Source organism: Pseudomonas sp. 06C 126 (genome assembly GCF_001855215.1).
GTDB classification, from domain to species: domain Bacteria; phylum Pseudomonadota; class Gammaproteobacteria; order Pseudomonadales; family Pseudomonadaceae; genus Aquipseudomonas; species Aquipseudomonas proteolytica.
In genome coordinates this window covers 1-56,760 of record NZ_MIFU01000076.1, presented here as the reverse complement: position 1 = coordinate 56,760, position 56,760 = coordinate 1, and the positions used below count along the sequence as shown (strand labels likewise).

Below are 56,760 nucleotides of genomic sequence, written 5' to 3'. Positions count from 1 at the left end.
ATGGTCTGCGACCACGTCAGCAATGGCCAGGCCGGCCTCAACCTGGCACTCGACCAGCATTACGACGTCATTCTCCTGGACATCATGCTGCCGCGCCTCGACGGCCAGCAATTGTGCGCGCGGCTACGCCAGCAAGGCAGCCAGACACCGATCTTGATGCTCACTTCACTGGATGCCCTTTCGGACAAGCTCGCAAGCTTTGCCGCGGGCGCTGACGACTACCTGGTCAAGCCATTCGAACTGGCCGAACTGGTGGCCAGAATTCGTGCCCTGAGCATGCGTCGCAGCAGCCAGAGCAGCCGCCTGCAGGTGGACGACCTGGTGATGGAACTGACCACCCGCAAAGTCAGCCGTGCCGGGCAGGAGCTGCACCTGTCGCCGATCTGCTGGACCCTGTTGGAATACCTGATGCGCGCCAGCCCTGAACCCGTCCCTCGGGAGCGCCTGGAAACCACCATCTGGGGCGACGAGCCACCAGACAGCAATACCCTTAAAGTCCACATGCACCGGCTGCGCAAGGCCGTAGACAAACCCTTCAGCCGGCCGCTGATCCACACCCTGCCTGGGGTCGGTATACAGGTGAAGTCGCATGCGTAATGGCCTGAGCCTGAAGTGGGTGATCAGCGGCAGCTTCCTGTTGCTGATTGCCGTGGTGTTACTGATCTACAGCCAGCTGCTGCCGGTGTACACCGTACGCGGCCTGCTCTACACCGCCAGCGCGATGATGGAAGAAGAGGCCCAGTACTTCGTCAGGCACTACAAGAAGGATCCGACCACGCCACCCCCTCATAACTACTTCTTCGAAGCGGTCATCGGCAAGGAAGCCCTGCCGCCAAGCGTGCGACAGATGCTGGAGGCCCCGCCGAGCATGTCCTTCGGTGCCGTTCAGGTGTTCGGTGATACAGACTCCGATGACGAAGACGCTGAAGTCCGGGCGGTCCTCTCCCAGCCCTTGGGGGACGGCAAGACCCTTTACATGTATGACATCGACCATGACCACGAAGAGGGCGGCGAGGTCGAGACGCCGCTGTCCGATGCCTACTTTGACCGGGTGCTGCAGGGCGTTGCGTTCATCAGCCTGGCGGTGTTCGTGCCGGCGCTGATCATCATCGCCCTGTTGGTCTGGTGGTTGGTGCGGCCATTGGGGCGCCTGGCGCAATGGTCCAGCACCCTGCAGAACCCGGATGCCATGGCCAGTGAGCGGCCTGATTTCAGCTTCAAGGAGTTCAACATGCTGGCCGATGCCCTGGCCCAGAGTGTGGAGCAGGTGCAGGCCGCCAGCCAGCGTGAAGGTCGCCTGTTGCGCTACACCAGTCATGAGCTGCGCACCCCACTGGCAGTGCTCAAGGCCAATATCGAACTGCTGACCCTGCAGGCCGGCGGTGTCCTGCCGTCCTCCCTGCAGCGCATCGAACGTTCGGTGCTGAACATGCAGCTTATCGCCGAGACCTTGCTGTGGATGAGCCGCGAGCGTCCCGAACCGTTGCCTGAGGAAGACATTGACCTGAGCGAACTGGTGGGCGAGCTGATTGACAAACATCGCTACCTGATCGGCAACCGGGATATCGAACTGCTTGTCGACATCCACAACCAACCTTGCCGACTGCCCCCCACCGCGTGCCGCATCGTGATCGGCAACTTCCTGCGCAACGCGCTGCAATATGCCGAAGAAGGCCAGGTGGAAATCAGCTTCAAATATCCCCGACTACTGATTGCCAACCACATCAGGGAAGCCAAGCCACGGGAGGATTCCAGCGATTTTGGTTACGGCCTGGGGCTGCAGTTGATGCGTCAGTTATGCGCGAAATTGGGCTGGCAGATTGACGTGATTCTTGAGCAGCAGCGTTTTACGGTGGTTCTTGAGTTTACGAGTTTGCGGGACGCCGAGAGTCTGGGGGCGGGGGAATTGCGCAACAGCTAGAGCGTTGCGGCGCACATAAGACAAGGGCGCCCCCATGCCCAAACCAATGCTTTAGATTGCATCGATGTGCTGAAGGCTGGCGTGACTGTAGTTTTTGACTTGCCAGCCAGCACAAAAAGTAAGTTTTCACAGATATGAAAAACCATCGGTGTCGTTAAACTTCATAACTATATTTGACCACCCTATACGCAATAAGCAAATAGTCCTGGGAAAGACGTGTCTTTATATTACAAAGCGAGGCGCGAATAATTTAGTTAAGCTGGTCTTGTTTTTAGCGTATATAACAGGATGTGCCGTGTGAAGCGCCCAGCGACAAACCCAAGATTTACCATTGTTTTAGCTATTTTTTATACGCTGTCAATGGTTCTTGCGGTCAAGATAACTTATTTGATGATTTTTTCTCATGAGTTTCTGAGTAGCGAGGGTCGTAAACGGTCAACGCGCGTGACTGAAACAGTCCCCGTTCGCGGGACTATATTCGATAGATTCAATCAACCCTTGGCAGTTTCCACGCCGGTCAGCACCTTATGGGTAAACCCTAAGCAATTTGCGCCAACAAATCAGCAACAAGCAATATTGAAAAAACATCTTGATGTTGATGATTCGCTGGCCAGAAGTCTAATGCTGAACACTCAAGATAAATCCTTTGCCTATTTGGCCAGAAAAATTGATCCCGAACTCGCGAACAAGGTAATAAAATTATCCATTCCTGGGGTTTATGAGCGTCAAGAATACAAACGATATTACCCTCAGTCTTCGATGCTTGCTCAGTCAATAGGCTTTACTAATATTGACCAGAAAGGTATCGAGGGCATCGAATTAATGTACAACCATAAACTTTCTGGTAAGCCTGGCGTAGAAGAGCGCACCTTGAACCTGCACAGGCGAGTCACCCGTGAAGTTCTTGTGCACAAGCCCATTACTCCAGGGGACAATCTGTATTTAACAATTGACTCGACGCTGCAGCATTACGTTGAAAAAGCACTACGCAAAGCACTCATAAACAACGCCGCCAAGTCTGCAAGCGCGATACTCATACACGCTAAGACAGGTGAGATATTGGCATTGTCGACAATGCCCTCATTCAATCCCAATGCTCGTAAAAGCTTCAACGCGGACCTCATTCGAAACCGGGTTTTTACTGATGTTTATGAGCCTGGCTCAGTGATAAAACCATTCAGTATGGCCGCTGTGCTAACCGCAAAAATAATTGACAAAAACGCGATTATCCAAATAGCACCAGGCTTCGTAAAAATAAATGGATATACCATTAGAGATGTAGGCAGGGACAATCAGTTGGATTTGGCGGGGATTATCCGCCGATCTTCAAATGTTGGGATGAGCAAGGTCGCCATTCCAACTGGGGGAGAAGTAATTTCGCAATTACTTACTGAGTTGGGATTCGGAATCAACACGTCTATCCACTTTCCGGGGGAAAGCGTTGGGACCGTTCCAGTCAATAGGGTGTGGTCAGATATTGCTACAGCGAGCCTCTCATACGGATATAGTTTGTCTGTCAACTTAGCGCAACTGGTTCAAGCATATACCGTCTTCGCGAATGAGGGCGATCTAGTTCCATTGTCAATAATCAAAGGCGAGCCAAACCCGCCACGCAATGTCATAAGCCCGGAGGTCGCCAACAGTGTTCTAGACATGATGGTGCAGGCAGTTGATGGCCCTGGCGCAGGTGGAAAGCGCGCAGCCATCGACGGCTATGTAATTGCGGGCAAAAGCGGGACGTCACGCAAGGCATCAAGTGGCGGATATGAAAGCAACAAATATAGAGCGATGTTCGTAGGTATCGCTCCGGCCAACGCGCCAGAATTCATCATGGCTGTCATCGTAGATGAACCAACTGCAGGAGGCTATTTCGGGGGGGCTATTGCAGCACCCATTTTTAAGGAAGTTCTCGAAGATGTTCTTCGGATCAGAAATATTCCTAGTGATGAAAGTCAATTCTCGCCAACAGCCACTATTTACTGATTGCCTTGGGTCGACAGTAGCTTTTCAGGCATGAAGGGCGTGCCGAGCGTGCCAAGTTTCGGTGTGACGGATAGCTCGTAACTGACGGCTGCGCATAAGCAGCTTCCTTGGTAAATCTCTGTCATACGCTTTTGCCCGTTTGCGAAAAACGCCAGCGTAACCGTCCCACTCTAATCAGTCGATCGACAAACTCTGGATGAGCGCGACCATACGATGAGTCTCAGGGCTCGTGGCCTGTCCGGTAGTTTGCGTTCGCTCGGGGGAGGGGTAATTGCGCAGCAGAAAAGATAAGGGCCTGCATGAAGTTCATCATGCAAGCCCTTGATATCTATGGTGCCCGAACCCGGAATCGAACCGGGACGCCCTTACGAGCGGGGGATTTTAAGTCCCATGCGTCTACCAGTTTCGCCATTCGGGCGGCAGCGCGATGAAGCAGCTCAGTGGGGCTTTGCCTGGCAAAGCGCTTGAGCGGTGCAGCAGGCTAGGGAATATATAGATCAAGGCACCTTGGCGCAAGTTTGCGTGCGGTCTTTTTCTGCTTGATCACGTTTGTCCGTTTGTAAAAAAAGCCCGTCATATCAGTGGTCTACATTTGCTTGGCAGGGGCGTGCGACTCGCTGGCGCACCCATTGCTGCCCCAGGATGCTTGCCGATACGGCCTGGTTCATGCAAGTCGAATGCACTAAGTCCAACCCAGGCTGTCAGTGTTGTTTCAGGCATTCGACCCTATTCGCAGGAGAGAAACATGGCTACTACACAGAGTGATGACAAGCGCCCAACTCCAGATCCTGCAGAAGACAATGCGTTTTTCCCTTCTCCCTATTCGCTCAGTCAATTTACTTCCCCCCAATCTGATCTCAGCGCTGCGGATTACCCAAACCCCTACACGGGCGGCCGCTGGAAGTTCTTGATGATCGGTGCCGATGAGCGCTACTTGCCTACGGACAACGGAACGCTGTTCTCCACGGGTAATCACCCGGTCGAAACGCTGCTGCCGATGTATCACCTCGACAAGGCCGGCTTTGCTTTTGATGTGGCGACCCTGTCCGGCAATCCGGTGAAGTTCGAGTTCTGGGCCATGCCGTCGGAAGACGCCGAGGTCAAAGGGTTCTATCGCAAGTACCGCGATCAGTTCAGGAGCCCGCTTAAACTGGCCGATGTGATTGAGCAGGCGTTGGGTGAAAACTCGGATTACATCGGTGTGTTCATCCCAGGAGGGCATGGGGCGCTGATCGGTTTACCGCACAGTGCTGATATGAAGAGGCTTTTGCAGTGGGCCATCGCCAAGGACAAGTTTGTGGTTTCGTTGTGCCACGGCCCTGCGGCGCTGCTGGCGGCGGGCGTTGGTGAGTCAAAGGATTCCTATATCTTCAACGGTTACAGGATTTGTGCGTTTCCCGATGCGCTCGACGCGACTACGCCCGATATCGGCTACATGCCCGGGCACCTGACCTGGAAGTTCGGCGAGCAGTTGCAGGCGCTGGGTGTTGAGATCGTCAATCAGGATATCGACGGGGCGACGCTACAAGACCGAAAACTGCTGACCGGCGACAGCCCGTTGGCGGGTAACAATCTGGGCAAGTTGGCGGCGAGCGTGCTCTTGAAGGCTGTCTGAACGAGTCGAGCCGCAGCGAGGCTGCGGCTCGACAGCGGCTACTAAAGCCAGGCTTTGATCCGCGCGCTGACCGCCTCGGTCGAGATGCCGTAACGATCATGCAGTGTCGGCAACGCGCCGGCATCAAGGAAGGCATCCGGCAGGGCGATTTGCCGGAAGGTCGGCGTCACGCCGTTGCGTAACAGGACGCCTGCCACCGCTTCGCCAAGCCCGCCGATGATCGAATGGTTTTCCGCCGTGACCACCAGCCGTCCCGGCTTCCTGGCCTGCTCCAGAATGGTCTGCTCATCCAGCGGTTTGATGGTGGGTACATGCAACACCGCCACATCCACGCCATCGGCGCGCAGCTTTTCGGCGGCTTCCAGTGCCCGCATGGTCATCAGGCCGGTGGAGATGATCAGCACATCGTTGCCGGTTCGCAGGGTTTTCGCCTTGCCAATTTCAAACGTGTAGCCATATTCATCCAATACCACCGGTACGTTGCCACGCAGCAAGCGCATGTAGACGGGGCCCTGGTGGGCGGCGATGGCAGGCACGGCCTGTTCGATCTCCAGGGCATCGCAGGGGTCGATGATCATCAGGTTGGGCATGGCCCGGAAGATTGCCAGGTCGTCCGTGGCCTGGTGGCTTGGGCCGTAGCCGGTGGTCAGACCCGGCAAGCCGCAGACGATCTTGACGTTGAGGTTTTCCTCGGCAATCGCCATGCAGATGAAGTCGTACGCACGACGAGAGGCGAATACCGCGTAGGTGGTGGCAAAGGGTACGAAACCTTCACGGGCCATGCCGGCCGCGGCGCTCATCAGCAGTTGCTCGGCCATGCCCATCTGGTAGAAGCGATCGGGGTGGGCCTTGGCGAAAATATGCAGGTCGGTGTACTTCGACAGGTCAGCGGACAAGCCGACAATGTCCTGGCGCTGCTCAGCCAGCGCGGCCAGGGCATGGCCAAAGGGCGCTGAGCGAGTGGCTTGGCCTTCAGAGGCAATCGAGGCAATCATTGCGGACGTGGTCAGGCGTTTTTTACCCGTTTGCAAGGCTGTGTGCTTGACGCTGCTCATGCGGTTTTCTCCATCTGAAGATTGCTCAATGCCAGTTCCCACTCGTTCTCGTCGACACGGATGAAGTGGGTTTTTTCCCGGGATTCCAGAAAGTCCACGCCCTTGCCCATGCGTGTGTCGCAAATGATCACTCGCGGCTGGCTACCGGTGTGGTTGCGGGCGTTGTCGAAGGCGGCGACCAACGCTTGCAGATCGTTGCCATCCACGCGCTGGGTGAACCAGCCAAAGGCCTGCCAGCGATCGACGATGGGCTCAAAGGCGAGAATTTGGCTGGAATGCCCATCGGCCTGCTGGTTGTTCACATCGATGATTGCAATCAGGTTGTCGAGCTGCCAGTGGGACGCAGACATCGCCGCTTCCCAGGTCGAGCCCTCGTTCAGCTCGCCGTCGGACAGCAGGTTATAAACCCAGGATTGCGAGTTCTTACGCTTGAGACCCAGGCATGCGCCGACGGCGATGCCCAAGCCATGACCCAGCGAACCGCCGGTGATTTCCATGCCCGGGGTGTAGGCCGCCATGCCCGACATCGGTAGGCGGCTGTCGTCCGAACCGTAGGTTTCCAGCTCCTCGAGTGGGATTACCTGGGCTTCGATCAAGGCGGCATATAGCGCGATGGCGTAGTGACCGATCGACAGGTAAAAACGATCACGCTCTTCCCACTCCGGGTTATGGGGCTGATAGCGCAGGGCATGGAAATACGCCACCGCCAGCAGGTCAGCCGCGCCCAGGGCTTGCCCTACATAGCCTTGCCCTTGGACCTGGCCCATGCGCAAGGCATGGCGACGGATGTTGTAGGCGCGTTCTGCCAGGGACAGCGATTCAGTGTGTGATGCAGCAGTCATGATAAAGACTCCGTTAACTCAACGATTGACCAAGGCGGCCGGGACTCGCAGCACCAGCAGTGCTCCGGCGCACAGCACGGCGGTGATCAGGTACATGCCGATGGCGCTGGAGCCTGTCGTGGTGGTGATCCAGCCGATCAAATAGGGCGAGCAGAACCCGGCCAGGTTGGCAAAGCTGTTGATGCCAGCGATGCCTGCTGCGGCCGATACACCGCCGAGCAAGGTGGTGGGCAGCATCCAGAACAGCGACGAAGCAGACAGCACTCCGGCAGCGGCCAGGCACAGGCTGAGCATCGACAGGAGCAGGTTGCCGCCCATCAGTGCGGCCAGGGTGAGGCCGATAGCGCCGGCAATCATCGGGATGATCAGGTGCCAGCGACGCTCTTGATGTTTGTCGCCACTGCGGCCCATCAGCAGCATGGCGACGATGGCGCACATGTACGGCAGGCTGGTCAGCAGGCCGATATGCAGTGGGTCGGACACCCCGGCATTGCGGACCAGGGTCGGCAGCCAGAAGGTGATTGCGTACTGGCCCATGACCACGCAGAAGTAGATGCCGGCCAGCAGCCACAAGCGTCGATCGCGAATGAACTCGCCGACCGAGGCGTGGGTGACTTTGCAACTGTCGTCCTCGGCCAGCTCTTTTTTGATCAGCCCCTTTTCGTCGTCCGTGAGCCAGGTGGCCTGGTCGACGCCGTCTTTCAGGTAGCTGAGCACCATCAGCCCGACGATCACCGTAGGGATGGCCTCGATCACGAACATCCATTGCCAGCCATGCCAGCCGTGTACTCCGGCAAACGCATTCATGATCCAGCCCGAGAGTGGGCCGCCGATCATGCCCGACAGGGGGATGGCCACGAACCACAGCACGGTCATCCGCGCCCGGCGATAGGAAGGGAACCAGTAAGTGAGGTACAGCAGCAGGCCCGGTGCCAGGCCCGCCTCGGCAATGCCCAGCAAAAAGCGCAGGGCATAGAACTGCCAGGCGGTTTCAACAAAGGCGAAGAGGGCCGAGATGATGCCCCACGAGATCATGATGCGGGCGATCCAGCGGCGTGCGCCGACGCGGTGCAGGATGATGTTGCTCGGCACCTCGCAAAGGAAATAGCCGATGAAAAACATCCCGGCACCCAAACCATAGACGGCCTCGCTGAGCGCCAGGTCGTTCATCATCTGCAGCTTGGCGAAGCCAACGTTGACTCGGTCCAGATAAGCGCACAGGTAGCACAGCATCAGGAACGGCATCAGCCGCCAAGCAGTCTTGCGGTAGGCGTTGGCGCGAACGGTCGCGCCCGCGTCCAAGGATAAGGTGGTCATTGTGGTCTGATCTCTTATTTTTATTGACAGCTGACGGCTGCAACGTCGATTCAGAACAGCGCTCGCCGTGACGGCGGGCGCAAGATCCATCAGTGAATGAGCATGCCACCATTCACATCAAGGGTAATGCCGGTCAGGTAGGACGAGAGGTCGCTGGCCAGGAACAGCGCGGCGTTGGCCACGTCCTGCGCGGCGCCCAGGCGGCCCAGTGGAATGCCATCGATGATCGCGTGACGGCGCTCGTCCTGCATCAGGCCGCCGGTGATGTCGGTGTGGATCAGGCCCGGGGCAATCGAGTTGACCCGAACGTTGTCCGGCCCCAGTTCCCGCGCCATGGCTTTGGCCAGGCCCAGCACGCCGGCCTTGGCGGCGCTGTAGTGCGGGCCGCCGAAGATGCCGCCGCCGCGCTGCGCCGACACCGACGACATGCAGACGATGCTGCCGGATGCCTGTTGACGCATCAACGGGATCACCGCCTGGGACATCAGCAGCGTGCCGCGTAGGCTCACATCCAGCACTTTGTCGTAGTCGGCGTGGCGAATATCGAGGGTCTTCAGGGGTTGGGTGATGCCTGCGTTGTTGACCAGCACATCAATGCGACCGAAGTGCTCGATTACCCTGGCAATGGCGGCATTGACCTGGGTTTCGTCCGCCACGTTGGCGGCCAGGCCGAGATGACCTTCGCCCAGTGCGGCAGCGGCGTCACGTGCCGCCGACTCATCCAGGTCGAGGATGACCACCCGCGCTCCGTGTTGGGCGAAGGTGGAAGCAGTAGCGCGGCCGATGCCACGTGCAGATGCGGCGCCAGTGATGATTGCGACTTTGCCTTGAAGCAGCATGTGAAAGACCTCTGATGATTGTTTTTATGGTTCGACCCTGACGAATCGATGACTCAGCTTGGGCTGCTGATTGACCCTGAGCAATAACGCAAAAGTCTTTGGGTGCTGAAAAAAATTCAGCACTCGTCAGTGCCAGGCATTGATGATTGAATGGTGAACACCAATAAATACACCGGTACGACCGGGAGGTTTTGTCGATGCGTGGCGATCTCGAAACATCTGCTGTGCTGCCACCCTTGAGAGCAATTCAGGCCTTTGAGCAAACCGCTCGCTTTGGAAACGTCGCCAGGGCGGCCGAGGTCCTGGATTTGACGCCGTCCGCGGTCAGCCATCAACTGGCCAAGCTCGAGGCCATGATCGGTCGACAGCTGTTCTTGCGTAATGCCCGCGGGGTGTCGCTCACGCCGGTGGGGGAGCAGTATCTGAAAGAGGTGTCCGGCGTTCTGCACAGCTTGGCCGTGGCCACCGAGCGCGCAGCCAGCGACCTGAGCCTGGAATGCCTGCATCTGCATTCGGCGCCCAGTTTTGGCCTGCTATGGTTGATGCCCAGGCTGGAAGCGTTCCGTTTGCAGCACCCGGATATCCAGATCAACCTGTCGTGTTCGTACGAGTCGTTGCACTTTAGTCGTGACAAGATAGACGTGGACATCCGCCACGGTTTTCCCAACTGGCCAAGCTATGAAGTGCGCACCGTGCGCAACGAAACCTTTGCGGTACTGGCCTCGCCCAAGCTGTTGGGCTTGCGCCCAGTCAGAAGCGCGGCCGATTTGCTCGACAGGGAGCTGATCCTGTCGCAAGCCACGTTGCTAAAATGGCCGCAATGGTTCGCTCAGCATGGCCTGGCGCGACCTGAAAACCCCTATGCGTTGAGCTTTGATCGCTCGTACATGAGCCTGGAGGCCGCCAGTCATGGGTTGGGATTTGCATTGGAAAGCACCTTGCTGGCGCAGAAGTACCTCACCGCTGGAACGCTGGTCGAAGTTGCGCCGCAAACGCTCAGTGCCCCGGTGGCGGCGCACCATCTGGTTTTTCCAAAAGCCCATTCCAGTTTTCCTCGAGTCAGGCGTTTTCTGGAGTGGATGGAAAGTGAGCTCGGGCACAGTTTCAATTATTGAGTGTTAGTCGGCGCGCCGCTGTTTCTTGCATTGCAAACAGGGCGCGCAAATCCACCAAACCCGACCAGACGCTTACTCTCGCAAGCGCCGAATAATCTCCTCGTACCCGACCGCCCGCGACAGCCGCTGCAGTGCATCCAGGCGGCGGGAATAGGCTTTTGCGTCACCATAAGTCAGCTCGACATGCAGGCTGTCGATCGTCACCAGATAGGCCTCTGCCAGCACTTCACTGGCCTGGTCCTCTACGCCTGGATGGGCTTTAAGTAACCCTTTCTGGAAGTGACTGCGGATCGTGGCCATGTAGTCATTGAACCCGGACATGACCACGTGCCTTAGCGGCGTCGGTGGGTAAAAGGCGGCCCTGAGCAAAAAGCGCAGGGACTCATGCTGGTTGTAGCGGCGTTGCAGGTTGTCGATGTAGACCTCGCCGGGGGCCTTGATCGATCGAGAGTTTTTCGCAAATTGGCTTTGCACGTAGTCCAGTTCGGCGCGCAGTGCGAGTTCGAGTGCGACCACGTACAGCGCATCCTTGCTCGCAAAATGTGCGTACAGCGAGGCCTTTTTGATGCCTGCGCGCACGGCGATATCATTCAGCGAAGCGGCGTCGTAACCGTGCTCGGCAAATTGGTCCAGTGCCAGATACGCGATGCGTTCGGCAGCCGAGGTCAGGATGGTGGCTGTCATGTGGTTCTTCCTTAATCAGTGCCCGGCCAGGTCAAAGGTTTCGCCCGCTCCTCGGGGGAGGCTGATTGTCGTCAGCAGGCAGGTCAGCAATGCACTGGCCAGCAGCAGTGCGGTCCAAGCCACCGGTCCATAGGTCAGCGCCAATGCCGACAATGGCGTCGCGCTGGCGGAAACGGACAGTTGGAACGCGCCCAGCAGTGCAGCGGTGGAGCCCAGTGCGCGCTTTTGCGAGGACATCACCAGTGACATCAGCGTGGACTCGGCGATGCCCAGGCCAAACAGGGCAAGGGCCATGCCCGCCACTATACCGGGCAGACCCACGTAGGTCAGGGTGGATGCCACCGCGATTGCCGAGCCAGCGGCCATGCTAAACACGCCGATTAGTGACAGGCGGCCCAAGCCAAGCCGGCTGACCAGTTTCCCGGCGCTCATTGCCCCGATCAGGATGGCTACCCCGGTGACGCCGAACAGCATGCCAAAGGCTTGCGGGCTGAGGCCGTAGGTCTGCTGGTAGACCAGTGTCGCCCCGCCGATGTAGGCAAACAGAAAGAAGAAAACTGCGGCCACGGCCAGGGTCGGACGCAAGAAGTGTCGGTCTCTGGCGATCGTCAGGTACGTGCGGCAGGCGGCGCCCAGGCGTAACGGCTCGCGTTGGCTGGCGGGCAGGGTTTCCGGCAGCGACAGCCAACTGTTGCCCAGCACCGCCAGGCCAAATGCAGCGAGCACCAGCATCACCGCACGCCAGCCGTAGTGAGTGTCGATAACCCCGCCCAGTGCCGGGGCGAAGATGGGCGCGACGCCTTCGATGGTCATCAGCAATGCGAAGAGCTTGGCCGCCGCCACGCCTTCGCTGACGTCCCGCACCATGCTCATGATCACCACCAGCGTCAGGGCGCTGCCAAGCCCCTGCACGAAGCGCAGGGCGATCAGCGTTTCAAGTGTCGGCGCCCATGCGGCACCCAATGAGCACATGGTAAACACCACAAGGCCGGCCAGCAGGGGCCGGCGGCGCCCATAGGCGTCGACGATGGGCCCGAAGATCAACTGGCCGGCACCCATGGCCAGAAGGAAGAACGTCAGGGTCAACTGCACGCTGGCGAAGCTGCTCTGATATTCGCGGGCAATTTCGGGAAGGCTCGACAGGTACATATCGACAGCCGAAGGGCCAAGGGCGCCGATCAGTCCCAGGCCAATAGCCAGCCTCAGGGCGACCCTGTGGGTGGGTTGCGAATTCATAGCGTCTCCAACGAAAAAAAACAGCCTACCGGTCGGTAGGTTTTCGCATAATAGCGACACCTCTTAAATCGGTCAACGCCCCAGTACTCGGGAGGATTTGCACATACACAGTGCAATCCGAGCGAGCGAATGAGAGTTGTTATCAATTATGTTTCTTTAGTTTTTTGATTGGATTAGACTCCCGCCAGCTGTGCACGAGCAGCGTTCTGGGCATTAGAACAAACAAAAAAAACGGCGTAGGGAGCAGGACGTGAATTTCAAGAAAACGACAATGGCAGTGGCTGTTGGCTCGGCGATCTACCTGTGCAACGGTGCGTGGGCCGCAGAACCTGCGAGCGCGCTGGAGATTGCACCGATCACCGTCACCGGTGAAAAGATCAACCGCAGCCTGGAGCAGACCCAGTCGAGCGTGGTGGTGGTCACCGACCAGCAACTGCGTGAAAAGCAGGACCGTGACCTGGTGGACGTATTCGCGCGTACGCCAGGCGTGTACAACCAGTCCGGCAACGAAAACTGGGGTATTCGCGGCGTGCCCGTGTCCGGTTTCGACGACCAGGGGCCCGCCACGCTCAACGGTGCGGTTTCAGTATTTGTCGACGGCGCCGTGCAACCCAACCGCGCCCTGACCCTCAGCCCGATGCCGCTGTGGGACGTCGACCAGATCGAAGTGTTCCTCGGCCCGCAATCCACCACCCAGGGCCGTAATTCCCTGGCCGGTGCGGTGGTAATCCAGACCCGCAACCCCACCTTCGAGCCGAGTTTTTCTGCACGCACCAACATGGGCAGCTATGGCGAGCGCGGTGCGGCAGTGGCCGGTGGCGGGGCGTTGGTCGATGACAAGATCGCCGGGCGTATTGCCGTGGATTACCAAGAGGGTGACGGCTATATCGACAACGTCGCCCTGCATGACGACGCCAACCCCACACGCACCGGCAATGCCCGGGGCAAGCTGTTGATCCTACCCAACGATGACCTGGATGTGCTGCTGACTTACGCCCACAGTGAAAGCCGCAAGGGCGATAACTCGGCGATGCGCCAGAACGACAAGGTCCGCTATTACAAGATGACCTCCAACACCAAGGCCTATGACAAGCTTGGGCAGGACACGCTCAGCGCCAAGGTGGACTATCGCCTGGACGACAACTGGTCGCTGACCAGCCTGACCGCCAATACCCGCTCGGACTACGACGCGCGCCTGGATTTCGACCAGTCGGCCGACGCCAACCAAGTGGTATTGCGCAAACAGGACGGCGACCTGTTCAGCCAGGAACTGCGCCTGAACTACAGCGGCGATACGGTGAAGAGTTTTGTCGGTGCCTACTACGGCCACAACACCAACAACTTCCACGACCGCCTGTTGTTCAACAACCTTCTGTTCGGTACCGCCAAGGGCGATACGACCATTGAAAGCAAGGCCGTGTTTGGTGAAATCAACTGGACATTCGCCCCGCGCTGGACCTTGATCACCGGCCTGCGCTACGACCACGAGACCAACGACACCGATATCAAGCAAGACGATTTCTCCAGCCCCGGCAAGCTCAGCAAGTCGTTTGATGCGCTCCTGCCGAAACTGGGCCTGGACTATGAACTGGCCGCCAACCAGTACCTGGGCGTGATGGTGCAGAAGGGCTATCGCGGAGGCGGCGTCAACGTGCGTGCCGGTGGCGGCCACGAAGGTTATGACCCGGAATACACCACCAACTACGAGCTGTCCTACCGTGGCTCGTTCTTCGACAAGACCCTGCGCACCCGCGCCAACCTGTACTACACCGACTGGAAAGACCAGCAGGTCAGCGCGCTCGAGCGCAACACCGACTTCGTCCAGGTGTTCAACGCCGGCAGCAGCGATATCAAGGGCCTGGAAGTATCTGTCGAAAAAGACCTCGGCGAGCAGTTGACCCTGACGGCGGGTGGCTCTATCACCGCGGGCAAGTACAAGGACTTTGTGACAGGTGATGGTCGCGATATGAGCGGCGAGGAGTTCCTCTATTCACCCAAGTACAAACTGTCCCTGGGTGGCATCTACCGTTGGAATGACCGCCTGACCCTGAACACCGACCTGGTGTACCAGAGCACCGCGCCCTCGGAGTATGAGTTCGATACCGCAGGCCAGGTCACGGGCGAGCGCCGGAGCGACAGCTACTGGCTGGTCAACTTCAACACCGAGTACAAAGTCACCAAGAATGTTGCGGTTTCCGGCTTCGTGAAAAACGCTTTTGACAAGGAGTACATCACCAACAACCGCAGCGGCGATATCGTCGATGTGGGAGCGCCACGTACGGTTGGGCTGGTGTTGCGCTACGACATGTAGTGACAAGGAAGACAGGCTACTCCCTCACTCCCTCAGGGATCGACGGCGTAGCCTGTTTTTTCAGCACATACAAAGTTCCGACGCGTGCATCGATCAGTGGGCGATGCAATTTCGCCCATGCGTTCTCTTTTCAGCAGGGCGGCAAGGAAATTTCCGAGACTTTTGTCGGAAGCGTTCCGTGGGCTGCCCGATCGGTGGTGTTTAGCATTCTCCAGGCAAAGAAAGCTCCTGCGACAAGTCACGGTGTTGACACACAACGACCTGCGCAAGAGGCCTTGTTCATAGAGAAAGCGGAGCCCCACCTTGAAAACTTTAAGCAAAGTGTTATTGCCAATGGCCGGCCTGTTGATTGCCGGCTCGCTGCAGACTGCTAGCGCTGCCAACGGCACCGTGAATTTCACAGGGGAGATTGTCCAGTCGACCTGCGCGGTTGTTTCCGGTGATCAAACCAAAACCGTGGTCTTGGGCAAATACCCGACCAGTGCCTTCCCCAAGACCGGTGCAACCAGTGGCGCCAAGGCGTTCACCATCAGCCTGGAAAAATGCGAGGCCGGTGACTACTCCCTGCGTTTTGACGGCAATACCCCGACCGGTAATCCGGACCTGCTGGCTGTTACTGGGGGCGCGAAGGGCGTAGGCGTGGAAATTCTCGATAACAACAGCGCCATCGTCCCCATCACCCAGGACGTGGCTGCCCCGGCCAGTGTCACCATTGCGGCCACCGGCACCAGCCCGGGGGCTGCGACATTCAACCTGCGGGCCCGTTACCGCTCATTCCAGGATGTAGTGACAGCGGGCCAGGCCAACTCCAACGCCACGTTTACCATTCAATACAAGTAAATCGCTGGTTCTGATGGGGCGTGAAAGGCTCATCGTCATCATGAGTAGTTGTTATGAAAGTTTTAACTTGTTTTCCCCTGCTTATGTTTTCGATGAGCGCTTATGCTGGCATCCAGGTTGATGCAACACGCGTAATTTATAACGGTGGCAATCAGTCTTCCTCGCTGTCGATTAAAAACGACAGTGACGATACCTATATGGTGCAAAGCTGGTTGGATACTGGTGATTCAACGCAAAATCCCAAAGGGTTGCCAATAGTGGTAACGCCGCCCATCTTAAAGTTGGCTTCGAAAAAGGAGGCTGTCCTGCGGTTTATCTACTCCGGCCAGGGCTTGCCGCAAGATAAAGAGTCGTTGTTCTGGATTAATGTTCAGGAGATACCACCGGCACCGAAAGTGGAGAACGTGTTGCAGGTTGCCATTCGCACACGGATCAAGCTGTTCTACCGCCCGGCAGCGCTGAAGATTGATTTGTACAAGCAGGCGCAAGCCCTTAAGTGGCAGCGGCACGGTGACGGCGTCGTGGTGACTAACAACGGGCCGGCCCATGTCACTCTGGGGACTCTGAACTTCGCGAAAAACGGTCAGCTCGGGTGTTCCCTCAATGGTGACATGTTGATGCCTCTGGGCAACTTGCGTATTGCATTGCCGCCCGCATGCCGAATGGCCCGCGAACTTTCATTCAGTTTTATCAATGACTACGGTGGTCACACCGAAATCAAAGACATTAGGCTCGATCGTTAAGTCTGTCATGAGGTAGTGGTCGTGGTGTTTATCTCAACGCGCATAAGTGTGGCCGGTCGTCAGGCGGGGTTATGTTTGACTTGTCTGTTACTGAGCAAAATTTCCGCTGCGCAAGAGCAATATAATGCCTCTTTTATACGGGGTGATGCCGCGGTTGAAATGGTCAGCCAGTTGGCTGCCGGCGATGACATTCTGCCCGGCACTTACTTGTTTGATATTTATCTTAACGACCAGCAGATCGATCAACGTGAACTGACGTTTGCCCGTCGCGAGAAGGACTCGGCAGTTGCCCCATGCCTGAGCATGGAGGATTACCGCGAGTACGGCGTGCGGTTGCCAGTGGCCAATGAGCAGCCAGGTTGTTATGACTTGGTGAGTACCATGGGCGAGGTGAAAATGGCGATTGATGCCGGGGTTCACCGCCTTGACCTATATGTTCCGCAGACCCATCTGATCGCACGTCCGCAGGGGGCGGTGTCTACGAAGCTGTACGACCAGGGCATCAACGCTGGCTATCTGAACTACAACCTCAATGGCACCCAAAGCCGTAACCGCTTCAACGGAACCAATGCCAAGGCGGATTACTATTTCGCCAGCGTCAACAGTGGCATCAACCTGGGGCCATGGCGTCTGCGCAATGATTCTACGGTTGATCGGCAACCTGAAGCAGGTACGCAGTGGCGTAACATCGCGACGTGGGCAGAGACCGATATTGTGTCCTGGCGCAGCCGCTTGATGATCGGCCAGGGCAGTACCGGTAACGTCATTTTCGATAGCTTCTCGTTCAGCGGCGTGCAGTTGGCAAGCAGCAGCGAAATGCTGCCGGAAAGCCTGCGTGGCTATGCCCCGGTGATTCGCGGCGTGGCGGCCAGCAATGCCCGGGTCGAAATCCGTCAGAACGGCTACACCGTCTACAGTACACAAGTGCCTGCTGGCCCCTTTGCCTTGAACGATGTGTATCCCGGCACCCTCAGCGGTGACTTGCAGGTCAGTGTGATCGAGGCCGACGGTACGAAAAAGGTGTTTACCGTACCTTACTCGGCCGTGCCCAACATGCTGCGCGACGGTATCACCGACTACCAACTGAATCTGGGCCGTTACCGTGACGGGCGTAGCCAGTACCAGCCGAACTTTATCCAGGCAGGCGTGGCCCGAGGCTTATCGCGAGATATCACGCCCTATGGTGGTGTGCTGGTGGCGCAGAACTACCGGGCCGGGGTTGTGGGCGTCGGCAAGAACCTGGGCGCCTGGGGGGCGTTGTCCCTCGACCTGTCGTTGTCGGATACGGATCTTGCCAGCGGGGATAACAAGCGCGGGCAAAGCGTGCGCTTTCTGTACTCCAAGTCCTTGAACACTTTGGGCACCGAGTTCCGCCTGGCCGGCTACCGCTATTCCACGGCCGGCTACTACGACTTCAACGACGCTGTAGCCGAGCGTGACCGCTGGGACTCGGGTGTATACCGCCATGACTACCTGGACGACAGCCAGAACTACCGTGGCGTGCCCGAATGGACCGAGGCGCGCCAGCGCAGCTACTACGCCAGCAGTTTCAACAACAAACGCCAGCGTCTGGACCTGTCGGTGAACCAGAGAATCGGTGATGTTTCCAGTCTCTACCTCAATATCAGCAATCAGAGTTACTGGGGCGAGGTCGGGCAGGACCGGACTGTGCAGGCTGGTTTCAATAGTGCCTATAAAAACATCAGTTACGGCCTGTTCGTCCAGGACACCCGCAGCAATATGGTCTATGGCGAGCGCAGTGTGAATCTCACGCTGTCGCTGCCATTAGGAACGGGTGGGCGCTACATCAACTCCAGTTCCAGCGTCAGCCATACCAAGCGCACAGGCACGACCTACAACACCGGCATCAATGGCACGCTGCTTGATGACAGTCGTTTGAACTATGGCGCCCAGGTCAGCCATAACGCGCAGGCAGGCAGCAACAGTTCGGTGAACCTCGGTTACCAGGGCAGCAAAGGAAACGTGGACTTCAACCACAGCTACGGTCGCCAATACCAGCAGACATCCCTGGGTATGGCGGGCGGTCTGGTGGTACATGAAGGCGGTGCGACTTTGACCCAGCCGTTGCATAACACCCTGGTGCTGGTGGAGGCCAAAGGTGCCGAGGGCGTGGGCCTGGACAACCAGGGTGGCGCCGCTATCGACAAATCCGGCTTTGCAGTGATGACATCCGCGATGCCTTACCGGCAGAACCGCGTGGGCCTGCGCACCGAAGATATCGGTGCGGGCCTGGAAATCCCCATGCCAGCACGAGATGTGGTGCCCACCCGCGGTGCGATCGTACGCGTCAAGTTTGATACCCACCAAGGCCGTAACGTGTTGGTGCACAGCAAGCGTCCCGACGGCTCGGTCCCGCCGATAGGCGCTACCGTGTTTGGCCATGACGGCAGAAGCAACGGCGTGGTGGGCACTGATGGCGAAATCTTTATTTCCGGTGTCGCCGATGGCGACCGCCTGCTGGTGAAGTGGGGCAGCGGGGCAGGGGACGCCTGTTCATTAGTGTTGCCGGGCAATCCCGGCAACATGGCGCAACCTACCCAGGGCTATGACACCGTTTCACTGATCTGCAACACCGTCCCCGAGGCACCGCTGCCATGAAGTCTACGTTTGAAAATACCCTGAAGTTGCTGGCTCTGTTATTGGCTATGTGCTGGTCCCAAGTGGCTTTGTCCATGACCTGCAGCACTGCTCTCGGCGGCTCCACCGAGGTACTTAACATGGGTGCGATAAAGGTCACGCCAGCCCAGGTGAGGGCCGGTGCGGAGATCTGGCGCTCGGCAACGATAAGTCGGCAGTTTATGTGTTCTGAACGGCCAAACAGTCTGAATGAAGACACACTCAAGGCGTTTTTTTTTCTAGATCCAATCAGCACGGTGTCAGGGCTGGATCGGTCCCTGGAAGTCGGTGTGACTTATCTGGGGCGCAACACCAAGGCTTCCCACGGCTCCAGAATCAACCTTGGGACGGCCGTAAACTGCACGCCGTTCTGCGAGCCAGGCAGCACAATGACTGGTTACAACCGTTACTACGCGCTACCCATCAGTGTGTCATTTCAGGTGCACGTTAAGTTGACCGGAATAACCCCGCCGGGCAGCGGCAAAATAGCCAACCCTGGCACCCTGACAGTGCTCAGGCTGGCAGGAGGCAACGATACGTTTGGCAACTTACCGGCCAGCAATTTTGCAACCACACTGTCAGGCCTCAACACTGTGTCGTTCACGTCCTGCCAGCCGACCATCACCGTCACCGGAAACAGCGGTGCAACCGTTGGCTTTGGGTCTATCTCACAGAAGAACGCGGTGCTCAACAAGATAGAAAAACAGGTGCCATTCTCGGTCAACGTGAACATGAGCAGTGTCGATAATGGCCAGGCCTGCCCTGGCGCGACGATGCAGGCGGCGTTCAGTACCACTTACACAGTTCGCGACCAGACCACCATCCTGCCTGCCAGCAACAGTGGCTTTGGCATCGTGTTGGCGCGGGCGACGGCACCCACTGTGCCGATTGTCATGAACCGTATCGTCGACCTGGGCCTGGTCAATGGCACCGTGGTGCAAAACCGTTTCACGGCCGGGCTAAAATGGCTCAGTACAACCCCCAGGGTGGGGCCTTTCACGGCCTCCGCGACCGTGGATATCACCTTCAAGTAATCGGCCTGATCTGTCTGGAGTGCGTTCAATGATGTCGTTGCGAGTACTGGTGCTCGATGCCCAGCTGTCTTCGCGCAAGCTCAAGGTTGCATCACTCGGCGCGCTGGGCACGCGGGCGGTCTATCAGGCCAGCCACTGCGATAAGGCGATGGCGATCCTGCGCCAGGTTGACGGTGTGGACATTGTAGTATGTGAACTCAACAACGACACATTGGCGCGTTTCGACTTTCTGCTGGCGGCTGCCAGGGACGGTCTGGTCAGTGCCGTGGTGCTGTGCTCGGCGCTTGCACCGCAACTGCATCGCGCCTTGGAGCGGATCAATCTATTCGCCAGGATCAGCCTGGCGGGTGTGGTCGGGCCGGATGCACCCGTCCAGCAGTGGCATTTGATTTTGACTCACTATATCCGCCGTAAAACCATGTCCCATACGCTCCCAGCGATCCTGTTCAAGCTGCCCACCGAGTACGAAGTCAGGCAAGGCCTTGCCGCCGGGCAGTTCAACGCCTGGTTCCAGCCCAAGTTTGATCTGCGGCGCGAGGCATTGTGTGGCGTCGAGGCGCTGGTGCGTTGGGAACACCCCAGTCGCGGGGTGTTGTTGCCTAGGGATTTTCTCTCGGCGGTGCTGGCGTACGACTTGATCGATGACATGTTCAAGCAGGTGTTTAGCCAGGGCCTGGATTTGCTCGATGCCTTGGGGCAGGGCGGTAGGCATCTGGAAGTGGCGTTTAACCTGCATGCTTCGCAGTTGGCCAGCTTCGATCTGCCGAGCTACGTCGAGGCCGCCTTGATCGAGCGCAAGTTGCCGGGCAGTGCGGTGTCGTTTGAGATAGCCCAAAACGGTTTGCTGGACATGAGCCTGGCGACCATGGCCAGCCTATTGCGTCTAAAGGGGTTGGGGTGTGGTTTGTCCATCGATGATTTCGGCGTGGGGTTTTCTTCCCTGACCTTGCTCTGCCAACTGCCGTTCAACCAACTCAAACTCGACGCTTCATTGGTTGAGGAGCTGTCGGACGAAAACAGTCGGGCGATGCTGGCAACCAGCGTTGCCCTGTCCAGGGCCGTTGGCATGAGCCTGATGGTCGAAGGTGTCAGCAGCCAAGCTATCCAGGATACTGTGATTGCCATGGGCGGCACATTTGCCCAGGGGTTTCACCTAGCCAAGCCGATGACGGCCAAACGGCTCCTGCACTGGTTGGGCAGTACCGCACCCGCTGTTGAATAAAAATAATAGGGCCGATGTGGAGCGGACTATGCTTGTACGGCATTCCCGTCACTTGATATTCCTCCCTCGACGTCTTTGTCACTTTGGCAAATTGGATAAGTGAGGTAACTATGCGTAAAGCGTTGGTCGTGGATGATCATCCCATCGTGCGTGCAACCGTGAAAATGGTCTTGCAGTACGAGCATTTTGACGTGATCGTCGAGGCCGCCGACGGTGCGGATGCCGTGCAGCAGGCTCGCCAGTTGCAGCCTGATCTGGTTGTGCTGGATATCTCGATGCCCAAGCTCGATGGTCTGGAGGCCATACGCCGGATTGTCGACTTGAATATTGGCACGCGGATTCTGGTCCTCACTTCCCTGGAACCTGCTTTGTACCTCAAGCGCTGCATGGTGGCCGGTGCGGCGGGCTTTCTGTCCAAGGTCGATGATCTGGATGACTTACAGCGTGCGGTCAATGTGCTGATGTCTGGTTACACCCATTTTCCCAACCTGACCATCGGTTCGGTGCGCCGCAGCGACAATGAGATTGATGAGGCTCGGGTCATCGACAGCCTGTCGGACCGCGAGTTGGTGATTTTCAAGCACCTGGCGCAGGGCCGCAGCAACAAGGAAATAGGCGATTCAATGCTGCTCAGCAACAAAACCATCAGCACCTATAAAACCCGGCTGCTGGAGCGGTTTGAGGTCACCTCAGTAGTTTCGCTGGCGGAAGTGGCCAAGCGCAACAGTATTGTGTGATGAGCCGCGTCAGGTTTTTTCTCGCCGCCACACTGCTGGCCAGTCTGCCTTTGGCCCAGGGCGAGACGCTGTCAGCGTCGGTCGGCCCCCATGAATTTGATTTGAGCTTCAAAGTGCACACCGGCGCCGACACAGGGTTCTACCTGCTCATGGCGTTGACCAGTCTTGTCTCGATAGTTTGCTGGCATGGTGCCTGTGTGTTCTGGCGACGGCGCAGGCTGGATGGCAACCGAGTACTGGCCGCCCAAGTGGCCGCAATGCGATCAATGCTCGATAACACACCACAGCCGGTATTTATCCGTGACGCTCAGGGGCGGCTGGTTGCGTGCAACGACAGCTATCTAGATTTCCTGTCCACGGACCTGGATCAGTTGCTGGGCAAGAAGGTAACCGACGGCAAACACATGGCCCCGGATGAGGCCGCGCAATATCATGCGTTCTACCTCAAAGTGATGCGCAATCGCTTGCCTGAAATCGGCGGCGGGATCCTGGTCGCACCCTTTGGTCAGACGGTAGCGATTTTTCACTGGATATTTCCGTGCTTTGATACCCAAGGCAACGCGATCGGTGTGATGGCGGGGTGGATCGATGTCAGCGACCGTCAGCAATTGGTTGACCAGCTCAAAGCCTCGCAAAAGGAAGCCGAGGATGCCAACAAGGCGAAGACGACTTTCCTGGCAACCATGAGCCATGAGATCCGCACGCCGATGAACGCGGTGCTGGGCATGCTGGAAATGGCATCCAAACGTGCCGAACAGGGGATTGTCGACCAGGTTTCGCTGGACGTCGCGTCTAGCGCCGCCAACGGCCTGGTGGACCTGATCGGCGATATCCTCGACATTGTGCGCATTGAGTCCGGGCAATTGAACCTGGCTCCGGGGCGGGTGAATCTGCAGGAGTTGTCTCGTTCGGTGGCACGAATTTTCGACGGGGTGGCACAGCAAAAATTCCTGGACCTGCGGGTCGAACTCGACAGTCGCGCCGACTGCGACGTGTGGGTGGATTCGCTGCGCCTCAAGCAAATCCTCTCGAACCTGCTGAGCAATGCGATCAAGTTCACCGTTATCGGCGAAGTGCGCTTCTCACTACGTTGTGTCGTGGTCGGGGGCGGCGAGGAGTTGGACCTGATCTTCAACGTCATGGACACCGGGATCGGTATTTCCCAGGACGATCAGGCCCGATTGTTCAGCCCATTCAGCCAGGTGGGCAACCCTGCTGATACGATGCGTACTGGCTCCGGTCTGGGTCTGACGATTACCCGTACCTTGTGCGAGATGATGCATGGCCAGTTGTCCCTAACCAGCAGCCTGGGAGGGGGTACCGATGTCTCGGTGGCGCTAAGGTTGCCGATCCTTGAGCCGGTAGCACCGGCAGCTGTACCTCTGGTTGAGCCGGTGCAACCCGCCAGACGTCTGCGGGCGCTGGTGGTAGATGATTACCCGGCCAACCGTGTGCTGCTGTCCCAGCAACTGACTTACCTGGGGCACGATGTCAGTGATTCCGAGGACGGCGCCCATGGGTTGCGCGCTTGGCGCAAGGGCGCCTTTGATGTGGTGATCTCCGATTGCCATATGCCGATAATGAACGGTTATGACCTGGCTAGCGCTATCCGCGCAGAAGAGGCGCGCTTGCAGTTGCCCCGTTGCCTGATTATCGGCCTTACCGCTAATGCGCTGCCGGAAGAGAAACAGCGCTGCCTGGATTCCGGCATGGACGACTGCCTGTTCAAGCCCATCAGCCTTCGCGATCTGAGCGAGCGCCTGGTATCGGCTCGCCCCAGGACACTGGCGGCCGAACTTCAGGTGGCGCAGTTGGGACAAGGCCAGACACTTGATCTGAGTACCTTGAGGCAATTGGCTAGAGGCGACGAACAGGCAATCAGCACGCTGGTGCGGGACCTGGCAGACAGCCTGGACAGCGACAGGGTGCGATTGCTCGAAGGCTATGGCACAGGAGATCTTAAAGTGCTTGCCGAGCTGGCTCATCGGGTCAAGGGGGGGGGCAGGATCGTGGGTGGGCAAAACGTCATCATCCACTGCACCCGCCTGGAGGCGGCTTGCCAAATCAGGGAGCCGGCCCAGCTTGAAACCGCCGTCACGGCCTTGACACAAGCCATGGTGACACTGAGCGCGGAGCTCAAAAGATTAGGCTGAAGTCGGTTTTGGAGAACTTTCCATCCATCACCGGAAACTTCCGATAAATGCATGGAGTTTTCTATTTCCATTTAGGAGTCTTCCTAGATACGCCGGCAAGAGGCGCCGTGAGAATGGGCGCATTCCCATCTCATGTGTGATTTGTCATGTCCTTTCTTCCCATCCGCGTTCTGGTCGTCGAGGAGCATCCCTTCAAGCAACTGGTAGCTACTCAGGCATTTAAGGAGGCGGGGTGTGATTGGGTGATGGCTGCGGCCGATCTGGCCGCTGCGCTCGCGTTGCTTGATCGTGCAGGGCCGGTGGATATCGTGCTCTGCACCTTGAAGAAAGAGGGTATGCAAGGGTTGACGGTCCTTGAAGTGCTCAGTCGCACTCTTCAGGTCAAGTCCGCCATCATCTGCAGTGGGCACACCCAGGATCTGCATGACGCCATCGAACGCATGATCGGCCTGCTTGGGGTCGGCGTCCTGGGTTATGTCGATGTCCCGGTGCGAGCGGGTGCGATTGCTTCGATGTTGACGCGCTATCTGGAAACGACGGTGGCTCCTGCGTCTCAAGTCGCCAGGGAGGCGGGGGATGTACTCGCCAGCAAGGCTTGCCTGGAGCGCGCTATTGCACGTTCTGAAGTTCAGGCTTTCCTTCAACCCAAGTTCAATTTACTGACGGGCGAAGTCGGCAGCCTTGAAGTGCTGGCGCGCTGGCAACATCCACAGCACGGCGTATTGTGCCCGGCGGATTTCCTGCCGTTGATCAGCCGGTTCGACTTGATGGATGAGTTGTTTTTTGCCCTACTCGAGCAAGCGCTGACGTTCTTGCGGGAGGCACAGGATCAAGGGTACATGCTGTCGCTGGCGTTCAATCTGGAAGCCGCGCAACTGGCTCACGAATCCTTGCTCCCCCGCCTGTGCGAAGTGCTGGAGCGCCACGCCATCCCGGCGTCGCGGCTGACTTTCGAAATCACCGAAAGCGGCTTGCTGGAGGTCTCGCCCGGCGTGCTTGAAACCCTGATCCGCTTGCGGATGATGGGTGCCGGCCTGTCCATTGATGACTTCGGCATCGGCTACTCCTCGCTGGAGCGTCTGTGCCAGTTGCCGTTTACCGAAATCAAGCTAGACGCCAGTTTTGCCCGCGATCTGGATTCCAGCCCCCGTAACCGCGCAGTGATCAGCAGCACCTTGGCATTGGCGACCGCGCTGGACATGATGGTCGTGGTCGAAGGTGTCGAGCACGACAGCCAGCGCCAACAACTGCTCAAGCTGGGCTGCCAACAAGGCCAGGGTTATCTCTGTGCACGCCCCATGAGCACTGCATCTGTGTTGCCCTGGCTGGCAACGAAGCTGGCGTCGCACAACACTCTATGATGATTCGCAAGTAGGGGCTTCCCATGTCAAATCCGCGTTTGCGCATCGTGCTGGTCGATACCGATCCAGGGCGGCGAATGAGCATCGAGAAAGACCTCGGTTCTTTGGGATATCACCGGATCGTACCGGTCTCTTCGTTGCCAGAATTGATCGCGTTGCTGGACAACGCGCTGGATGTGTTTGACCTGCTGGTCATCAATGCAGAGACCGTTGGTGACGCAGGAACAGGATTCAATCAGTTGATGGATGAATACTCATGCGTCAGACACTCGCTGATCTATCAAGGTTCGGTCCTTCAGATGCTTCCATTTACCAACATACGCTTCAAGCGCTATGGTTTTCTGGCTTCTGGCGTTCCTGATCGGTCTAACTTGGAGCACGTTATGAGCCGGGTTGATGCACCGCTCCAGCCGATCAGGCCATCCTGCGAACAACGCAGGTGTGAAGGGGATTGCAGGGGCTAGACTGAAACAGTCAATTGCCTTCTTGGAGCATCCCGATGGCCTACAAAAACACCATCTGCCTCTGGTTCGACGGCACAGCTCTGGAGGCTGCCAGATTCTACGCCGCCACCTTCCCGGACAGCACCGTAGATGCCGTGCACACAGCGCCGGGCGATTATCCCGCGGGCAAGCAAGGCGATGTCCTGACCGTGGAATTCACCGTCATGGGCATCCCGTGCCTGGGCCTCAATGGCGGGCCGGGTACCCAGCACAACCAGGCGTTCTCATTCCAGGTGGCCACTGACGACCAGGCCGAAACGGATCGCCTGTGGCAAGCGATTGTCGGCAACGGCGGCGAGGAGGTTGCCTGTGGCTGGTGCCGTGACAAGTGGGGCCTGTCCTGGCAAATCACCCCGCGCGTGCTCACGGCAGCGATCATCCATCCCGACCCCGCGGCGGCCAAGCGCGCATTCAATGCAATGATGGGCATGGTGAAAATCGACATCGCCGGCATTGAGGCGGCGCTCAAGGGTTGATGAGACTCTGGTATAACCTGCGTTTTCAACATGCAGTAACGGCAAGGGAATGCGTATGAAATTGACGGCCCAGAGGCTGGTCGAACTGGCGATGGTCAACCCCATCAACGCTGAACTGGTGGCGCGCCTGCCAGCCCTTGGCCTGGACCAATGCCTGCTGACGGCAGGTTGCCTGTTCCAGGCGGTGTGGAATCATCAGGCCGGGCTGAGCCCCGATTGGGGGGTGAAGGATTACGACGTGTTCTACTTTGACACCGATATGTCCTGGGAAGCCGAGAATGAGGTGATTGAGCGCGCCAGCGAGCTCTTGCGCGATCTGGATGTAAACATTGAAGTGAAGAACCAGGCGCGTGTACACCTCTGGTATCCGCAGCGGTTCGGCATGCCTTACCCGCAATTGCACACAGCCCGGGGTGGGGTAGATCGCTACTTGGTGGCGGGCACTTGCATCGCCTTGGCCGTGGACACGGGGGAAATCTATGCGCCCTACGGCCTGGCCGACGCCGAGCAGGGAATACTTCGGCTCAACCCCATCACCCCGCAGCCAGAGCTGTTCGAGCACAAGGCCAGGAGCTATCAGGCTCGCTGGCCATGGCTCAGGATTGAAGACCCACACATTGCGTAGAGACGGACTCGTTCACGGCTACGACGGTTGTACGCGTTTCTCGAGGGCCTCTTCCTCATAGCGCCTTATTGCTTCATTCACGATGCTGTCGATTTGTGGTGAGTAATTCTCGATATTGGCCTTGCCGCTTTTCAGATAAAGCGCGTGGTACATCAACTGGTCGCTCAAGGTTGAGTACCAGTTTTCATCATCCCCCACTAGCGGCAAGATCGATTCGGCGGAGTACAGCAAGAACCCAACAAAGTACTCATATTGTTCATATTCCTCGCTGCCCGGCTTAAAGCTCTCGAATCGCGGAGACTCAATGGGGTAGGAGGCAGCGGAAAATTTCGGGTTTGCAAAGGCCAGGGAAATGTAGTCTTTGTAGATGGACTTGGCCGAAGCCAGTTTCGATTCATTCAACTGATCGTAGGCAACGAATGCCGCACTAAAGGCAACCGTCAATGTGAAAAAAGATGAGACTGCGCTGAATTTTTCATACTTTTGCTCTGATGGGACTGCGGCCCATAGCTTGTAAAAAACAAGCAGTGCCCCAACGGCCGCGATAACCAGAAAAATCATTTGGAACTATCCTCTTCAATACAGAAATATCGACTGTTCTTAATACTTCGGATACGGCTGATTCAATCAGCGCAGATCGAAGTGGCTGTTCTTGAACCGCTCGTAGTTATCCAGGGCCAGTGCCACGATCCTCTCCCTGACATGCCCTGTGTAAGCCTCCCATTGAGCGCGGTTGTAACGTTTGATAGCCCGCAGCACATACCATTCAATGTTGTTCATTGCATCGTCTGGACGCCGGGGAGTGCAGGCTTTGAGCAATGTGTAATAAGTGTGGTAGTCGACTTTTTCGCTTTCAACCGAAGCACTGTTCGGATTGAAGAGGGTCTTCGAGTACGCAATGACCTCCAGCAACGTTTCGATCTCATGCTGCGCGATTAAGCGAAGCAGAGCGTCAGGCTGCTCCAGCGCGGTTTTATGTTGTTCGCGAATCATTGGTTCGGTAATTTCTTCGAACCAAAGCTTGTGGTTGTACTCGGGAGAGGCTTTGATTTCTTCGCCGTTCGGGCCAAGTAAATGCGCGAGCGTGAACTGCGTGGTGTGTGCCCTGATTTTTTCCTTGATGGTAGCCTGGTTCTCGTTGAGACTGCCCTTGATCACCCCATCTAGTCGCTGATCCAGTTGTTTTTGGGGCACGTCGCCGTCATTCACTGCCAACGCCGAAAAGAATGGAATTTGGTACGTCCCTGCCAACTCGTTACCGTAAGTGTAGAAACCATACATGCACGCAGCCTGATTGAGCCAGGATCCAGAAACAACGCACTTGACCGAAGACTTTGGCCTATCGCTGGAATTCTGATCTACGACTAGGTCGATAATTTTTTCTGCCAGTTTGTCTTCAACGAAAACATAGATGAAGGGAATGAACTTCCCTACCATTGAGCCTGTGCGCGTGACTGTTTTTGTGCCGATGGTACCGATACTCATCCTATTGCCTTTTGCAAGTGACAGACCTTACGAGTGAAGCGTTGTCAGGATTTCGCTATCGGCAGATGAACGTGAGTCTTTAGGCTCGCAGCCCACACTCACTTATCCCGACGCCCTGGAATCGCCACCCGGCTGGTGGTCTTCACCTCGCGCAGCGCCAGGCTCGACTGGATCGAGGCAATCCCCAACTGGCGCCGCAGCACGCTTTCGACAAAGTCGCTGTAGCTATCCAGATCTTCGGCCAATACCTGCAACAGATAATCGGCATCGCCGGTGATTTTGTGGCAGGCCTGCACCTGCGGCAGTTGCTTGATCACGGCCTCGAAGGCCTCGGGCGTGTGGTCGGTATGGGTGGAGAAGCGGATGTGGACAAATGCCATGATATCCAGCCCCAGCTTGCGACGGTCCAGGTTGGCCTGGTAATCCTTGATCACGCCTTCTTCCTCCAGGCGTTTGCGTCGGCGCCAGCACGGCGTGAGGCTCAAGGACAGGCGTTCGCTCAATTCAGCGTTGGAAATGCTCGCGTCTTCTTGCAGCAGGGCAAGAATGGCCAGGTCGGTGTCGTCAAGCGTGGGGCGGTTGGATAGATTTTTCTTCATTGTCTTTTTTTTGAGGAAATATTCCCGATAAAGCTAGCATTGCGAGAAGTAAAAGCAAAGAAAGCCCCTCAAGCCCCGAACAAAATAGACGCCTGAACCTCATTAGGCGGATATCTTCCCATGTTGACTGTTTTCAGCGATTCCCACCGTTTGCACCATGGCACCGAACTTAAAGATGGTGTCCTCAAGCCGTCCTTCGAACAGCCGAGCCGGGCCGATACCGTGCGTGATCGGGTCAGGCATGTCGGCTTGGGCGATATCATCGTGCCGCGTACGTTTGATCGTGCCTGCTACGTCAACGCCCACAGCGAGCGCTACGTATCCTTCCTTGAAACCGCCTGGGCACAGTGGACAGCCGTAGGCCGCAGCCATGACGCTTTGCCCCTGGTCTGGCCGGTACGTGACTTGGCCAATCAACAGGTGCCGGACTTTATCGATGGCAAGCTCGGCTTCTTTGCCATGGACGCCGGTTCGCCGATCACCGCCAACACCTGGGACGCGGTGAAGACCAGCGCCGATATTGCGCTTACAGGCCTGGCCTTGATTGATGAAGGCCACGACAGCGCCTTCGCCCTGTGCCGCCCACCTGGGCATCATGCTGCGCGCGAATACATGGGCGGTTATTGCTACCTCAACAACGCCGCCATCGCCGCGCAACAGGCAATTACCCAGGGCGCGCAGCGGGTGGCAGTGCTGGATGTGGACTTTCACCATGGCAATGGCACACAGAACATCTTCTATGACCGCCCGGATGTGATGTTTATCTCCCTGCACGGCGAGCCTTCGGTGTCTTATCCGTACTTCTCAGGTTTCCATACGGAGCAGGGCACGGGTGCCGGTGAAGGGTTCAACCTGAACTATCCATTGCCCAAGAACACCAGTTGGCAGGCCTACAAAAGCGCGTTGCTCGATGCCTGTAAAAAACTGCGCGACTTTGCCCCGCAAGTATTGGTGATCTCCCTGGGTGTCGATACGTTCAAGGACGATCCCATCAGCCATTTCCTGTTGGAAAGCCATGACTTTCTCGGCATGGGCGAGATCATCGCCAGCGTCGGCGTGCCCACGCTGTTTGTGATGGAGGGTGGCTATATGGTCGACGAGATCGGCATCAATGCGGTCAATGTGCTGCACGGCTACGAGAGACAACGCGCCTGAGGATTCAACGCCCAAAGTCCGAACCACGTTGACCCGAACAATAAAAAACCTTCGATATTTTTCTGCCAAAACTCAAAAACATAAGAGCAAGAGGTTTTGTGATGAAAACATCTGCACCCGGGCTGGAAAAGCCTGCGCTTCAACGCACCCTCAGTAATCGTCATATTCAACTGATGGCCATGGGCGGCGCGATTGGTACGGGCCTGTTCATGGGCTCGGGAAAGATCATTGCCTTGTCTGGCACCTCGATCATCCTGATCTACATGATCATTGGCCTGTTCGTGTATTTCGTCATGCGGGCCATGGGCGAGTTGCTGTTATCCAACCTGAACTTCAAGAGCTTCGCGGACTTTGCCGGTGCGTACCTGGGGCCGCGCGCGGCGTTTTTTCTTGGCTGGTCCTACTGGTTGAGCTGGAGCGTGGCGGTGGTCGGGGACGCGGTGGTAGTGGGCGGGTTCTTCCAGTACTGGTTCCCCAATGTGCCGGCCTGGCTGCCGGCCATAGGCATGATGCTGACGCTGTTTGCCTTGAACGTGCTGACCGTAAAGTTGTTCGGTGAGGTTGAGTTCTGGTTTGCGATCATCAAGCTCATCGCGGTTGTGACGCTGATCGGTGTGAGTGTGTTGCTGATCGGCAGTTCATTTGTTTCCCCCACGGGCGTAACGGCGTCGCTGGGCAACCTCCTGGATAAACAGGCGGTGTTTCCCAACGGCTTGCTCGGGTTCTTCGCCGGCTTCCAGATGGCGATCTTTTCCTTTGCCGGCACCGAGCTGATTGGCACAGCGGCAGCGGAAACGCGCTCGCCGGAAAAAACCTTGCCCAAGGCCATCAACTCGATTCCGCTGCGCATCATCCTGTTTTATGTGCTGGCCCTGGCGTGCATTATCGCGGTCACCTCGTGGCAGGCGGTGTCACCGACCAAGAGCCCGTTTGTGGAGTTGTTCCTGATCGCCGGCTTTCCGGCAGCCGCCGGTATCGTCAACTTTGTGGTGCTGACCTCGGCGGCGTCCTCGGCCAACAGTGGGGTGTTTTCCGCCAGCCGCATGCTGTTCGGCCTGGCGGACCTGGGCAGCGCGCCAGGGGTGTTCAAGCGATTGTCGAAAAATAGCGTTCCGTTTGTCAGTCTGGCGTTTACCACTTTCCTGATGCTGCTGGGCGTATTGCTGCTGTTCATCGTCCCGGAGGTCATGACAGCGTTTACCATCGTTTCCACCGTGTCCGCGATTCTGGTGATTTTTACCTGGTCGACCATCCTGGCGTCCTACATCGCCTACCGTAAGAAACGCCCTGACCTGCATGCCGCGTCACACTACAAGATGCCGGGTGGCGTGCCGATGGCGTGGTTTTCCCTGGCGTTCCTTGGGTTCGTCCTGTGCCTGCTGGCGCTGCGTCCTGATACCCGATTGGCACTGTGTGTCATGCCGGGGTGGTTTATCTGGCTGGCGATTGCCTATCAGCTCTCGACGTTCAAAAAACGCTGGTCCTTGTCGCACTCCTTGTAAGGACCTGCTGCAGCGATCGCCAGCAAGCCGCCTCCTGTGGTAGCCCGATGGCTTTAACTCGGGCTTTTACCGCGTACCTGCAACGAATTTCGCTGTCCTGAGTGCTGGCAGGGTGCCACAATGCCATTTTGTCGCAGCACTAGGATCAGGCGAACCAAATGAATGGCCTTGGGCGTGAGCAGGACCAGGATTTTTTCATCGAAGAGCAGGTGCGCACTGATCGCCTGCGTCAGTTGTTTAGCCAATCATTCTCTGCGGTTTTTGGCAGTTATCTGGCCGCGGGCATGCTGTGCTGGCTGTGTTGGGACCGGCTTGATCCCCGCCTGATGATCGGTTGGCTGGTATTGCTGGCAGGCTCGTCGCTCCTGCGTGTGTCGATGTTCCTCCAGTATTTTCGCAGCCCCCGCAGCGAGCGCACGCCCCAGCGCTGGGAGCGTCATTACTGGATCACCCTGGTGCTGTCGGCCGGGATCTGGGGGGCAGGGGCCTTTGCCGTGATGCCCGCCGATGACCGGCTGACCCAGGCCCTGGTCATGCTCTTTGCCGTGGGAATGTCGGTCAGCGCGGTGTCGTGCTACTCGGCCTACCGTTACATGACCATAGTGTCCATGGCCCTGGTGCTGTTGCCGTGCACCCTGTGGCTGTTGTTTCAACCCTCCAAGATGCAGATGGGCATGGCTGTTGCCGTGCTGGTGTTCTCGTCATTTGTCGTGGGGGCGTCGCGTAAATTGTCCGAGGCCCTGGAGACGGCGTTTCGTCTGACCCGCGAAATAGAGCGCGCCCACAGTATTTCAACGCGCGCCGCCCAGACCGATGAACTCACCGGTTTGATGAACCGCCGCGCGTTCTTCGAAAATGCCCAGGTGCTCTATGACCAATGCAAGCGCACTCACCAGCCGCTATGCGCGTTGATGCTGGACATGGATCACTTCAAGGCGATCAACGACACCTACGGCCACCAGGCCGGCGATCAGGTGTTGCGCCAGATTGGCCAGGTGATCAGAGCGTCCTTTCGCCAGTCGGATATCTACGGTCGCCTGGGGGGCGAGGAGTTTGCGGTGCTGCTACCCAATACCACCCTGGAAGTGGCACAGGACATCGGCGAACAGTTGATCCGCGCCATTGCGCGCTTGACCATCGACCCGGTACAGGGATTGAGTGCGAGCCTGGGCGTAGCCCCGAACTATGCTGCGGGTGATGACTTGCAGCACTTGATGAATGCCGCTGACAAAGCCCTGTACCGCGCCAAGGCCATGGGGCGCAACCAGGTGGCGGTTGCGTCCTAGCTTCAATCCTTGCCCATGATCTTGGCCAGCACCCGGCAGATTTGGTCGGCGGAGTAGGGTTTGGCCAAGAACTCAAAGCCGTCGTAGCCACAATTGGCCAGCTCCTCGCTGTAGCCAGACGTCAGGATCACCGGCAGGTCGGGCCGGCGTCGGCGCAGCTCACGGGCCAGCGCCACGCCCCCCATGCCCGGCATCACCACGTCGGAAAACACCCCGTCGAAGGCCCTGGCATCCGGGCCGATCATCTCCAGGGCTTCTTCGGCATGGGTGGCCCAGACGGTCTGGTAACCCAGGTCCTGCAGGATCTGGTTGGCGAAGCGGCCTACTTCCAGATTGTCTTCCACGATCAGGATGCGCCGCCGCGCGGCGTCCGGATCCAGCTCCAGTGGTGCCTGGACCGTGTTGTCGAGGATCGACTCGGGCTCCACTTGTGGCAGGTACAACGTAAACACGGTGCCCTGGCCGAGCACACTGGCCACATCCACGTTGCCCCCCGATTGCTTGGCGAACCCGAACACCTGCGACAGCCCCAGCCCGGTGCCCTTGCCGACCTCCTTGGTGGTAAAGAACGGCTCGAAGATGCGTTCAAAGGTCGCCTGGGCAATCCCGCTGCCGGTGTCTGCCAGGGAGATTGCCACGAAGGGTTTGCCTGACCCGCCATGCCCGCGTATGCACGGCAATGGCTGGTCCCGGTCCAGGCGCAGCACCAGCGTGCCCTGGCCGTCCATCGCATCCCGGGCATTGAGGGCCATGTTGATCAAGGCCGTTTCAAATTGGCTGGAATCGGCGCAGACGTAACAGGCCAGTTCCGGCAATTGGACGCTGACATGGATTCGCGCGCCGGTGACCGTCTCCAGCATGTCGCCGATGTTCTGTACGCGCTGGCCCACATTGAACACTTGCGGGTTCAGCGGTTGGCGCCGGGCGAAGGCGAGCAACTGGCTGGTCAGCTTGCTGGCCCGCTCTACGGTATCGGTCACGGCGCTCATATAGCGCTGGCGGCGTTCTTCGGGCAGGTTGGGCATGCGCAGGAAGTCGACTGACGAGCGGATGATCGTCAGCAGGTTGTTGAAGTCGTGGGCCACGCCACCGGTCAACTGGCCGATGGCTTCAAGCTTCTGCGACTGGCGCAACGCCGCTTCAGTCTGGTTGAGCAGGGTGGTGCGTTCCACGACCCGCTGTTCCAGGGTCGCATTCAAATCGGCCAGTGCCGACAAGCCCTCGCGGACGATGGCATCGGCGCGCACCCGTTCGATATGCGCCCAGGAGCGCTCCGTGACCTCACCCAGCAGCGCCAGGTCGTAGGAAGACCAGCGGCGCGGCATGCGGTCGTGAATGGCCATCAGCGCGGTCAAGCGTCCGGACTTGATCAGCGGCATGCAAATCGTCGCCGTCACACCCAGAGCCTGGAAGGTCGCGGCTTCCTCGGGCGTCAGTTCCGTCAGGTTGTCATTAATGATCAACGGCTCACCGGCCTGCAGGCGCTCGACTGCCAATTGGCCGAAGTCGGCCAGGCGGTAGTGCCCGACAATGCTGGGCGAACCTTCTGCAGCCCAGTTGCCGCGAATGGTAAAGCCGTCTTCATCGGCCTCCATGTCGGCATAGGCGCAGTTGGACAGGTTCAGGTGGGTCGCCAGTATCTGTGTGGTGGCCGCCATGATCGCTGCAGGATCGGTGGCATTGGCTACACCGTTGCTGATCGCATCCAGCACGGCGAGGCGGCGGGCCATGAACACCGAGCCGGTAGTTTCGGTGACGGTATCGAGAATGCCCACGACGTTGCCGCAGGCATCGCGGATCGGGCTGTAGCAAAACGTGAAATAGGCCTGGTCCGGCGCATCACCACGCTCGACGATCAATGGGAAGTCTTCGATAAACGTTGCGTGGCCTGCAAATGCGGCATCGGCGATCGGGCTGATCTGGCTCCAGGCTTCCTGCCAGATGGTACTGAAGGGCTGGCCGAGTGCATCGGGTTTGCTACCAAGGATCGGGACGAAGGCGTCGTTGTACAGGGTGGTCAACTCGGGGCCCCACACCACCGCCTGGGGAAAGTGGGAGGCCAGGCTCAAGGACACGGTGGTCTTGAGCACATCCGGCCATTGGTCCATCGGCCCCAGGGGCGTGTTGGTCCAGTCGTGGCGGCGAACCCGTTCGGCCATTTCACCGCAGCCTTGTAGCCAGTCTGTCATCTACTCAACACCTAGTTCGTCCCACGTTGCGATATGGCACCGCAATATCAAACAACAGACCCGGGCAATGTCCGGCAGTTCAGCGCTACTGCACGCCCAGAAGTGCCGTCCAGTAAATCCCGGCGTCGCTTTTCGGGTCCAGCCCGTAGGCGGCACCCAATTCGCGAAACTGCGGGTTCATCAAGTTGGCGCAGTGCCCGGGGCTGGCGAGCCAGCCATCGACCACTTTGCGCGGCGTATCCAGGCCCGCTGCAATATTTTCACCGACCTGCTGGGCCACGTAGCCAGCCAGCTCCGCGCGGTCGCCCGGGGTGCGGCCGTCGCGGTCCAGATGGTCGAAGAAGTTGTGGTTGGCCATGTTGCGTGCATGACTGTCGGCGGCGCTTGCCAGTTGCGCGTTCCAGGCCAGTGGCGTGGTGGCGGCGAAAGCCTGCTCGCCACATTGGCGCGGTTGCTTGCGGGCGGCGTTGACCATCTCCAGCAGTTGCGGGCCGGCCTCCTGGGAACTGGCCAGGCCACGGCTCAGCAGCGGACGGGCGAGGACAATGCGCCAGTCCTGGCCATTGTTGCTGACGCCGATATCGACGAACTGCGGGTCCAGCACCACGCGGCAGAAACTCTCGCGCACCGCTTTCATCGCCGATTGCGCGTCGCGAGGCCCGGACAGGCTGATCGCCTGGACATTCACCATCGGGTAGGCCGCCTGGGCCAGGTCCTGCTGCAAATCGCCGGCATTATTGACCGGCAATACCAGGCGTGGGTCGACCGCCAGCGGCGGCAGTTCCTGGGAACCCTGGTCGCCACAGCGTTGCAGTTGGCTGCGGTACTGGTTGATTGAGTCGATCAATTGACTCTCTTCGCTCGCCGACGCCGTGGCGCAAAACACCAGGCTGGCGGCCAGCGTCGTAACACCCATCATCAATGACAGAACGCGCATGGACGTTTCTCTTGAGCATGAAAGTGCCCATGATGCGCGATCAAGGGGCGCAGATGCACCCCTTGGGCAACATTTTGCCCTCAGTTCTTGAATGCCGAGTGCTTGCGGCCCTGGTCACACAGGGCAAACACCACCACCAGCACCGAGGCGATAGCGAGGATGATCACCACACCGTCCGTCGAGTGCGTGGTCGAAGCGGCCACCATCGACAAGGCACCCAGCGGCGCCAAGCCACCGGCGATGGCCGTACCGATTTCACGCCCGGTACCAAAGCCCGAAGAGCGAGTCTGGGTCGGGAACTGGCGGCTGAGGAACGAACCTTGGGGGGCGAACATCATCGGCGCGAGGATCCCGGTGCCGATCCCGATGGCCAGGTAGATCATCAGGCTTTCACCGGTGTTCAGCAGCGCCAGGAACGGGTAGGCGAACAGCAGCGACAGCACGCCGCCCAGCACCAGTACCGATTTGCTGCTCCATTTGTCACACAGCCAGCCGAAGCACGGCACGGCGACAATGGCGACCAGGCTGGCAATGGTCACCGACAGCGAAGTGACATGCACGTCGACACCCTTGAACTGGGTGAGGTAGGCCAGGGAGAAGGTCTTGAAGATGTAGCTCAGGGCGTTGTAGCCAATAGCCACGAAGAACACCACCGCCAGGCCCTTGAGGTCGTTCTTGAACAGCGCCTTGAGCGGCGAGACCTTGGCCTTGGCCGGCTCCTGGCTCAACTCCTTGAACTCCGGGGTTTCCGGGATGCTGTTACGTACCCACAGGCCCACACCCACCAGGGCGATGCTGCAGATAAACGGGATACGCCAGCCACCGGCCAGCAGGAACTCATTGCCATTGATGGTCAGCAGGTACACGGTCAGCGATGACAGCAGCAGGCCGAGGTTCAAGCCCAGCGCCGGCCAGGCACCCTGGCTGCCGCGCTTGCCTTCTGAAGCATGCTCGTAGGAAGTGACCGCCGCGCCCGACAGCTCGGCGCCGGCGCCCAGGCCCTGGATGATGCGGATAAACACCAGAATGATCGGCGCCCAGATGCCAATCGAGGCGTAGCTGGGGATCAGGCCGATCAGCGTGGTGCACACGCCCATCATGCAGAATGTCAGCACCAGCACATGTTTGCGGCCGAACTTATCGCCCAGGTAGCCGAACAGAATGCCGCCGAAGGGGCGGGCGATAAAACCGATGGCGAAGGTGGAAAACGCCATCAGGGTCGCGGTCTTCGGGTCACTGTTATCAAAGAAGATCTTTGAAAAGACAATCGCCGCCATGGTCGCGTAGAGGTAGAAGTCATACCACTCCAGCATCGAGCCGAAGATGGTGGCGGCAGCGACCTTGCGCAGGCGTTTCTTCGTTTGTGCCGGGGTTTCCACCGTGGCGGGGTTATGGGCTTTTGCCGTCATGCTGTACTTCCTTCTCAGTCATTATATTTATTAGGGTGTTGCGAACGCGTTCAACTGTGGGAGCTGTCGAGCCTTGGCGAGGCTGCGATAGCGGTGGGTCAGGCGATATTTTTCTTGCCTGTGCCGCCGTCATCGCAGCCTCGCGGGGCGAGACAGCTCCCACAGGGGGTATTCAGTTGGGGGTGAACATGCGGTCGGCGATCATTTCGCCAATCGGAATGGCAGAGGTGGCCGCCGGTGACGGCGCGTTGCACACGTGCAACATGCGCGGCGTCTGGGCGAACAGAAAGTCGTGTACCAAAGTGCCGTCACGCATCACCGCCTGGGCGCGGATCCCGGCTTCGTAGGGCAGCAGATCGTCGAGTTCCAGGGATGGGCAATACTTGCGGCACTGCTCCAGGTAGCCGGACTTGAACAACGAGTTCTTCATTTCCACGCTGCCGGAGCCGAGGTTCTGCCAGATGGTTTTCCAGAAGCCGGGGAAGCGCGCGTACTCGGCCACATCCTTCCAGTTGACGGAAAACTTCTTGTAGTTTTCCCGACCCAGGCCCAATACGGCATTGGGGCCGACGGTGACGCTGCCATCGATCATGCGGGTCAGGTGCACCCCCAGGAACGGCAGCTCAGGGTCGGGGATCGGGTAGATCAAGTGGTTGACGATGTTGTTCTTCGACGCCGGCAAGCGGAAATACTCGCCACGGAACGGGATGATCTGGTGGTCGATATCAATCCCGGCCAGGGTCGCCAGGCGGTCCGATTGCAGGCCGGCGCACACCACCAAGTGCCGTGCCTGCCAGGCGCCATCGAGGGTGTTGACGGTGACTTTGTCGGTGTCTTCGGCAATCGCGGTGACGGTTTTTTCCAGGCAGATCTCACCGCCCTTGCGACGAATCACTTCGGCCATGGTTTCGCAGACCTGGCGGTAGTCGACGATCCCGGTGGCATCGAGGAACAACCCGCCCAGGCCGACGATATTCGGCTCGCGGGCGCGCAGTTGCTCGGCGTCCAGGCGTTCGACTTTCATCCCGTTGAGTTGCGAGCGCGCATACAGCGCTTCCATGCGCTGCACTTCCAGGGCCGTGGAGGCCACCAGTAACTTGCCGCACACCTCGAACTTGATCCCATGTTCGCGGCAGAACTGTTTGGTGGCCTCGGCGCCGCGCTTGCACAGGTCGGCCTTGAGGCTGCCGGGTGCGTAGTAGATGCCGGCATGGATCACGCCGCTGTTATGGCCGGTCTGGTGCTTGGCCAGCACCGGTTCCTTTTCCAGGATCACCAGTGATGCGTTGGGCTGGCGCTTGAGCAGCTCCATCGCGGTGGCCAGGCCGACAATGCCGCCGCCGATGATGCAAAAGTCATAAATCATGTGGGGGCTACCTAAATCAATACATTTCAGTCTGCTTATCAGGTTGTCAGACTAATGTTTTTGTTAAAAAAACGGCGCGCCCGCAGGCACGCTTTATCGGTATGGGGCGATCAGTGGGTCGCGGGCAGCTCCAGTTGCAGGCGTTTGGCGGCAGCACGCAAATGCGCTTCGGCGGCAGCGGCGGCGCCTTGAGGGTCGGCGTCGACAATGGCCTGGTACAGCGCCTGGTGCTCCTGGGTGGCATCGGCCGAGCCGCTGGCAAAGCGCGAGGCCGAGTTTTCCCAGGCGGTCTTGCGCGCGCTGGCCAACTGGCTGCGCAAAAAGTCGTGGAAGGCGACGAAGTATTCGTTTTTGCTGGCGTCGGCGATGGCGCGGTGAAACTCCACGTCGGCGAGGGCGGCGGCTTCAAAGTCTGCGCGCTTGTCGTGCATTTCCTGCAGGGCCCGCTTCATGCGCTGCAGGTCGCCCGCGTCACGGCGTTGGGCGGCAATGGAGGCTGCCTGGGTTTCGATCCACAAGCGCACTTCGAACATTTGCGCGAGGTCAGGGCGCCGGCCGTTCTTTTCTGGAAAGCGGAACACCGTACCGGCCGGGGTCTGCGAAATAAACGAGCCCAGGCCACGCCTGGCGGTCAGTACGCCATCGGCCTTGAGCTGGGCAATCGCTTCGCGCACCACCGAACGGCTGACATTCAACTGTTCGGCCAGTTGCTGCTCGGTCGGCAGGCGCGACTCGGGCGCCAGTTGTCCGGAGTCAATCTCGGCCCGTATGGCGCTGACTACACGCACGACGAGGGAATCTGGACGCTGGAGCTCAAGCATGGCAAAACCTAGGTGATCAGGTTGTCAGACAATAGCTGTTACGATTTTCCCTTGTCAAGGCGCTGTGCTGGCCTGCAGCGTTTTTACCCGGCGCGCGCAGGCCAGCAGCAGAGCCAGTGCGACCAGCCCCGAGGCGACCCAGAACGCTAGGCGAAACCCTCGGCCAACCGCGGCAGGCAGCGCCGCATGGACATCGCCCATGCCCCAGGCAAACACCGCTCCCAGCGCCCACGCGCCGACAATCAAGCCCAGGTTGCGCGACAGGTTCAGCCAGCCGGCAATCGTCCCGCGTCGATCCGCCGGCACATTGCCCATTACCGCCGTGTTGTTGGCCGCCTGGAATTGCGCGTAGCCCAAGGTGAGAATCCCCAGCGCACCGATGTAACCCGTGACGCCCAGAGGCATCAACGCCAGCACCAGGCAGCCGGCCAGCATGCACAGCAGGCCGCCCAGCGTGGTGGCGTAGCTGCCGCAGCGGTCGGTCAGGCGCCCGGCCGGTATGCCCGCCAGCGCCGCGATACACGGCCCTACCGCCATCGCCAGGCCCATCTGCGCGGGATCGAGTCCTATGCCATGGCTCAAGTAAAACGGCCCGGCGACCAGGGTGGTCATCATCACCGCGGCCACCAGCGTACTCATGCCCAGCCCGGCGCCCAGGGCCCGGTCATGGAGTGTCGCGAAGACACTCAAGCGGCCCGCACCTGCTGGTTGCGGGTCTCTGTCGGCCTGTGTGCGTTGCACCAGCACAAAGGCGAGGGCGGCCAACGGCAGCATCACCAGAAACAGCGCACGCCAGCCAGACGCCGCAATCAGTGCGCCGCCGATGGCCGGGCCCAGGCCAGTGCCCACCGCCGACAGCGTCCCCAGCAAACCCATGACGCGACCGGTCTGCGCTTTGGGGACGGTGGCCGCGACCAGTGCCATGGTCATTGCCAGCATGATCGCCGCGCCAAACCCTTGCAGCGCCCGCGCCGCGACCAGCACGCCAAGGGAGGGCGCGGCACTGCATAGGGCACAGGCCACCGCGAAGACCAGCACGCCGGCCAACAGCAGGCGGCGATGGCCGAAGCGATCCCCGAGGCGACCGACACTCACCAGCACAGCGGTGATTGCCAGCAAATAGCTCAGCACCACCCACTGCACCGCCGCAAAGCCTGCCGCAAAGGTCTCGGCCATTTGCGGCAGGCCGACATTGGCAATGCTGGTGCCCAGCGAAGCCAGGAGCATGCACAGCGACAAACCGGCGAGCGCGCCGCGTGGGGGAGGGGATGTCATGGGGTTTCCTTGTTCTGCACCGTGGTCGTTGCCCGCACTCTAGGCTGTCGCCTAACATGGCGGAAGACGCATCAGTTGCACTCTATGTGTGCGTCAAACGCCTGATAAGGATTGCCGCCGTGTCGCTGCCTGACTTCAACCTGCTGATCACCCTGGACGTGCTGTTGGCCGAAGGCAGCGTCGCCCGTGCCGCCCAACGCCTGGGCCTGAGCCCCTCAGCCATGAGCCGTGCGTTGGCGCGGCTGCGTGAAACCACCGGCGATCCGCTGCTGGTGCGTGCCGGACGCGGCCTGGTGCCGACGCCCCGGGCCCTGGAACTGCGCGAACGGGTCGGCCAACTGGTGCAGGAGGCCGAAGCGCTGCTGCGTCCGCTGCAGGTCCTGGACCTCAAGGGCCTGGTGCGGACCTTCGTGCTGCGCACCAGCGAAGGGTTCGTCGAAAGTTTCGGTCCTGCGCTGATCGCCCATGTGGCCGAGCAGGCACCCGGCGTGCGCCTGCACTTTGTGCATAAGCCCGGTGCGCCGCTGCGCGACAGCAGCGTGGACCTGGAAACCGGCGTCGTCGATAGCAGCGCCCACCCCGAAGTCCTCACCCAGTTGCTGTTTCGCGACCGCTTTATCGGTGTGGTGCGCGCCGGCCACCCATTAAGCCAAGGCCCCATCACCACCACGCGCTACGCCGCCGGCCGGCATATCTACGTGTCTCGGCGCGGGCGCGAACGTGGGCAGATCGACCACGCACTTGAGGCCTTGGACCTGACGCGAGACGTGGCAACTATCGTCACCGGGTTCTCTACGGCCGTGGCCCTGGCGCAACGGACCGACCTGATCGCCAGCGTTCCCGAGCGCTATACCAGCGGCCTGCGTGAGGGCCTGTTCAGCTTTGCCCTGCCGGTCGAGGTGCCGCCGTTCAGCGTGGCGATGCTCTGGCATCCACGGCTGGATGCCGACCTCGCGCATCGTTGGTTGCGCGGCTGTTTGCGCCAGGTGTGCGGCGCAGAACAGGTACAATCCCCGCTGCCTTGATTGCGAAATACCAGGAAACAGGAATTCGATGTTCACCCTTACCCACTACACCAGCCCATGCCCCGAGCCCGTCAACAGCCAGATCTTGCAGATGGTGGTCGACTACCTGACCGACATCAGCTCGGTCGCCTTACCGCCGAGCAACCTGCTGTACAACATCTACCAATATGCAATCGGCTACGAAGTGCACCTGTACCTGGAGGCGCTGGGTGGGGCCAAGGGCATTGCGGTCGAGCTGATTGTGGCGACGGATGAGCAGGATCCGGCCAAGGTCGTCGGCTTCTTGCTGTACCTGCCGGTCAAGGACGATCCCGAGGCCTGCGGCGTGGCCTATATGGCCGTGCATGCCAGCCACCGCCGCCAGGGCGTGGCGCGGGCGATGATGGATGAGATGCTCAGCCGTTACCCCCATGGCGAATTGACCTGCACCGTGGAAAAAGTCCCGGCCTTTGAATCCATGGGCTTCCAGGTGCGCGGCGTGCGCGGGACTCAGGTGTTGATGAATACACGCGACTACAGCACCGATGGCCTGATGGGCGTGTTGGATGTGGCATCGATCTATAGCTCGCTGGAAGTGCGGCAAATCCACACCTACCTGCTACAGAAACACGGCAAGCGCGCGATGATTGATGCCGAGAAACAGCGCGACCGGCATTTCGACCAGATGACCCGCAAGGCCCAACTATTTGTACAAGTCCGGCAGGAGTAACTTTCTGCTCTTTGCATAGATGTCCTCAGTTGCGGTAGGCACTGGACTCAATGGCAATTAACAGAGCGCGCCCGGATATATAGGAACTGTTTTTGTTTATCGGCCACTACTGGTGACCAGCCCGCACAAGCTGCAGTAGAGATGCCGCCGAGGTTGGTGAAACTATTACCAATGGAGAAAAACATGTTTTCGATTTCCGCCAATACCCCAGGAATACTTGCCCCCACCATCGATACCTCACAGCAAAAACCCACTGCATTCGATGCAAGGCTGGAGACGTTGGATAATGTTCAAAAACACAAATTAGAAAACGAGCAATCGGCGAACAATAACGAGGGGCAAGACGCTGCCAAGCAAAATGCATTTACATTTAAAACGCCGGGTGGCGGCAGTTATACTTGGTAAATCATGCATTTGACTCCCGTCACCGGTTTATCCGGTGGCAGGCCTAGTTTTCTCGAAACAAGTCATGGGCATCGAGCAACCGGTACGCAATCTCCGGCCGTTTCTCCAGCCCTTTGCGAATCGCTGCCGGAATCGACTGCCGCGTCTTGCGGCACAGCCCCGGCAGTTCATCGATCACGATCTGGATCCCGCGCATGCTTTTGACTTCGGTATGCCCTGGGGCGATGTGCACGCGGATGCCCAATTGCTGGTGCATCAAGTGTTGCATGCGTTCCAGGTCTGCCAGGCTTTGCAGGTTTTCCAGGCGTTCGAGCAGTTTTTTTTCTTCCTGGCGGGTCAATTGCAGGATGCGCTGGTCGGTACCGGGCGCATCGAGCAATTGCTCGCGCTCGCAATCACACACAGCAGGTGGGCAGGGTTGGCGAATTGTCATGATCACTCCCTCCCCACGCTGGTGCTGACGGCTCAGTAGGTCAGTTGCACGCCCAGGCTGCCCAGGGCGTTCCAGTACTCAGGATAGGTCTTGCCCACGCAGTCCGGGTCCTGGATCCGGATGCCCGAGACTTTCAGGCCCGCCAGGGCAAAGCACATGGCGATGCGGTGGTCGGCGTGGGTGTCGATCAGCGCGGTGCAGGCCGTGCCCGCCAGCGCTGGATCGCTGGCCACCAGCAAGTCATCACCGATAATGGTCGCCAGGCCTGGGCGGATCTCGTTGAGGCCGTCATGCAGGGCCTGGACGCGGTCGCATTCCTTGACGCGCAGGTTGGCCAGTTCGGTGAAGCGCACCGGGGTGTTGTTGAACGCCGCCAGCACCGCCAGGGTCGGGATGGCGTCCTGCATCTGCGAGCCGACCACCGTGGCCGGCATCTGCGGGAATTGCGCGATCACGGCCTGGGCCTTGGCGTCGGGCTGGGTGAAATCCTGTGCGGCGACGCCCAGGTCGATGCTGCCCCCGGTCAGCACTTCGGCAGCCCACAAGTAGGTGGCGGCAGACGCGTCGGGTTCGATCAGGTAATCATGGGCGATGTAGCCGGTAGGGGCCACGCGCCAGGTGCTGTCGTTGACCACGTCCACCTGGGCGCCAAAGGCGCGCATGCAATCCAGGGTCAGGTCGACGTAACCACGGGCACCGATGTCTTTGCCGGTCAACGCCACTTCGATCGGCGCTTCGCCACAGGCGGCAAGCATCAGCAATGCCGAGACGTATTGGCTGGACAGGCCGCCATCGATCTCGAAGCGCTTGGCCTGCACGCGGCCAGTGCCGTGCACGGTCACAGGCGGGCAGCCGGTGGGGCTTTCAACCTTGATGCCATTGTGGTTCAGGGTCGTCAGTAGCGGGCCGATGGGGCGCTTTTGCATGTACTCGTCGCCGTCCAGTACCACGGTGCCTTCCACGGTCGCCACGGCGGCTGTGAGAAAGCGCATCGCGGTGCCGGCGTTGCCGAGGAACAGCGGTTGCGCCGGCAACTGCAGCTTGCCATGGCCGGTGACAACAAAGGTCACGTCATCCGGCTCATCGATGGTCACGCCCATCTGGCGCAAGGCCACGGACATATGCCGGGTGTCATCGCTTTTCAACGCGCCGCTCAGGCGGCTGGTGCCCTTGGCCAGGGCTGCCAGCAGCAGGGCGCGGTTGGTAATGGATTTGGAGCCGGGAGGCGCTACCTTGCCGTGCAATGGAAAGTTGGGCGGTGTCACGGTCACGGTTTTCTGCGAACTCAAGGTACAAGGCTCCTGATTCAAGGCGCGGTGGCTGGGAGTGGCCGGCTGGCGGAGACGAATAATCGACCATCCGGCACGCTAGGGTCAAATCATGGCGCAGGTTTAACCGCGCAGGCTCAACCAATAGGCATGCAAGGCCCTGGCCGCCGGTTCGATGCGGGCCACCTGTTGTTGATGGGCGGCCACATCCAGGTCGGCCGGCAATTGGAAGTTGTCCTGCTCGGCGCACCAGGAGATGGCTTCCAACTGCGCTGCCTGCTCGGTCGGCAGGGCTGGCCATTGGCTGATCGCGGCGCCACGGATATAGCCAAAGCACCATTCCTCGGCGAGGGTTAGCGGCAGGCCCTGGTGTTCGGTTTGTTCGAAGCGCGCCTGAAAGCCCTGGGCATCACTGGCCAACTGCTGGGCGATGCCAGTGAGATGACGTGTGCACAGGTCGATGAACTGCTCCAGTTCGGCCTTGCTTTCCCATGCCGGGATCTGGTCGCCCCAGATGGCCGGGAACCAGATGGCAACATCCACCGGCGCCGGGCCGGACACCAGGGCGGTGAAGTAGCCATCGAACTCGGCCAGGTTCAGTACCGAGTTGTCGTCGCCGTACTTGAGCAGAATGTCTTCGATGAACTCGAAATCGGCAGGGGCGAGGGCTGGGTCGTGCATGAAAATATCCTTTGAGCGTCAAGCGCCGCAGATAAGGCGGCGTAAAACGCGGAGGATGGCGCGAGTCGGCGTTTTAATCCAGTGCTAGATCACCTTCACCGCCCGCCCAATCGCCTGGATCGGCCCGGTTGGCTTACCGGTCGGCGAGCCATTGGGGCCTTCCAGGGTCATCTCGAACAGTTGGTTTGGCGCCAGCGGCGGCAGCTTGTCCAGGGGGATCGACAGGCTCTGCCCCGGCTTGACCAGCCCGAGGGAAACCGGGCCTTGCCAGTCATCACCCTTGGTCCAGAACTCCAGTGCCTTGTCCGCCGGTATCTGCACGACGCCCAGGGGGATCAACTGGATTTGCTGATCGTTGCTGGCCTGGATTACCCAGCCTGGGGCCTGGCTTTGTGGCGCCGTCAGCACCACCACGTAGGCCGTCGGGTTGATGGCGGCGGGGCGGGTCAGCAGCAGCGATGCCAGCACCAAACTGGCCAGCAAGCCGGCACCGGCCAGGCCACGCCACAGCGCGAGCAGGTTCCACCAGGGCACCGGCGGCGTGTCGCCCACAGCGTGATGGCCCAGGCTGCGTTCAATGCGCCGCCACAGGTAGGGTGAAGTCGCCACCGGCTCGGCCAGCTCGGTCAGCGGCAACAAGCGCTGTTCCCAGGCCTCCACCGCCGCGCGCAAGGGCGCATCGTGTTCCAGGCGTTGCTGCACGTGCAGGCGTTGCTCGGCCGCCAGGGTGCCCAGTACGTATTCGCCGGCCAGGTCGTTCAATTCTTCGGGGGTCATGCCATGCACTCACGCAATGCCGCGAGGCTGCGTTTGATCCAGGCTTTGACAGTCCCCAGCGGGGTGCCCAGTTTCTGTGCGATTTCACTGTGGGACAGGCCGTCGACATACGCATGCAGGATGCAACTGCGACGCGACGGTTCCAGGTGTTCCAGGCACTGATAAACCTTGCCGCTACGGGCACGGTATTCGAAATGCTCGGTGCTGGGGTCAGCCGCCAAGGTCTGTTCATGCTCATCACTGAGCGCAACTTCGCGGCCCTTTTTGCGCATGACGTTGAGCGCCAGATGCCGGGTCACGCTATACACCCAGCCACGGGCCGAACCCCTACGCGGGTCGAAACCGCCGGCGCCGTTCCAGATATTGATAAACGCCTCATGCACGATGTCCTCCGCCAGGGCCGTATCCCGCGCAATGCGCTTGGCCACGCCGAGCAGCCGGGCGCAATCCTGTTCGTACAACTGACGCAAGGCTTGCTGTTCGCCGCGGGCGCAGGCCAACAGGCAGGCTTCATAGTCAAAGAGAGGTTCGGGCAAGGATTGTGGCCGCCTTTGAGGGTCAAGCCCCGGCCGCGATTGGCCGGGGTGCTAGCGCAGCAGCTTAGACGACTTTTTTTGCCAGGCGCATCATTTGGCCGCCCAGAAGATGTAATCCGCCTGGTACTTCACCACTTCTTGCTGGCCTTTGTTGGCGGTACTGCATTCGGCACTTGGCGCCACGCCACCCTTGAGCGCGACGCGCTGGATATAGCTGACCCCGCTCATTGCACCCTTGCCTTCGGCCGGGTTGGCCTTGACCAGTTGATAGGGCAGGTTGCCCGCGCTGGACGGCGCCACGGCCAATTGCGTGCCGGTGACTTTCGAACCGTCCTTGGCCTGCCAGGTGGCGGGCGGGCCGAAGTAGGTGCCGACCTGCTTGCCGCTGCGATCATTGAGCACTGCCTTGGGGCCGACGAAGACCCATTCGGTCTGGCCGGCAGCGTTGGCCTTGTCGCGGCACTCGTAGGTGATTTCGCCGACACCGGTGGTTTCCATGGTCACCTTGTGGCCGTCCGGCACCTTGATGCTGTCGGGCAGGCTGGTCTGGGCAAAGGCCGCGGGCGCCGCGAGCAGCAGGCAGGTCAGGCAGAGCAGGGGTTTAGTGTTCATCGGTGTCTCTCCGTAGGGGTGAACAACAGAGCAGCGTTATGGCTACTACCTGTACTACTCACCGCACGGCTGACTGGATGCACGGCGCGACAAATAAATCCCTGAGACGTAAAAGGAATAAAGTCAGATCGTATTGATATAAGTCGTTATAAGAAAAATCGCTATGCTGCCGCCAGAATTTTATAAGGCCGCAGGTAGTTGTAATGGATGTGGGTAATTTTGGTTTTGTAGTGGCAGGCCTGATCGTTGGTTTTATCGTCGGCATGACCGGCGTGGGTGGCGGGTCGCTCATGACCCCGATCCTGTTGTGGTTCGGCATCAACCCCGCCACGGCGGTGGGCACCGACTTGCTGTATGCGGCCATCACCAAGTCCGGTGGGGTGCTGGTGCATGGCAAGAACAAGAACATCGACTGGACCATCACCGGCTGGCTGACCCTGGGCAGCGTGCCGGCAGTATTGTTGACGCTGTGGTTCCTCAAGAGTCTGCACACCGACCCCAGCGCGATGAACGAGGTGATCAAGCAGGCCCTGGGCGTGGTACTGCTGCTCACGGCCCTGGCGATTCTGTTCAAGAAAAAACTGTTGGCCTTTGCCCAGCACCATGCGGGCGACAACTACCATATGAGCCCGCGCAACCTCAACGGGCTGACAGTCTTCACTGGCGCGATCCTCGGCACCATGGTCGCCCTGACCTCCATCGGTGCCGGCGCGCTGGGCACCGTGGCGTTGTTTATCCTGTATCCGTTCCTGGCCACCAAGCGCCTGGTGGGCACCGAAATCGCCCACGCCGTACCGCTGACCCTGGTCGCAGGCCTAGGGCATGCGAGCATGGGTAACATGGACTGGCATTTGTTGGGGTTCTTGCTGATGGGGTCGCTGCCGGGGATCTACGTTGGCAGCCATATGTCAGGCCGGGTGCCGGATGAACTGTTGCGCCCGTGCCTGGCGGTGATGCTGGGGTTGATTGGTTTCAAGCTGGCGTTCTGACTGCGGCATGCTGTGGCAGTGGTGCCGTTGTGGCTGTGGTGCTTTTGTGGAGAGGGGCTGCTGCGCAGCCCAGCGCGGGGCAAGCCCGCTCGCCACAACAAGCCCGCTTCCCACAACAAGTCCGCTCGCCACGATAAGCCTTATGCCTTACGCGATTTATCCAACCACTCCACCGCCGTGCGCCAGATACAAATCCCCAGGAAATACGCCGACATCAACAACCACAGGCCCATGGTCAGCTTGTTGGTATACGGCTGGTCGATCACCAGCAACAGGCTGCACAGCAGCCACACCGTGGTCACCGCAATGTTGATCGGCATAAAGCGCTTGACCCGGAATGGGTGCAGGAACTTCATCGGGGTCACTGTCAGCAGCGCCAGGCCAATCACCGTGGCCAGGGTGATCCAGGCGTCCGGGTCAATGATGTAGACACACAGCGCCACCACGTTCCAGGCCGCGGGGAAGCCCTGGAAGTAGTTGTCCTTGCTCTTCATGTTGACGTTGCAGAAGCAGAACAGCGACGACACCAGGATCACCGAGACGGTGAACAGGTGGGTGAAGTCCGGCAGGTCGATGTAGCGGTAGATAAACAGCGCCGGGATAAACACATACGTCAGGTAGTCGATCACCAGGTCCAGCACCGAGCCATCAAAGCTTGGCAGCACGGTCTGCACATTGACCCGTCGCGCCAGCGACCCATCCACGCCATCCACAATCAATGCCAGGCCCAGCCACAGCAGGCAGGCCTTGGGTTGGTTCTCCAGCAGCGCCAGCGTCGCGAGGAAGGCCAGCACCACGCCGGTGGCGGTAAAACCATGGGCGCCCCAGGCTTTGAGTCTGGCTACATGCAGGGTCGATATCACAGGGGCGTTCTCCAAAAGGTGAAACACGGCAGCCGACGGCGATTGAGCGTCGAATCTGGCCAAGGGATGCAGGTATCGACCGGAAAGGTGGGGATAAGGTTCACCACCACGGCGTTAGGTTTAGCGTAGCAAGCGTTGACGGATTCGGCATCAGCCCTGACGGAACACCAGGGCCTTCAAGCCGCTTTGCGGGTCGATATCGGGAAATTCCGGCGGGTTTGCCAGGCGCTGCTCAAAGCGCAGCCCCGGCGCTTCGCGGGTCACGCCTTCGATCAGGAAGTCTTCGCCAAACGCCGGGTCGTTCATGCAGGCCAATACTGTGCCCTGGGGCGTCAGCAAATCTGGCAGGCGGCGCAGTACGCGCTGATAGTCCTTGGTCAGCAGGAAGCTGCCTTTCTGGAAGGACGGCGGATCGATGATCACCAAGTCATAGGGACCGTTGCCGGTGACCTTGGCCCAGGACTTGAACAAGTCGTGCCCCAGAAAACTCACCTTGCCCAGGTCATGGCCATTGAGCCGGTGATTGTCGCGGCCCCGACTCAGTGCGCCACGGGCCATATCCAGGTTGACCACATGCTCGGCCCCGCCCTCGATGGCGGCCACGGAAAACCCGCAGGTATAGGCAAACAGGTTCAGCACCCGCAGGCCACTGGCGTGTTCGCGTACCCAATTGCGGCCGTAGCGCATATCCAGGAACAGCCCGCTGTTCTGTTTTTTGCCCAGGTCGATGCGATACAGCAGGCCGCCTTCGGTGATGGTCAGCTCCTCGACCATCTGCCCCCACAACCATTCGGTGGTGCTTTGCGGCAGATAGCGATGTTGCAACGCCAGGGTGTGGGCGCCGGCCTGCTGCCATTCGTCGCTGGTGCAGAGCTTGCGCAGTAATTGCTGCAAGGCATCCAGTTGCACCGCTTCGGGCTCCTTGAACAAAGCAACCAGCACCACGCCTTGCAGCCAATCCACAGTCAGTTGTTCCAGGCCCGGCCAGCAGCGGCCCCGGCCGTGGAACAGGCGCCGGGTTTCTGCAGGTACGTCGCGCAGGGCGGCGAGCAAATGGGTGTGGAGCAGGGCGAGGGCGTCAGGGGTCATCGGGCAGCGTCGATCATTAAACGGGCGGCATTTTAAACACAATTGCGGTGTTTCAGGTGGTTGAAGCACAACGTGCTTTTAATTGGCTGTGTTTAAGCATTTTGTGCTGCAAATCGCCCGGCAACCTATCCAGAACAGTCAAAAAATCCTTTTGGGCAGACATAAACTGGAAAAAACAGCTCGGAGGTGCCCATGAACGGTTTCGTAAAGACAGTCAATCAAACAGCCATTGACCAGCAGGAGCTCACCGAGTGGCGCGACGCCCTGGCATCCCTGGTACGCCACGCCGGTCCTGAGCGCGCGCGGGAGATCCTCGATATGCTGGCCGACGCCGGCAACACCCCGGCCATCGGCTGGAAGCCGCGCCATGGAACGCCGTACATCAACAGTATTGACGTGGATCAACAGCCCCACTTTCCTGGCGACCTGGCCACCGAAGAACGCCTGGCCTCGCTGGTTCGCTGGAATGCCCTGGCCATGGTGGTGCGGGCCAATCAGGCTTATGGCGAACTGGGCGGCCATATCGCCAGCTATGCCAGCGCGGCGGACCTGTTCGAAGTGGGCTTCAACCATTTCTTCCGTGCGCGCCACAACAACGAGGGCGGCGACCTGGTGTTCTACCAGCCGCATTCCGCGCCCGGCATCTACGCGCGGGCGTTTCTTGAAGGCCGCTTGAGCGAGCAGGACCTGGCCCATTACCGCCAGGAACTGGGCGCCGTCAAGGCGGGCGCCCGTGGCCTGTCCAGCTATCCGCACCCGTGGTTGATGCCGGACTTCTGGCAGTTCCCCACCGGCTCCATGGGCATCGGCCCGATCAGCTCGATTTTCCAGGCGCGCTTTATGCGCTACCTGCACCATCGCGGCTTGCAGGACACCACCGACCGGCACGTCTGGGGCGTGTTTGGCGATGGCGAGATGGACGAGCCGGAAAGCATGTCGGCCCTGACCCTGGCCGCTCGCGAAGGCCTGGACAACCTGACCTGGGTGGTCAACTGCAACCTGCAACGCCTCGATGGCCCGGTGCGCGGCAACGGGCGAATCATCGACGAACTGGAAGCATTGTTTGCCGGTGCCGGCTGGAACGTGATCAAGCTGGTCTGGGGTTCGGACTGGGACGCCTTGCTGGCCAAGGATGAAGACGGTGCGTTGGTGCGCACCTTGTCCCAGACCGTGGACGGGCAGTTCCAGACCTTTGCCGCCAAGGACGGTGCCTACAACCGTGAGCATTTCTTCGGCCAGAGTGAATCCCTGGCCAAGCTGGCGGCGGGCTTGAGTGATGAGCAGATCGACCGCCTCAAGCGCGGCGGCCACGACATGCTGAAAATCCATGCCGCCTACCATGCTGCGCGGCGGGTCAAGGGACGCCCCACGGTGATCCTGGCCCAGACCAAGAAAGGCTTCGGCATGGGCGAGGCCGGCCAGGGCAAGATGACCACCCACCAGCAGAAAAAACTCGACCGCGAGGCGTTGATCGGCTTTCGCAACCGCTTCCAGTTGCCCTTGACCGACGAGCAGACCGAATCCCTGAGCTTCTACAAACCCGCCGCCGACAGCCTGGAGATGCGCTACCTGCACCAGCGCCGTGCTGCCCTCGGCGGCTATGTGCCCAGCCGCAGCCAGAGCGCCGAGCCGGTACCCGTTCCGCCCGTGAGTGGCTACGCCGGTTTCGCCACCCAGGCCGAAGGCAAGGAAATGTCCACCACCATGGCCTTTGTGCGCATGCTCAGCAACCTGCTCAAGGACAAGGCCCTGGGCCCGCGGATCGTACCGATTGTCGCCGACGAGGCGCGCACGTTTGGCATGGCCAACCTGTTCAAGCAGATCGGTATTTATTCCAGCGTCGGCCAGCGCTACGAGCCGGAAGATATCGGTTCGATCCTCAGCTATCGCGAAGCCACCGACGGGCAAATTCTGGAAGAAGGCATCAGCGAGGCCAGCGCGATCAGCTCCTGGGTCGCGGCGGCCACCAGTTATTCGGTGCATGGCTTGCGCATGCTGCCGTTCTACATCTACTACTCGATGTTCGGTTTCCAGCGCGTGGGCGACCTGATCTGGGCTGCCGCCGACCAGCGCGCCCGTGGCTTTCTGCTCGGTGCCACGGCGGGGCGTACCACCTTGGGCGGCGAGGGCTTGCAGCACCAGGACGGCAGCAGCCACTTGATGGCTGCGACCGTGCCCAACTGCCGCGCCTACGACCCGGCATTCGCCGGCGAGTTTGCGGTGATTCTCGACCACGGCATGCGCCAGATGCTTGAGCACGACGTCGACGAGTTCTACTACGTGACCCTGATGAACGAAAACTACCCGCAGCCGAGCCTGCCGGCGGGCGTTGAAGCCGCGATCATCAAGGGCATGTACCGCCTCGACGGCCATGCCGGCGCCAAGGTGCGGCTGCTCGGCTCGGGCACCCTGGTGCGCGAGGCCCAGGCTGCCGCGCAGTTACTGGCTGACGATTGGCAGATCGACAGCGAGGTGTTCAGCGTGACCAGCTTCAGCGAACTGGCCCGCGAAGCGCGGGAGGTGGAGCGCTACAATCGCCTGCATCCGCTGCAAAGCCCACGGCACAGCCACCTGGCGACCTGCCTGCCACCAGGCGCGCCAGTGGTTGCGGTGTCGGACTACGTGCGCGCAGTGCCACAGATGATCGGCTCGTACCTGGGGTCGAGCTATACCGTGCTGGGGACTGATGGGTTCGGGCGTAGCGACACCCGTGCGGCGTTACGCGACTTCTTTGAGGTAGACCGCCACCACATCGTCCTTGCCGCGCTGGCGGCCCTGGTGGAACAAGGCAGCCTGCAGGCGCAGGTGTGCCAGCAGGCCATCGACCGCTACGGCCTGCACACCGAGCGCGGGGGGTCCTGGACCCACTGACGAGGACTCACTGTAGGAGCGGGCTTGTGTGGGAGCTGGCAAGCCAGCTCCCACACAAGCCAGCTCCCACAGGGTTTTTCGGTGTGTTCTAGAGCGTGGCAATCAACGCCGGCCCAAATGCCTCATGCAAAAACTGCGGCGCGATGTAGCGCTGGTAATGCGCCTCCGATAGCAGGAAAAACTCCCGATCAATCGCATCACGCAAATCAGCCAGGTGCCGCTCACGAAACTCCGGCAGCAGCGCCAGGCCATAGGCATCGAGCCTGGAAATCACCCGCGCACCGCGGGCAATCAACTGATAGGCCCAGCAGTAAGGTGACTGGTGCGGCATAAAGCGGATCTTGCGCGCTTCCAACTGCTGGCGCAGGCGCGGGGCATCCAGCACTTGCAGCTTGCTGGCCATGACCTGCACCAGCAACTGTTCGAGGCGTAGCCAGACCGCTTGTTTTTCCTCGGCGCTATAACCGTTCCACTGAATGACTTCATGGTGATAACGCTTGCAGCCACGGCACACCAGGTCGCCATACACGGTGGAGCACAGGCCGACGCACGGCGTCTTGATGGTTTGATTTGGCATAAAAACCGCGTCTTTCCTAATCCACGACAAAAGGGTTCATCGGCGCTCCAGGGCGCTGAACTGCTGGTTCAACCACTGATACAACTGGGTGACTGCCCGTGACATCTGCCCACGGTGGGGGCAGGCGAAACTCAAGGGGTACACATCACCGGGAACCTCGGGCAACAGCACCACCAAACGCTCGGCCTGCACATCGGCGTACACGTCCAGCCAGCATTTGTAGGCGATGCCTTCACCCGCCACCGCCCAGCGCCGCACCACGTCGGCGTCGTCACTGAACAAGGGGCCGGCAACCTGCACGGTCTGCTCACCCAGTTCCCAGCGGTCATGCAGACGGCCGTTTTGCAGGTACAGCAGGCATGGGTGGCGGGTCAGGTCGTTGACCGATGCGGGGGCACCGTGGCGCGCCACGTAATCGGGCGATGCCACCAGCACCCGGCGATTCCAGGGCGCCAAGGGCAGGGCGATGTAGTTGGCATCCTCGTTCCAGCCATAGCGCAGGGCCACGTCCACCGGGTCGCGAAACAGGTTGGTGACCTGATCCGATACCAGTAAGCGCAAGGTCAGCTCAGGGTGTAGGCGGCGGAACTCGGTGAGCATCGGCAGCAGGATATTGCGCCCCAGGTCCGAAGGCGCGGCGACCTGCAATGTGCCCTGCAGCGGCGCGTCATCGCCGCGCAAGCGTTCGCGGCCCAGGGCCAACTGCTCCAGCACGCCACGGGCGGTGGGCAGGTACTGTTCGCCCTCGGCACTCAACCGCAGGCTGCGGGTGGTGCGGGTAAACAGGCGCACCTGCAGTTCCCGCTCCAGGCGCTTGATGGCTGCGGCGACTTGCCCCGGCAACAGATTGGCCTCAACCGCGGCGGCGGTGAAGCTGCCCAGGGCGGCGCTGCGCAGGAACAGCCCAAGATCATCGATGCGGATCATTTTCACTCCAGGGATGAAAGTGTTGCTGCATTTTGTCGATTTTTCTTCGCGCTGGGAACGGTAAAGATATAAGCCATCGAGGGCCATCGCCCCTCATCAACCGTGAGTTCCCATGAAAGCAATCTCCTTTACCCAACATGGCCTGCCCATTGACGACCCGCGCTCGCTGATCGACGTGAACATCGATGCTCCCCAGCCAGGCCCCCGGGACCTGCTGGTAGAAGTGCAGGCCGTGGCGGTCAACCCGGTCGATACCAAGGTGCGCGCCGGCACTTTCGCCAAGGAGCCGAAAATCCTCGGTTGGGATGCGGCGGGCATCGTGCGCCAGGTGGGCGCCGACGTCACCCTGTTCAAACCGGGCGACGCGGTGTACTACGCAGGCTCCTTGATCCGTTCCGGCAGCTACAGCGAGTTCCAGGTGGTTGATGAGCGCATCGTCGGTCACCGGCCGCGCACAGTGGATGCGGCCCACGCCGCCGCCTTGCCGCTGACTTCGATCACTGCCTGGGAGTTGCTGTTCGATCGCCTTGGAGTGACCGAAGGCGGCGGCGAGGGCGAGGTGCTGTTGGTGGTCGGTGCCGCTGGTGGGGTGGGTTCGATCCTGGTGCAACTGGCCCGCCAACTCACCCGCATGACCGTGATCGGCACCGCCTCGCGGCCCGAGACCATCGAGTGGGTCCAGCGCATGGGAGCCCATCACGTGATCGACCATCGCCGGCCCATGCTCGCCCAGCTCAAGGCACTGGGGGTTGATGGGGTCAGCCATGTCGCCAGCCTCACCCACACCGAGGAGTATCTGCCGCAACTGGTAGAAGTGCTGCGCCCCCAAGGGCGGCTGGGGTTGATCGACGATCCGGCCAGCCTGGATGTCATGCCACTCAAGCTCAAATCCCTGTCCTTGCACTGGGAACTGATGTTCACCCGCTCGCTGTTTGAAACGGCGGACATGATCCAGCAACACCATCTGCTCAACCGCGTGGCCCAACTGATTGACCAGGGGGTGTTGCACACCACCCTCGGCGCGCATTTTGGTGCGATCAACGCGGCCAACATGCGCAGCGCCCATGCCCTGGTGGAAAGCGGCAAGGCGCGGGGCAAGATTGTGCTTGAAGATTTCCAATGAACACCCTGATCAAAGCCCTGGGCTTATCGCTGTGCGTAATGCTTGCCGGCTGCGCCAGCCAACCTACCAATGGAGTCGCCAGCATGACCAAACCGTTGATATCCATCGCCGTACTCAAGGCCAAACCGGGCCAGGAACAAGCGCTCAAGGCCGGCCTGCTGGCCTTGGTAGAACCGACCCGCACCGAGCCAGGCAACCTGGACTACGTGCTGTTCGAACTGCGTGACGAGCCCGGCACGTTCTATATGCGTGAAGCGTTCAAGAACCAGGCGGCCCTCGATGCGCATTTTGCGATGCCGTACTTCCAGCGCTTTGCCGCCACGGCAGACGACTTGCTCCAGGAACCGCTGAAACTGATCTTCCTTGAGCAAGTGTCCAACTGAGGCCGTACACCGCAACTGATTGTAGGAGCAAGCTTGCTCGCGAAAAACGCCTAGGCGCCGCGTTTATCCGGGGGGCCTGGGTTATCGTTGACGATCTTCGCGAGCAAGCTCGCTCCTACAAAAAGTGTGGGGCGATCAATCCCAGCTCAACGCCCCGCCAGTCTGATACTCGATCACGCGGGTCTCGAAGAAGTTCTTCTCTTTCTTCAAGTCCATGAT

The 56,760-nt window shown here is 59.6% G+C and carries 53 protein-coding genes and 1 tRNA gene (1 of these 54 only partly in view); 27 read left to right on the top strand and 27 right to left on the bottom strand.

The window, feature by feature from the left end:
• The 3 genes from BHC62_RS10445 to BHC62_RS10435 all read left to right on the top strand — a co-directional run.
• Window positions 1-597: the 3' portion of a response regulator transcription factor gene (locus BHC62_RS10445; protein ID WP_029294912.1), read on the top strand. The gene continues 78 nt to the left of window position 1, outside the view; 597 of the gene's 675 nt are visible here — the last part of the coding sequence; its start codon lies beyond the left edge, outside the window; the stop codon is at window positions 595-597.
• Window positions 590-1,921: a HAMP domain-containing sensor histidine kinase gene (locus tag BHC62_RS10440; RefSeq protein ID WP_070994980.1), complete on the top strand. Its 1,332-nt coding sequence runs from the start codon at window positions 590-592 to the stop codon at window positions 1,919-1,921. The genes BHC62_RS10445 and BHC62_RS10440 overlap by 8 nt, the downstream gene beginning before the upstream one ends.
• A 297-nt stretch (window positions 1,922-2,218) precedes the next feature.
• A complete protein-coding gene (locus BHC62_RS10435) occupies window positions 2,219-3,904 on the top strand; it encodes a penicillin-binding protein 2 (RefSeq protein WP_143007523.1) in 1,686 nt (561 codons plus the stop codon).
• 331 nt (window positions 3,905-4,235) lie between these two features.
• On the opposite strand, the gene BHC62_RS10430 is transcribed toward BHC62_RS10435, so the two are convergent.
• A tRNA-Leu gene (locus tag BHC62_RS10430) sits at window positions 4,236-4,322 on the bottom strand.
• A gap of 327 nt (window positions 4,323-4,649) precedes the next feature.
• Between BHC62_RS10430 and hchA the strand changes: the two genes are divergently transcribed.
• Complete coding sequence (gene hchA, locus BHC62_RS10425; RefSeq protein ID WP_070994978.1) at window positions 4,650-5,519, top strand: glyoxalase III HchA; 870 nt, start codon at window positions 4,650-4,652, stop codon at window positions 5,517-5,519.
• Window positions 5,520-5,560: 41 nt separating this feature from the next.
• Here the strand turns inward: hchA and BHC62_RS10420 are convergent, their stop codons facing one another.
• The 4 genes from BHC62_RS10420 to BHC62_RS10405 all read right to left on the bottom strand — a co-directional run bounded on the left by BHC62_RS10420 (window position 5,561) and on the right by BHC62_RS10405 (window position 9,572).
• A complete protein-coding gene (locus BHC62_RS10420) occupies window positions 5,561-6,574 on the bottom strand; it encodes a transketolase family protein (protein ID WP_070994977.1) in 1,014 nt (337 codons plus the stop codon).
• On the bottom strand, window positions 6,571-7,416 hold the full coding sequence (locus tag BHC62_RS10415; protein WP_070994976.1) for a transketolase: 846 nt from the start codon (window positions 7,414-7,416) through the stop codon (window positions 6,571-6,573). Before BHC62_RS10415 ends, BHC62_RS10420 begins: the two co-directional genes overlap by 4 nt.
• An 18-nt stretch (window positions 7,417-7,434) precedes the next feature.
• Window positions 7,435-8,733 carry an MFS transporter gene (locus BHC62_RS10410; RefSeq protein ID WP_070994975.1) on the bottom strand — a complete coding sequence of 433 codons (1,299 nt, stop codon included), beginning with the start codon at window positions 8,731-8,733 and terminating at the stop codon, window positions 7,435-7,437.
• 89 nt (window positions 8,734-8,822) lie between these two features.
• On the bottom strand, window positions 8,823-9,572 hold the full coding sequence (locus BHC62_RS10405; protein WP_070994974.1) for an SDR family NAD(P)-dependent oxidoreductase: 750 nt from the start codon (window positions 9,570-9,572) through the stop codon (window positions 8,823-8,825).
• A 197-nt stretch (window positions 9,573-9,769) separates the two neighbouring features.
• On the opposite strand from BHC62_RS10405, the gene BHC62_RS10400 reads away from it, so the two are divergent.
• Window positions 9,770-10,687, top strand: a complete 918-nt coding sequence (locus BHC62_RS10400; RefSeq protein ID WP_070994973.1) for a LysR substrate-binding domain-containing protein — start codon at window positions 9,770-9,772, stop codon at window positions 10,685-10,687.
• Between the two features lie 72 nt (window positions 10,688-10,759).
• Here BHC62_RS10400 and BHC62_RS10395 read toward each other — a convergent pair whose 3' ends face one another.
• Window positions 10,760-11,371 (bottom strand): TetR/AcrR family transcriptional regulator, encoded by a 612-nt coding sequence (locus BHC62_RS10395; RefSeq protein WP_070994972.1) that lies wholly within the window; start codon window positions 11,369-11,371, stop codon window positions 10,760-10,762.
• 15 nt (window positions 11,372-11,386) lie between these two features.
• Window positions 11,387-12,607: a multidrug effflux MFS transporter gene (locus tag BHC62_RS10390; protein WP_070994971.1), complete on the bottom strand. Its 1,221-nt coding sequence runs from the start codon at window positions 12,605-12,607 to the stop codon at window positions 11,387-11,389.
• A 250-nt stretch (window positions 12,608-12,857) separates the two neighbouring features.
• Here BHC62_RS10390 and BHC62_RS10385 point away from each other — a divergent pair, with 250 nt between their 5' ends.
• The 12 genes from BHC62_RS10385 to BHC62_RS10330 all read left to right on the top strand — a co-directional run bounded on the left by BHC62_RS10385 (window position 12,858) and on the right by BHC62_RS10330 (window position 27,249).
• Entirely contained in the window at window positions 12,858-14,918 is a 2,061-nt protein-coding gene (locus BHC62_RS10385) for a TonB-dependent receptor (protein WP_070994970.1), read from the top strand.
• Window positions 14,919-15,221: 303 nt separating this feature from the next.
• On the top strand, window positions 15,222-15,758 hold the full coding sequence (locus BHC62_RS10380; protein WP_235861035.1) for a fimbrial protein: 537 nt from the start codon (window positions 15,222-15,224) through the stop codon (window positions 15,756-15,758).
• A 53-nt stretch (window positions 15,759-15,811) separates the two neighbouring features.
• Window positions 15,812-16,501 carry a molecular chaperone gene (locus BHC62_RS10375; protein ID WP_070994968.1) on the top strand — a complete coding sequence of 230 codons (690 nt, stop codon included), beginning with the start codon at window positions 15,812-15,814 and terminating at the stop codon, window positions 16,499-16,501.
• A 15-nt stretch (window positions 16,502-16,516) separates the two neighbouring features.
• Window positions 16,517-19,120 (top strand): fimbria/pilus outer membrane usher protein, encoded by a 2,604-nt coding sequence (locus BHC62_RS10370; RefSeq protein ID WP_371128913.1) that lies wholly within the window; start codon window positions 16,517-16,519, stop codon window positions 19,118-19,120.
• A complete protein-coding gene (locus BHC62_RS10365) occupies window positions 19,117-20,172 on the top strand; it encodes a fimbrial protein (RefSeq protein WP_070994967.1) in 1,056 nt (351 codons plus the stop codon). The genes BHC62_RS10370 and BHC62_RS10365 overlap by 4 nt, the downstream gene beginning before the upstream one ends.
• 28 nt (window positions 20,173-20,200) lie before the next feature.
• Complete coding sequence (locus BHC62_RS10360; protein ID WP_070994966.1) at window positions 20,201-21,394, top strand: EAL domain-containing protein; 1,194 nt, start codon at window positions 20,201-20,203, stop codon at window positions 21,392-21,394.
• Between the two features lie 110 nt (window positions 21,395-21,504).
• A complete protein-coding gene (locus BHC62_RS10355; protein WP_070994965.1) occupies window positions 21,505-22,131 on the top strand; it encodes a response regulator transcription factor in 627 nt (208 codons plus the stop codon).
• Window positions 22,131-24,284 (top strand): ATP-binding protein, encoded by a 2,154-nt coding sequence (locus tag BHC62_RS10350; RefSeq protein ID WP_070994964.1) that lies wholly within the window; start codon window positions 22,131-22,133, stop codon window positions 24,282-24,284. The genes BHC62_RS10355 and BHC62_RS10350 overlap by 1 nt, the downstream gene beginning before the upstream one ends.
• 146 nt (window positions 24,285-24,430) lie before the next feature.
• Window positions 24,431-25,645 carry an EAL domain-containing protein gene (locus BHC62_RS10345; protein ID WP_070994963.1) on the top strand — a complete coding sequence of 405 codons (1,215 nt, stop codon included), beginning with the start codon at window positions 24,431-24,433 and terminating at the stop codon, window positions 25,643-25,645.
• A 23-nt stretch (window positions 25,646-25,668) separates the two neighbouring features.
• The gene (locus BHC62_RS10340; protein WP_070994962.1) at window positions 25,669-26,109 is read left to right on the top strand and encodes a hypothetical protein; all 441 of its coding nucleotides are present in this window, start codon (window positions 25,669-25,671) and stop codon (window positions 26,107-26,109) included.
• A 35-nt stretch (window positions 26,110-26,144) separates the two neighbouring features.
• Window positions 26,145-26,624, top strand: coding sequence for a VOC family protein (locus tag BHC62_RS10335; protein WP_070994961.1), 480 nt, complete (start codon window positions 26,145-26,147; stop codon window positions 26,622-26,624).
• A gap of 55 nt (window positions 26,625-26,679) precedes the next feature.
• On the top strand, window positions 26,680-27,249 hold the full coding sequence (locus BHC62_RS10330; protein WP_070994960.1) for a nucleotidyltransferase family protein: 570 nt from the start codon (window positions 26,680-26,682) through the stop codon (window positions 27,247-27,249).
• Window positions 27,250-27,267: 18 nt separating this feature from the next.
• Here BHC62_RS10330 and BHC62_RS10325 read toward each other — a convergent pair whose 3' ends face one another.
• The 3 genes from BHC62_RS10325 to BHC62_RS10315 all read right to left on the bottom strand — a co-directional run bounded on the left by BHC62_RS10325 (window position 27,268) and on the right by BHC62_RS10315 (window position 29,333).
• Window positions 27,268-27,810: a hypothetical protein gene (locus BHC62_RS10325; protein WP_070994959.1), complete on the bottom strand. Its 543-nt coding sequence runs from the start codon at window positions 27,808-27,810 to the stop codon at window positions 27,268-27,270.
• A gap of 66 nt (window positions 27,811-27,876) precedes the next feature.
• Window positions 27,877-28,734 (bottom strand): hypothetical protein, encoded by an 858-nt coding sequence (locus BHC62_RS10320; RefSeq protein ID WP_070994958.1) that lies wholly within the window; start codon window positions 28,732-28,734, stop codon window positions 27,877-27,879.
• A gap of 98 nt (window positions 28,735-28,832) precedes the next feature.
• Complete coding sequence (locus BHC62_RS10315) at window positions 28,833-29,333, bottom strand: Lrp/AsnC family transcriptional regulator (RefSeq protein WP_070994957.1); 501 nt, start codon at window positions 29,331-29,333, stop codon at window positions 28,833-28,835.
• Window positions 29,334-29,453: 120 nt separating this feature from the next.
• On the opposite strand from BHC62_RS10315, the gene BHC62_RS10310 reads away from it, so the two are divergent.
• The 3 genes from BHC62_RS10310 to BHC62_RS10300 all read left to right on the top strand — a co-directional run bounded on the left by BHC62_RS10310 (window position 29,454) and on the right by BHC62_RS10300 (window position 33,276).
• Complete coding sequence (locus BHC62_RS10310) at window positions 29,454-30,488, top strand: histone deacetylase family protein (RefSeq protein ID WP_070994956.1); 1,035 nt, start codon at window positions 29,454-29,456, stop codon at window positions 30,486-30,488.
• Between the two features lie 101 nt (window positions 30,489-30,589).
• Entirely contained in the window at window positions 30,590-31,990 is a 1,401-nt protein-coding gene (locus tag BHC62_RS10305; protein WP_029295096.1) for an amino acid permease, read from the top strand.
• 158 nt (window positions 31,991-32,148) lie between these two features.
• Complete coding sequence (locus BHC62_RS10300) at window positions 32,149-33,276, top strand: diguanylate cyclase (protein ID WP_070994955.1); 1,128 nt, start codon at window positions 32,149-32,151, stop codon at window positions 33,274-33,276.
• A 2-nt stretch (window positions 33,277-33,278) separates the two neighbouring features.
• On the opposite strand, the gene BHC62_RS10295 is transcribed toward BHC62_RS10300, so the two are convergent.
• The 6 genes from BHC62_RS10295 to BHC62_RS10270 all read right to left on the bottom strand — a co-directional run bounded on the left by BHC62_RS10295 (window position 33,279) and on the right by BHC62_RS10270 (window position 41,273).
• The gene (locus BHC62_RS10295; protein WP_070994954.1) at window positions 33,279-35,465 is read right to left on the bottom strand and encodes a response regulator; all 2,187 of its coding nucleotides are present in this window, start codon (window positions 35,463-35,465) and stop codon (window positions 33,279-33,281) included.
• Between the two features lie 85 nt (window positions 35,466-35,550).
• Window positions 35,551-36,402 (bottom strand): CAP domain-containing protein, encoded by an 852-nt coding sequence (locus BHC62_RS10290; RefSeq protein WP_029295102.1) that lies wholly within the window; start codon window positions 36,400-36,402, stop codon window positions 35,551-35,553.
• A gap of 80 nt (window positions 36,403-36,482) precedes the next feature.
• Window positions 36,483-37,811 carry an MFS transporter gene (locus BHC62_RS10285; protein WP_029295104.1) on the bottom strand — a complete coding sequence of 443 codons (1,329 nt, stop codon included), beginning with the start codon at window positions 37,809-37,811 and terminating at the stop codon, window positions 36,483-36,485.
• Window positions 37,812-37,983: 172 nt separating this feature from the next.
• Window positions 37,984-39,177 carry an L-2-hydroxyglutarate oxidase gene (gene lhgO, locus BHC62_RS10280; protein ID WP_029295105.1) on the bottom strand — a complete coding sequence of 398 codons (1,194 nt, stop codon included), beginning with the start codon at window positions 39,175-39,177 and terminating at the stop codon, window positions 37,984-37,986.
• A 110-nt stretch (window positions 39,178-39,287) separates the two neighbouring features.
• Window positions 39,288-39,998, bottom strand: coding sequence for a FadR/GntR family transcriptional regulator (locus BHC62_RS10275; protein ID WP_029295107.1), 711 nt, complete (start codon window positions 39,996-39,998; stop codon window positions 39,288-39,290).
• A 54-nt stretch (window positions 39,999-40,052) separates the two neighbouring features.
• Entirely contained in the window at window positions 40,053-41,273 is a 1,221-nt protein-coding gene (locus BHC62_RS10270) for an MFS transporter (RefSeq protein ID WP_070994953.1), read from the bottom strand.
• Between the two features lie 119 nt (window positions 41,274-41,392).
• Between BHC62_RS10270 and BHC62_RS10265 the strand changes: the two genes are divergently transcribed.
• The 3 genes from BHC62_RS10265 (at window position 41,393) to BHC62_RS10255 (ending at window position 43,412) form a co-directional block, all read left to right on the top strand.
• Window positions 41,393-42,298, top strand: a complete 906-nt coding sequence (locus BHC62_RS10265) for a LysR family transcriptional regulator (RefSeq protein WP_070994952.1) — start codon at window positions 41,393-41,395, stop codon at window positions 42,296-42,298.
• Window positions 42,299-42,326: 28 nt separating this feature from the next.
• Entirely contained in the window at window positions 42,327-43,007 is a 681-nt protein-coding gene (locus BHC62_RS10260) for a GNAT family N-acetyltransferase (RefSeq protein ID WP_070994951.1), read from the top strand.
• 183 nt (window positions 43,008-43,190) lie between these two features.
• Entirely contained in the window at window positions 43,191-43,412 is a 222-nt protein-coding gene (locus tag BHC62_RS10255) for a hypothetical protein (RefSeq protein WP_029295115.1), read from the top strand.
• Between the two features lie 43 nt (window positions 43,413-43,455).
• On the opposite strand, the gene BHC62_RS10250 is transcribed toward BHC62_RS10255, so the two are convergent.
• The 6 genes from BHC62_RS10250 to BHC62_RS10225 form a co-directional block, all read right to left on the bottom strand.
• Window positions 43,456-43,845 carry a hypothetical protein gene (locus tag BHC62_RS10250; protein WP_070994950.1) on the bottom strand — a complete coding sequence of 130 codons (390 nt, stop codon included), beginning with the start codon at window positions 43,843-43,845 and terminating at the stop codon, window positions 43,456-43,458.
• A gap of 32 nt (window positions 43,846-43,877) precedes the next feature.
• Window positions 43,878-45,134, bottom strand: coding sequence for a 3-phosphoshikimate 1-carboxyvinyltransferase (locus tag BHC62_RS10245; protein ID WP_070994949.1), 1,257 nt, complete (start codon window positions 45,132-45,134; stop codon window positions 43,878-43,880).
• A 102-nt stretch (window positions 45,135-45,236) separates the two neighbouring features.
• The gene (locus BHC62_RS10240; protein ID WP_070994948.1) at window positions 45,237-45,794 is read right to left on the bottom strand and encodes a UPF0149 family protein; all 558 of its coding nucleotides are present in this window, start codon (window positions 45,792-45,794) and stop codon (window positions 45,237-45,239) included.
• Between the two features lie 84 nt (window positions 45,795-45,878).
• The gene (locus BHC62_RS10235; RefSeq protein ID WP_070994947.1) at window positions 45,879-46,571 is read right to left on the bottom strand and encodes an anti-sigma factor domain-containing protein; all 693 of its coding nucleotides are present in this window, start codon (window positions 46,569-46,571) and stop codon (window positions 45,879-45,881) included.
• Window positions 46,568-47,107: a sigma-70 family RNA polymerase sigma factor gene (locus tag BHC62_RS10230; protein WP_070994946.1), complete on the bottom strand. Its 540-nt coding sequence runs from the start codon at window positions 47,105-47,107 to the stop codon at window positions 46,568-46,570. The genes BHC62_RS10235 and BHC62_RS10230 overlap by 4 nt, the downstream gene beginning before the upstream one ends.
• Before the next feature lie 90 nt (window positions 47,108-47,197).
• Window positions 47,198-47,719 carry a DUF3455 domain-containing protein gene (locus BHC62_RS10225; protein ID WP_029295127.1) on the bottom strand — a complete coding sequence of 174 codons (522 nt, stop codon included), beginning with the start codon at window positions 47,717-47,719 and terminating at the stop codon, window positions 47,198-47,200.
• A 203-nt stretch (window positions 47,720-47,922) separates the two neighbouring features.
• On the opposite strand from BHC62_RS10225, the gene BHC62_RS10220 reads away from it, so the two are divergent.
• Window positions 47,923-48,708, top strand: coding sequence for a sulfite exporter TauE/SafE family protein (locus BHC62_RS10220; protein ID WP_029295128.1), 786 nt, complete (start codon window positions 47,923-47,925; stop codon window positions 48,706-48,708).
• A 140-nt stretch (window positions 48,709-48,848) separates the two neighbouring features.
• Here BHC62_RS10220 and pcsA read toward each other — a convergent pair whose 3' ends face one another.
• Window positions 48,849-49,571 (bottom strand): phosphatidylcholine synthase, encoded by a 723-nt coding sequence (pcsA, locus tag BHC62_RS10215; protein WP_029295130.1) that lies wholly within the window; start codon window positions 49,569-49,571, stop codon window positions 48,849-48,851.
• Window positions 49,572-49,721: 150 nt separating this feature from the next.
• Window positions 49,722-50,660, bottom strand: a complete 939-nt coding sequence (locus BHC62_RS10210; protein WP_070994945.1) for a class I SAM-dependent methyltransferase — start codon at window positions 50,658-50,660, stop codon at window positions 49,722-49,724.
• 192 nt (window positions 50,661-50,852) lie between these two features.
• Here BHC62_RS10210 and mdeB point away from each other — a divergent pair, with 192 nt between their 5' ends.
• Window positions 50,853-53,531 carry an alpha-ketoglutarate dehydrogenase gene (mdeB, locus tag BHC62_RS10205; RefSeq protein WP_070994944.1) on the top strand — a complete coding sequence of 893 codons (2,679 nt, stop codon included), beginning with the start codon at window positions 50,853-50,855 and terminating at the stop codon, window positions 53,529-53,531.
• An 88-nt stretch (window positions 53,532-53,619) separates the two neighbouring features.
• Here the strand turns inward: mdeB and BHC62_RS10200 are convergent, their stop codons facing one another.
• Window positions 53,620-54,108, bottom strand: coding sequence for a DUF1289 domain-containing protein (locus tag BHC62_RS10200; RefSeq protein ID WP_029295134.1), 489 nt, complete (start codon window positions 54,106-54,108; stop codon window positions 53,620-53,622).
• Between the two features lie 36 nt (window positions 54,109-54,144).
• Window positions 54,145-55,035 (bottom strand): LysR family transcriptional regulator, encoded by an 891-nt coding sequence (locus BHC62_RS10195; protein WP_070994943.1) that lies wholly within the window; start codon window positions 55,033-55,035, stop codon window positions 54,145-54,147.
• Between the two features lie 112 nt (window positions 55,036-55,147).
• Here BHC62_RS10195 and BHC62_RS10190 point away from each other — a divergent pair, with 112 nt between their 5' ends.
• Both BHC62_RS10190 and BHC62_RS10185 read left to right on the top strand, forming a co-directional pair.
• Entirely contained in the window at window positions 55,148-56,158 is a 1,011-nt protein-coding gene (locus tag BHC62_RS10190) for a zinc-binding alcohol dehydrogenase family protein (protein WP_029295136.1), read from the top strand.
• A gap of 83 nt (window positions 56,159-56,241) precedes the next feature.
• Complete coding sequence (locus tag BHC62_RS10185) at window positions 56,242-56,541, top strand: putative quinol monooxygenase (RefSeq protein ID WP_057441906.1); 300 nt, start codon at window positions 56,242-56,244, stop codon at window positions 56,539-56,541.
• A gap of 135 nt (window positions 56,542-56,676) precedes the next feature.
• Here BHC62_RS10185 and BHC62_RS28920 read toward each other — a convergent pair.
• On the bottom strand, window positions 56,677-56,760 hold an 84-nt coding region (locus BHC62_RS28920), incomplete at its 5' end, for a hypothetical protein (RefSeq protein WP_239688360.1).

What these genes read in the sequence shown, in the direction of transcription:
- BHC62_RS10275 (WP_029295107.1), bottom strand. Translation starts at nt 39,998, where the DNA reads ATGCTTGAGCTCCAGCGTCCAGATTCCCTCGTCGTGCGTGTAGTCAGC.
- BHC62_RS10440 (WP_070994980.1), top strand. Translation starts at nt 590, where the DNA reads ATGCGTAATGGCCTGAGCCTGAAGTGGGTGATCAGCGGCAGCTTCCTG.
- BHC62_RS10285 (WP_029295104.1), bottom strand. Translation starts at nt 37,811, where the DNA reads ATGACGGCAAAAGCCCATAACCCCGCCACGGTGGAAACCCCGGCACAA.
- BHC62_RS10365 (WP_070994967.1), top strand. Translation starts at nt 19,117, where the DNA reads ATGAAGTCTACGTTTGAAAATACCCTGAAGTTGCTGGCTCTGTTATTG.
- BHC62_RS10270 (WP_070994953.1), bottom strand. Translation starts at nt 41,273, where the DNA reads ATGACATCCCCTCCCCCACGCGGCGCGCTCGCCGGTTTGTCGCTGTGC.
- BHC62_RS10340 (WP_070994962.1), top strand. Translation starts at nt 25,669, where the DNA reads ATGTCAAATCCGCGTTTGCGCATCGTGCTGGTCGATACCGATCCAGGG.
- BHC62_RS10390 (WP_070994971.1), bottom strand. Translation starts at nt 12,607, where the DNA reads ATGAATTCGCAACCCACCCACAGGGTCGCCCTGAGGCTGGCTATTGGC.
- BHC62_RS10335 (WP_070994961.1), top strand. Translation starts at nt 26,145, where the DNA reads ATGGCCTACAAAAACACCATCTGCCTCTGGTTCGACGGCACAGCTCTG.
- BHC62_RS10190 (WP_029295136.1), top strand. Translation starts at nt 55,148, where the DNA reads ATGAAAGCAATCTCCTTTACCCAACATGGCCTGCCCATTGACGACCCG.
- BHC62_RS10395 (WP_070994972.1), bottom strand. Translation starts at nt 11,371, where the DNA reads ATGACAGCCACCATCCTGACCTCGGCTGCCGAACGCATCGCGTATCTG.
- BHC62_RS10330 (WP_070994960.1), top strand. Translation starts at nt 26,680, where the DNA reads ATGAAATTGACGGCCCAGAGGCTGGTCGAACTGGCGATGGTCAACCCC.
- BHC62_RS10360 (WP_070994966.1), top strand. Translation starts at nt 20,201, where the DNA reads ATGATGTCGTTGCGAGTACTGGTGCTCGATGCCCAGCTGTCTTCGCGC.
- BHC62_RS10240 (WP_070994948.1), bottom strand. Translation starts at nt 45,794, where the DNA reads ATGCACGACCCAGCCCTCGCCCCTGCCGATTTCGAGTTCATCGAAGAC.
- BHC62_RS10195 (WP_070994943.1), bottom strand. Translation starts at nt 55,035, where the DNA reads ATGATCCGCATCGATGATCTTGGGCTGTTCCTGCGCAGCGCCGCCCTG.
- BHC62_RS10235 (WP_070994947.1), bottom strand. Translation starts at nt 46,571, where the DNA reads ATGACCCCCGAAGAATTGAACGACCTGGCCGGCGAATACGTACTGGGC.
- BHC62_RS10325 (WP_070994959.1), bottom strand. Translation starts at nt 27,810, where the DNA reads ATGATTTTTCTGGTTATCGCGGCCGTTGGGGCACTGCTTGTTTTTTAC.
- BHC62_RS10375 (WP_070994968.1), top strand. Translation starts at nt 15,812, where the DNA reads ATGAAAGTTTTAACTTGTTTTCCCCTGCTTATGTTTTCGATGAGCGCT.
- mdeB (WP_070994944.1), top strand. Translation starts at nt 50,853, where the DNA reads ATGAACGGTTTCGTAAAGACAGTCAATCAAACAGCCATTGACCAGCAG.
- BHC62_RS10355 (WP_070994965.1), top strand. Translation starts at nt 21,505, where the DNA reads ATGCGTAAAGCGTTGGTCGTGGATGATCATCCCATCGTGCGTGCAACC.
- BHC62_RS10310 (WP_070994956.1), top strand. Translation starts at nt 29,454, where the DNA reads ATGTTGACTGTTTTCAGCGATTCCCACCGTTTGCACCATGGCACCGAA.
- BHC62_RS10220 (WP_029295128.1), top strand. Translation starts at nt 47,923, where the DNA reads ATGGATGTGGGTAATTTTGGTTTTGTAGTGGCAGGCCTGATCGTTGGT.
- BHC62_RS10295 (WP_070994954.1), bottom strand. Translation starts at nt 35,465, where the DNA reads ATGACAGACTGGCTACAAGGCTGCGGTGAAATGGCCGAACGGGTTCGC.
- BHC62_RS10350 (WP_070994964.1), top strand. Translation starts at nt 22,131, where the DNA reads ATGAGCCGCGTCAGGTTTTTTCTCGCCGCCACACTGCTGGCCAGTCTG.
- BHC62_RS10260 (WP_070994951.1), top strand. Translation starts at nt 42,327, where the DNA reads ATGTTCACCCTTACCCACTACACCAGCCCATGCCCCGAGCCCGTCAAC.
- BHC62_RS10415 (WP_070994976.1), bottom strand. Translation starts at nt 7,416, where the DNA reads ATGACTGCTGCATCACACACTGAATCGCTGTCCCTGGCAGAACGCGCC.
- lhgO (WP_029295105.1), bottom strand. Translation starts at nt 39,177, where the DNA reads ATGATTTATGACTTTTGCATCATCGGCGGCGGCATTGTCGGCCTGGCC.
- BHC62_RS10210 (WP_070994945.1), bottom strand. Translation starts at nt 50,660, where the DNA reads ATGACCCCTGACGCCCTCGCCCTGCTCCACACCCATTTGCTCGCCGCC.
- BHC62_RS10320 (WP_070994958.1), bottom strand. Translation starts at nt 28,734, where the DNA reads ATGAGTATCGGTACCATCGGCACAAAAACAGTCACGCGCACAGGCTCA.
- BHC62_RS10345 (WP_070994963.1), top strand. Translation starts at nt 24,431, where the DNA reads ATGTCCTTTCTTCCCATCCGCGTTCTGGTCGTCGAGGAGCATCCCTTC.
- BHC62_RS10400 (WP_070994973.1), top strand. Translation starts at nt 9,770, where the DNA reads ATGCGTGGCGATCTCGAAACATCTGCTGTGCTGCCACCCTTGAGAGCA.
- BHC62_RS10200 (WP_029295134.1), bottom strand. Translation starts at nt 54,108, where the DNA reads ATGCCAAATCAAACCATCAAGACGCCGTGCGTCGGCCTGTGCTCCACC.
- BHC62_RS10405 (WP_070994974.1), bottom strand. Translation starts at nt 9,572, where the DNA reads ATGCTGCTTCAAGGCAAAGTCGCAATCATCACTGGCGCCGCATCTGCA.
- BHC62_RS10420 (WP_070994977.1), bottom strand. Translation starts at nt 6,574, where the DNA reads ATGAGCAGCGTCAAGCACACAGCCTTGCAAACGGGTAAAAAACGCCTG.
- BHC62_RS10290 (WP_029295102.1), bottom strand. Translation starts at nt 36,402, where the DNA reads ATGCGCGTTCTGTCATTGATGATGGGTGTTACGACGCTGGCCGCCAGC.
- BHC62_RS10185 (WP_057441906.1), top strand. Translation starts at nt 56,242, where the DNA reads ATGACCAAACCGTTGATATCCATCGCCGTACTCAAGGCCAAACCGGGC.
- hchA (WP_070994978.1), top strand. Translation starts at nt 4,650, where the DNA reads ATGGCTACTACACAGAGTGATGACAAGCGCCCAACTCCAGATCCTGCA.
- BHC62_RS10255 (WP_029295115.1), top strand. Translation starts at nt 43,191, where the DNA reads ATGTTTTCGATTTCCGCCAATACCCCAGGAATACTTGCCCCCACCATC.
- BHC62_RS10305 (WP_029295096.1), top strand. Translation starts at nt 30,590, where the DNA reads ATGAAAACATCTGCACCCGGGCTGGAAAAGCCTGCGCTTCAACGCACC.
- BHC62_RS10410 (WP_070994975.1), bottom strand. Translation starts at nt 8,733, where the DNA reads ATGACCACCTTATCCTTGGACGCGGGCGCGACCGTTCGCGCCAACGCC.
- BHC62_RS10250 (WP_070994950.1), bottom strand. Translation starts at nt 43,845, where the DNA reads ATGACAATTCGCCAACCCTGCCCACCTGCTGTGTGTGATTGCGAGCGC.
- BHC62_RS10225 (WP_029295127.1), bottom strand. Translation starts at nt 47,719, where the DNA reads ATGAACACTAAACCCCTGCTCTGCCTGACCTGCCTGCTGCTCGCGGCG.
- BHC62_RS10300 (WP_070994955.1), top strand. Translation starts at nt 32,149, where the DNA reads ATGAATGGCCTTGGGCGTGAGCAGGACCAGGATTTTTTCATCGAAGAG.
- BHC62_RS10315 (WP_070994957.1), bottom strand. Translation starts at nt 29,333, where the DNA reads ATGAAGAAAAATCTATCCAACCGCCCCACGCTTGACGACACCGACCTG.